We start from the raw sequence: 56,036 nt of genomic DNA, 5'->3' as shown, positions 1-56,036 counted from the left end.
GTGACCTTCCAGACCCTGCCGCCGATCGTTCCGGCGGCCCTGGGCGACGCGGCGGGCTGCCTGGGCGCAGGCCTCCTGGCCTGGGATCTCCTCGACACCACCGACCGCAAGGAGGAAACCCCCTGATGGCAATCCCCCCAGGCGCGCGGGGCACTGTGGAAGGCGCGGCCTCCGCCGCGCGGCCGCGAGAAGCCACGGCGAACCAGGACTCCGCACGGACCGGCACCCCCCTGGTGCTCTCCGGCGCGACGGTCGTCCTGCCCACCGGGACCGTCGAGGGCGGCCGGGTGGCCGTGGACGGCACCCGCATCACCGCCGAGGCCTCACCCGGCGCCCGGGTCGTCGACGTACGGGGCCACTGGCTGGTGCCCGGCTTCGTAGACCTCCACAACCACGGCGGCGGCGGGGCGTCCTTCACCTCGGGAACGGCCGAGGAGATCCTCGCCGGCGTCCGCACCCACCGGACGCACGGCACCACCACCCTCGTCGCCTCCACCGTCACCGGCGACATGGACTTCCTGGCCCGGCGGGCCGGCCTGCTGAGCGAGCTCGCCGAGCAGGGCGACCTCGCCGGCATCCACTTCGAGGGGCCGTTCATCTCGCCCTGCCGCAAGGGCGCCCACTCCGAGGCGCTGCTGCGCGACCCGGAACCGGCGCAGGTGCGCAAGCTCCTCGACGCGGCGCGCGGGCAGGCCCGCATGGTCACCCTCGCCACCGAACTGCCCGGCGGCATCGACTCGGTGCGGCTGCTCGCGGAGCACGGGGTGATCGCGGCGGTGGGGCACACGGACGCGACGTACGAGCAGACGGTCCGGGCGATCGAGGCCGGCGCGACGGTCGCCACCCACCTGTTCAACGCCATGCCCGGCCTCGGCCACCGCGCGCCCGGTCCCGTCGCGGCGCTACTGGAGGACGAGCGGGTCACCGTCGAGCTCATCAACGACGGCGTCCACCTGCACCCGGCGGCACTGGAACTGGCGTTCCGTCACGCCGGCGCCGACCGGGTCGCCTTCATCACCGACGCGATGGACGCGGCCGGATTCGGCGACGGCCGCTACATGCTCGGCCCGCTGGAGGTCGAGGTCGCAGAGGGCGTGGCGCGGCTGGTCGAGGGCGGTTCCATCGCCGGCTCGACCCTCACCCTGGACCGCGCCTTCAAGCGGGCGGTGACGGTCGACCGGCTGCCGGTCCCGGACGTGGTGGCGGCGCTGTCCGCCAACCCGGCGAAACTGCTGGGCCGCTACGACCGCGTCGGCTCCCTGGAGCCGGGCAAGGACGCCGACCTGGTCCTGCTGGACTCCCGGTTCGACCTCAAGGGCGTGATGCGGCACGGCGAATGGGTGGTCGATCCGCAACTGGGCTGATCCGTCCGGCGCTTTCGGGACGGCGGCCGACCCCGGGACTGGGCCGGCCGCCGTCTCTTTGGCATGATCAGCCACCGGAAGCCCACCGGAAGCCCACCGGGGCGGCCCCGCAGGCGTGCCCGGCGGCATACGCGGAAGAGACTCTTCGGGGGAGGTAGCGCCACGTGATCCTGACGGTCACGCTGAACACCGCTCTCGACATCACCTACCGTGTCCGGTCCCTGCGCCCGCACGGCTCCCACCGGGTCCTGGAGGTCCTGGAACGACCGGGCGGCAAGGGCGTGAACGTGGCGCGGGTCCTGGCGGCGCTGGGACACCGGGTGACGGTCACCGGCTTCGCGGGCGGCCGCACCGGCCGCGAGGTCCGGGAGCGGCTGCGGGACGCCCCTCGGGTGGCGGACGCGCTGCTGCCGGTCGGGGGCGCGACCCGCCGCACCGTCGCCGTCGTGGACCAGCGGAGCGGCGACACCACCCAGCTCAACGAGCCCGGCCCGGTCGTCACGCCCGCCGAGTGGGCCGCCTTCCAGGAGGCGTACGAGGGGCTCCTCGCGTCCGCCGACGCGGTCGCCCTGTGCGGCAGCCTGCCGCCGGGCGTACCGGTCGGCGCGTACGCGGGTCTGGTCCGCACCGCCCGCGCGGCGGGTGTGCCGGTGCTGCTGGACACCGGCGGGGAGCCGCTGCGCCGGGCGGTGGCGGCCCGGCCCGACGTCATCAAGCCGAACGCCGAGGAACTCGCCGAGCTGACCGGTGCCCACGAGCCGGTCCGCGCCACGCAGGACGCCCGCCGCCGCGGCGCCCGCGCGGTGGTCGCCTCGCTGGGCCCCGAGGGGCTGCTCGCGGTGACCGCGGAGGGCCGCTGGCGGGCCGTACCGCCGGCCCGGCTGTCCGGCAACCCGACCGGCGCCGGCGACTCGGCGGTGGCCGGTCTGCTGTCCGGACTGGTGGAGCACCTGCCCTGGCCCGACCGGCTGGCCCGGGCGGTGGCGCTGTCGGCGGCGACGGTGTCGGCGCCGGTCGCCGGCGAGTTCGACCCGTCGGCGTACGAGGAACTGCTGGCGGCGGTCGCGGTGACCGGCGAGGCCGGCGCGGCGTAGCGGCGGCGCGACGCAGGGAACCCCGGCGCGACACAGGGAGCCTGGGCGACGCGGAAGGCCTGGGCGACGCGGAAGGCCTGGGCGACGCGGGAGCGCGCGCGGCGGCGGCCGGGCCGGGCGCCCGGCCGCGCGGGCCGGTCAGTTCTTGACCTGGCCCTGCTTCAGCGAGAGCTGGTCCAGGAGCACGTTGCACTTGTCGCCGTCCTGGCAGGCCAGCGTGATCGTGTTGGTTCCCTTGGTGAGGGTGGGCCAGGCGTAGGTCTTCGTCCAGCCCTTCGCGAAGTCGCCCTTGTCGGCGCCCGCGAAATTGCTCATGTTCAGCTTGCTGCCGAACGGCTTGCCGTTGACGATCAGCGTCATCGACTGGTCCTCGCCGGCCACGCTGTAGCGGGCGAAGAGGGTGTAGACGCCGTCCTCCGGGATGTCGTCGACGGTCCAGGTGACGGAGGCGCCGGGCTTGTTCAGGCCGGTCACGTAGGCGCCGCCGGCGGACTGGGCGCCCTCGACGTCGGCGGCCGGGGTGGCGCCCCCGGCGAGCTGGAGGGTGCCGGCGTCCATCGTCGGCAGCTCCACCGCCTGCGGTGCGCTGCTGCTGGACGACGGGCTGGGCTCGCTGCTCTGCGACTGCGCGGGGGCGGTGGCGCCCGCCCCGTCGCCGCTCTTGTCGCCGCCGGGGTCGCCGTTGGCCATCGCCAGGCCGATCCCGATCACCACGGCCGCGACCACGGCGACGGCGCCGATGAGCAGGCCCTTGGTGTTGGGGCCGCGGCCGCCGCGGCCGGACCCCCCGCTGCCGCCGGCGCGCGGCGGTTGCTGCGGCGGCCCCGCGGGAGCGCCGCCGGGGAAGGTCTCGGGGGCCGCGTAGTGCGTGTTCGGCTGACCGTAGGGGCCCGGCTGCTGCTGCGGCGGGACCTGGCCGTGGGGGGCGCCGGCCCGCTGCTGGCCGGCGTACTGCCGCTCACCGACCGCGCGCACCCGGCTGACCGAGTTCGGGTAGCCGTAGCCACCGGAGGGCGGCTGGGCGCCGTTGGCCTGGCCGTCGGCGTAGAGGTAGCCGAACGGGTCGTCGTCCTCGGGGTTCCCCGGGGCGGGCGAGCCAGGGCCGTTGTTGCCGGGCGTCATCCCTTCGTACTCCTCAACAGGTGCGGGGCGGATGCGGTGCTCGTGTAGGGGTGTGGCGAACATTGAGCGTACCCGCTCTGCAAGGCCCGAACGGGTGACTCGCACCGCATCGGTGCCGGGTCAGCGCGGTGACCTGGAGATCATCCCGCACGCCGGTGCTGTTTGGGACGAGATCGTTTCTCGACGTACATCCGCTCGTCGGCTGATTTCAGCACCTCGTCCGCGGTCATCCCGCAGTGCGCCCAGCCGATGCCGAAGCTGGCGCCGACGCGGACGGCGCGGCCCTCGGCGCGGATCGGCTGGATGATCTCGTTGCGCAGCCGTACGGCCAGGTCCTGGGCGTCGGCACGGCCGAGGCCGTCGGCGAGGATGACGAATTCGTCACCGCCGAGCCGGGCCACCGTGTCGCCGTCCCGCACACCCCGGGAGAGCCGCTGGGCGACCTCGATGAGCACGGCGTCGCCGGCGTTGTGCCCGAACCGGTCGTTGATCGACTTGAAGCCGTCGAGGTCGCAGAAGAGGACCGCGAGCCCCTTGGCCCCGTCCGCGCGGTCGCCGTCCGGGGTGACGGTGTGCACATGGTGGTCGTAGGCGTCGAAGGTCTCCGCACCGGGCCGGAGGTCGAAACCGTGGCCTGCGGTGCCGTGCACGGCGGGCACCCCGGTGGCCGCGTCGTACTGCCCGTACTGCTCGTACTGCTCGTGGGAGTCGTAGGCGTCCGCGGCGGCGGGGCCGAAGGACTCGTACTCGTCCAGCGCGGCCGGCTGGGCGGAGGCCGGGCGCCGGCACAGCCGGGCGGCGAGGCGGGAGCGCAGCTCCGCGGAGTTCGGCAGGCCGGTGAGGGAGTCGTGCGAGGCACGGTGCGCGAGGTGGAGCTCGCGGCGCTTGCGCTCCTCGATGTCCTCGACGTGGGTGAGCAGGAAGCGGGGCCCGTCGGCGGTGTCGGCGACCACGCTGTTGCGCAGCGAGACCCAGACGTAGCTGCCGTCGCGGCGGCCCAGTCTGAGTTCCGCGCGGCCGCCCTCGGCGGAGGTGCGCAGCAGGGTGCCTATGTCCTCGGGGTGGACCAGGTCGGAGAAGGCGTATCGGCGCATCGCGGAGGCCGGACGGCCCAGCAGCCGGCACAGCGCGTCGTTGGTCCGCAGGATGCGCCCGTGCTGGTCGCCGCCCATCTCGGCGATGGCCATGCCGGAGGGCGCGTACTCGAAGGCCTGTCGGAAGCTCTCCTCGCTGGCCCGCAGCGCCTGCTGCTCGCGCTCCAGGCGGACCAGGGCGCGCTGCATGTTGCTGCGCAGGCGGGCGTTGCTGACGGCTATGGCGGCCTGGAACGCGTACATCTGCAGCGCCTCGCGGCCCCAGGCGCCGGGTCGGCGGCCGTTGCGCGGCCGGTCGACCGAGAGCACGCCGATCAGCTCGCCGTGCGGGCCGCCCTGGGCACCGGGCGCGTACATCGGGGCGAACAGCCGGTCGGAGGGGTGCCACTCGTCCTCGAAGCGGGGCGCGGGCCCGTCGGTGTACCACTGCGGGACGTCGTCGTCGTCCAGGACCCAGCCCTCGGTGTGCGGGATGAACACCAGGTCGCCCCAGAGCTCGCCCATGCCGAGGCGCCGGTCCCAGGCCTCGCGGGATCCGACCCGGCCGGTGATCAGTGCCTCGGCGGCCTGGTTCCCGGCGAACGCGGCGACGACGAGGTCGCCGTCGGGTCGGACGAGGTTGACGCAGGCCAGTTCGTACCCGAGAGCGGTGACGACGCCGTCCGCGACGGTCTGCAGCGTGTCGGCCAGGCTGCGGGCGGTGTTCATGTCGGCCATGCCCTGGTGCAGCTGCCGCAGGGAGGCAAGACGGACGTAGGGCTCCGACTCGGTCTCCATGCTCGCCCTCCCCCCGAGACCTCTGAGCGAATCAAGGGTGTTCCGCGGCGCCTGCCGGCATCCGCCGGCATCTGGTGGCGTCTCCCCGTCGCTTCCCGTGCGTTCCTCTCCGGCCTGGTGTCGTTGCAGCGTCTCCGCCACTGAATCACAGCGCGCTGCTCACCCGGTACACAGGGTCAACAATTAATGCCCCTTGTGACTCAAGTCACAGTAGAACGTGAACATTTGAGTGCGGTTTCTGCATTCTCCCCGTGCGTTCACCGAACGCATGCTTTGCGAGTATGCGGGATCGGCGTCGCACTCCGCCCTCCCGGGGCGGGCCCCGGGACCTAGGACCGCGATCGGACCCGGGTCCGATGCGGGGGGTGCGGAGCGCACACTAGCGTCTCGCACGTGCTGAAGACCTCCCCCGCCGAACGATGCCCCGCCCGTTCCGCCGCGACCTGCCCCTCCCCCGTCGGCGCCGCCGCTTCCGGGCATGCTGAGGGGGTGACCGACGACGAGTTCCGTGCCGCCCTGTCCCGACTCGCCGCGGGCGTGGTCCTGGTGACCGCGCAGGAGCCGCCCCTGGACCCGGACGACCCCGGGGCGCCCTCCGGCGAGGACGTCGGCATGACCGCCACCGCCTTCCTGTCCGTCTCCCTGGACCCGCCGCTGGTGATGGTCAGCCTGCGCGCGGGCGCCCGCATGGACGACCTGCTCGCCGAGCAGCCGCTGTGGGCCGTCTCGGTCCTCACCGAGAACCAGCGCCAGGTCGCGGGCCGCTTCGCGATGAAGGGCCGCATCAGCGACCGGCTGCTCTTCCGGGACCTCCCCTGCGTCCGCGGCGAGGCGACCGGCGCCCCGCTGGTCGACGACGCGCTGGCGACCCTGGAGTGCCGTACCGAGCAGCGCGTGCCGGCCGGCGACCACACGCTGGTGATCGGCCGCGTGCTGACCGCGCGGGCCCCGAGCACGGGGAGCGGACCGCTGCTGTACTTCCGCGGGCGGTACGGGCGCCTGGGCTGAGCCCGAAACGGCCTGCGGGGCGGTGCACGCCGCTATGTCCAGTTGCGGCCGGACCGGGTCCGCTTCACCTCGGACCGCTGCTTCTTCTCCCGCAGCCGCCGCTCGTTGACGCCCCGCGGGATGCGGGTGGGCCTGCGCGGTGCGGGCGGCGGGGCGGTCGCCTCGGCCAGCAGGGCGGCCAGGCGTACGGCCGCGGTCTCGCGGTTGCGCCACTGCGAGCGGTGCTCGGAGGCCCGCACCGAGACCACCCCGTCGGTCAGCCGGGGCGCCAGCCGGCGCAGGGCGCGCTGCTTCCACACCTCGGGCAGGGCCCCGGTACGGGCCAGGTCGAAGCGGAGTTCCACCTGCGAGTCGGTGGTGTTGACGTGTTGCCCGCCGGGCCCCGACGACCGCGAGAAGCGCCAGACGAGCTCGGCCTCGGGGAGCGCGACGGAGCCGCGGATGACATAGGGACCGGACATGTGCTCCATGTTCCCGCGTGCGCCCGGGCCGCGTCACCCCGATTTCCCGGACGGCCCGCCCCGCGGGAGGAGCCGGGGCCACGGTCGGCGGGGAGGGCCCCGGTCACGGCCCGCGCGGGCCCGGGAGCGAGACCCTCGGGTGCCCGGAGGTAAAAAGGGTAAAGGACTCAGGAACCGGGGGGACCCTCCGCGACGTTCCTACCGTTGACGCTAGCTTCGTCCCGGGCAACGCCCGTCCGTACGCAACAAGGGAAAGGACTCCCCATGGCTGTAAGCCTGTCCAAGGGTGGCAACGTCTCGCTCACCAAGGAGGCACCGGGGCTGACCGCCGTCACCGTGGGCCTCGGCTGGGACGTCCGCACCACCACCGGCACGGACTTCGACCTGGACGCCTCCGCGATCGCGGTGAACGCGCAGGGCAAGGTCTACTCCGAGCAGCACTTCGTCTTCTTCAACAACAAGCAGACCCCGGACAGCACGATCGTCCACACCGGGGACAACCGCACCGGTGAGGGCGAGGGCGACGACGAGGCCATCAACGTCAACCTGGCCGGCCTCCCGGCCGAGATCGAGAAGATCGTCTTCCCGGTCTCCATCTACGACGCGGAGAACCGCGGCCAGAACTTCGGCCAGGTCCGCAACGCCTACATCCGCATCGTCAACCAGGCCGGCGGCACCGAGATCGCCCGGTACGACCTCTCCGAGGACGCGGCCACCGAGACCGCCATGGTCTTCGGCGAGCTCTACCGCAACGGCGCCGAGTGGAAGTTCCGTGCGGTCGGCCAGGGTTACGCCTCCGGTCTGGTCGGCATCGCCCAGGACTTCGGCGTCAACGTCTGAGGCAGGCGCGCCCGCTGGGGCGGCGCGCGCGGTTCACCGGTGCGGGGAGGACTCGTCGAAGAGTCTCCGCAGCCATCGGACCCGCGCGGCGGCCGCCTCGGCGCCCGCCGCGCCCTGCGGCCCGGGAAACAGCCGGCCCCAGGCGCAGGCCCGCCCGACCGCGCCGAGCCGGCAGGCGAGGCCGGCCGCCCGCCGCAACTCCGCGCCGCCGAGGCCCTCGCCGGTCCACGGCTCCAGATAGGCGTCCCGCAGGCGCGGCAGCACCTCGGCGCCGAACCGCCGGGCCGCCATGCGCGAGGTCACCAGCAGGCTGGTGAACGGGTGGGCGACGGTGGCGTCCCCCCAGTCGAAGAAGGTGAACCGGCCCGGCCGCGGCACGAGGATCTGGCCCTCGTGCAGGTCCGAGTGGTCCAGGGAGTCCGGGACGCCCGTGGCGGCAAGCTCCCGGCACCAGTCGGCGAGCCGAGGCCGCAGCGCGCGGAGCTCCGCCCGCTCCTCGTCCGTCACGCCCTCCGCGCCGTCGACGAGCCGGTCGTAGAGGCCGGGCAGCGCCGCGGCCCGCGCATCGGGCACACCGAGTTCCCGGAGTCGGCGGACATGCGGCAGCAGGGCCCGCTGCATGCTCGCGTACTGACGCAGCGGCTCCTCCCAGGCGCGCGCGTCGGCGGGCCCGCCGTCCAGCACCGTGCGCCACAGCGTGCCGCCCTCCGGCAGCAGCGACCAGCCGCGCGCGGCGTCGACCGCGATCGGTCTCAGCACGTGCCGGGGCACCCAGGCGGCCAACGCCTGCCCCAGTCCCGCCTCGAAGGCGCTCGCCGGCGGGTTGGCCTTGAACCAGGCGGCACCACCGCAGCCGCCGGCCGGCGCCACGGGGATCCGCACCAGCACTGACCACGGGCGCAGCCGCACCCGCAGCGGCCCCGACACCGGCGTCCCCCGGGTGCTGAGCTGCCGCCGGGCCCAGTCCACGGCCGCCCGGCGCCAGCCCTCGTCCTCCCACGGGGTCACCGCGTCCCGGTAGCCCTCGCGATCCACGACCACCGACGCCTCATGCATCACGCCATCCCAGCATCGCGCCATCCCGTCACCGCCTCAGCCGCGCCTCCACCGGTTTTCCCCGGCCCCGCTCCAGGGCGCCCCACTCCCCGACCCGACACGTCCCACGGCCCCGGCGCGAAGCGCTCGCGCTCCGCGGAACGTTCGCGTCAGCACCGCCTGACGCCTTTGCGCTGCCCGGCGCACCGCACCGCACCGCACCGCCTTCAGGACCGCGCGGTCGAGCCACCGGACCGCCGAGACCACCGGAGCCGTCAAGGCCGTCAAGGCGTAACGTCTAGCCTCCGCCTCATGATCCTCGAACCGCTCCGCCTCACCGACGAACACGACGTCCCGTCCCCGCTCCTCACCGAACTGACCGCTCTCCACGCCGCCAACCGCGACTTCCACGCGCTGAGCGGCGACTTCCCCGACCCGGACGACATCCGGCCGGAGCAGGTGGCGGCCGCGCTCGCCGACGAACTGGCGCATCCGGGCGCGGAGGTGCTGCTGGCCCGGAGCGAGGGACGGCTGGTCGGAGTCGTGATCACCCTGGCCCGCCATCCCGACCCGGCCGATCCCGACCCGTGGATCGGACTGCTGATGGTGGACGCGGCCCGGCACGGTCAGGGGTGGGGGCGGCGGATCGCACACGATGTCGAGGAGCGGTTCCGGACCGCCGGCCGCACGGCGGTGCGCCTCGCCGTACTGGACGGCAACCCGCGGGCGTCGGCGTTCTGGGCCGCCCTCGGCTACGAGTTCCTCGCCCACCGGCGGGACCGCCGACTCGGCCGCCCCTGCACCGTGCTGCGCAAGCGGCTGCGTGTGCCGCGGCGCGCCGCGGCAGGTGGCCGTGGTCGACCCCGAGGGCGCCGTGTTCCTCCTGCGGTACGACAACGCCGAGGTCGGCGTGCACTGGGCGCTGCCCGGCGGTGGGTTGGAGGCAGGCGAGTCGCCCCGCGAGGGGGCCGGGCGGGAACTTCGCGAGGAGACCGGTTGGGCCGATCTGGAGCCGGGGCCGCTGCTGTGCACCTGGGAACACGACTTCACCCTCGGCGACGGCACTCCGGTCCAGCAGCACGAGCACGTGTACGCCACCCGCGGTCCGCGCCGGGAGCCGACCGGGTCCGGGCTCGACGCCGCGCACGCCGCCGACGGGATCCTCGGTTGGCGCTGGTGGACCCGCGGCGAGCTCGAAGCACCCGCGGAACCCGTGCGGCCGCCGGACCTGCACCGACTCCTCGCCGAGCGGCCGGAGTTCTGATGCCGGCCGCCGACGGCCGCCGGCCGGGGCACCTCCTCGGCCGCGGGGAGGAGGCCGACTGCACTCCCGGACGGCACATGTGACTGTCCCTCACATGTCCGGATAGCGAAGCCTTGGCCACGACTTCCGAAAACATTCACGTAAAACCTTGACTGCGCCCTGTCAAAAGCACGGCTCGGGATGTCACTCTCTCCTGGCTCGCCGCACCCCTCTGCCCCACCTGAGCCTCACCCACGAGGCCAGCGACAAAGGAGACCGAGTGAGACTGCAGTCCCGTGCCACCCGCACTCCCCGCACCACCGCCCTGCGCACCGCCGCCCTGATCGGCTCGGCGGCCATGGTGGCCCTCGCGATCCAGAACGGCCCCGCCAGCGCGGCTCCCGCTCAGGCGGGTGGCGCCCTGAACCTCCCCATGTCCGCCTCCGCCCGCGCCGCCGCCTTCCAGTCCGCCGAGCACGCCGCCGGCGCCACCGCCCGCGAACTCGGCCTCGGCGCGCAGGAGAAGCTCGTCGTCCGGGACGTCATGGAGGACGCGGACGGCACCGTGCACACCCGCTACGAGCGCACCTACGCCGGCCTCCCCGTACTCGGCGGCGACCTGGTCACCCACGTGTCCCGGTCCGGTGCCCTGAAGGGCGTCACCAAGGCGACCCGGGCGCGCATATCCGTGGCGTCCACCCACGCGGCCGTCCCGGCGGCCACCGCGAAGGCCCACGCCCTCCAGGCCGCGGACTCCGTGAAGTCGGCCACGGCCAGCTCCCGCAAGGTGATCTGGGCCGCCGGCGCCAAGCCGGTCCTCGCCTACGAGTCGGTCGTCAAGGGCGTCCAGGCCGACGGCACGCCGAGTGAACTGCACGTCGTCACCGACGCCAACACCGGCAAGCAGATCTACTCGTACCAGGCCATCGACACCGGCACGGGCACCAGCGAGTACAGCGGCACCGTGACGGTGGGCAGCACTCCCTCCGCCTCCGGCGGGTACGACCTCGTCGACGGCGGGCGCGGCGGCCACGCCACCTACGACCTGAACGGCGGCACCTCCGGCACCGGGGCCCTGTTCCACGACGCCGACGACAAGTGGGGCGACGGCACGACCGGCAACCGGCAGACCGCCGCCGTCGACGCCGCCTACGGCGCGGCCGTCACCTGGGACTTCTACAAGAGCGCGTTCAACCGCAACGGCATCGCGGGCGACGGCAAGGCGGCCTACTCCCGCGTCCACTACGGCAACGCCTACGTCAACGCCTTCTGGGACGACAGCTGCTTCTGCATGACGTACGGCGACGGCCAGAACAACGCCAAGCCGCTCACCTCCCTCGACGTCGCCGGGCACGAGATGAGCCACGGTCTGACCGCCGCCACCGCGGGACTGAAGTACCGCCGGGAGTCCGGCGGTCTGAACGAGGCCACCTCCGACATCCTCGGCACCTCGGTGGAGTTCTTCGCGAACAACTCCTCCGACCCCGGTGACTACCTCATCGGCGAGAAGATCGACATCAACGGCGACGGCACGCCGCTGCGCTACATGGACAGGCCCAGCAAGGACGGCGGCTCCGCCGACTACTGGTCGCGCTCGGTCGCCCGGCTCGACGTGCACTACTCGTCCGGCGTGGCCAACCACTTCTTCTACCTGCTCAGCGAGGGCAGCGGCGCCAAGACCATCAACGGCGTCAGCTACAACTCGCCCACCTACGACGGCTCCACCGTCACCGGCATCGGCCGGGACAAGGCCGTCCAGATCTGGTACCGGGCCCTGACGACCTACTTCACCTCCTCCACCGACTACGCCGGCGCCCGCACCGGCACCCTGCAGGCGGCAGCCGACCTGTACGGCTCGGGCAGCGCGGAGTACAACGCGGTGGCCGCGGCCTGGTCGGCGGTCAACGTCAACTGAGGTCCGCCCCTGCGGACCCGGCAGCGGACGCGGGAACGCCCGGCGTCCGACCGTCGGTCGCCGCAGCCGGGTCCGCCGGGGCTGAGCCGCCCCGGCGGACCCGGGCGGCGGCGCCCGCCGGCCCGCATCCGACCGGTGGCGGCATCGGCAGCGGTGCCGCCACCGGGCGCCGGGGGTGCCGTGCCGCCCGCCTCGAAGATGCCGCGTCGGAGCATGACACCATCGCTGACGTGCTCGACATCGGCTACGCCCTCTCCCTCCGCTTCCCGGACCCGCCGCAGACGGACTACCGGCACGCGGACGTCCACGCCCTGCGCCACGACCTGTTCTGCGGTGACGTCTACCTCGCGGACACCGAGTCCGACCGGGAACTCTCCACAGCCTGGGGATGGGTGCCGGTGCTGGACTTCGCCTGGGCGCTGTGCGACATCGTCGAGCACGTGGACCGCGATCCGGCCGGCTCGCGCGCGGCCCGCCCCCAGCACGCGGAGCTGGACTTCACCGAATCCACCGACCGGCTGCTGTTCGAGCGCCGCTTCGGCTGGGTCGACATCGCCTCCGACTGGATGCCGGCCGAGGACGCCCCGCTCACCTTCCCCCACAGCCTCCTGCGCCGCGAGGCCCGGGACTTCCTGCACGACCTGATCGCCGACCTGTGCGACCTGCACGAGGACCTGGCCGAGAACCCGGCGATCTGGACCCTGCAGGCCCGCTTCCCCCGGATGCCGTGAGCCGCCTCCCACCGCAGCGGCGCCGCACGCTCAGTCCTGCACCCGGATGCCCAGCTCCGCCGCCAGCACCGGGGCCAGGTCCAGCAACTGGCCGGTACTGATCACCGCGCCGGCCAGTCGGCCCACCCCGCGGGCGATCTCCAGGGGAGCGGCCCGGCGGAGGTCCACGTCGGTCAGCTCCGCCGTGCCGAAGTCCGCGCCCTTCAGCGCGCAGTCCACGAACTCCACCCGCCGCAGGCGGGCGCCCGAGAAGTCCGGTTCGACCAGGACGCAGGACTCGAACACGACGTCGGTCAGCCTCGCCGAACGCAGGTTCAGGTAGTCGATCTTCCCCCCGGTGATCCGCACCCGCTCCAGGACCGCCCCGTGCAGCTGCACCCCACCCAGGCGCGGGTCGCGCAGCTCCACGTCGCGCAGCGTCGCCTCCGCGAGGTCGGTACCGACACCGCGCACCCCGGTGAGGACCGTGTCCAGCACGCGTGCGCGGCGCAGCCGGGTCTCGTCCAGCGCGCACTCCTCCAGCGCGCAGTCCATGAACCGGGCGCCCGCGCCGTCCTGCCCGCCCAGGTCCGCGCCCCGGAACTCCAGCCCGTCGTAGTCCCCGTCGGGCTCCAGTCCTCCGCCGTGACCGCGGAGCTCCGGCAACCGCACCTCGGGCCTCCGGGCCGCCTTCACCGACCCGGCCCCGGTCTCTCCTCGCACCATGGCCCCATGCTGCACCCCACCACTGACAAACACCTCTGAACTGCTCGAACGCCCCGCCACCCGACGCCGTGCGCGGGCCACCGGGACGGACCGGGACACGCGCGCGGGCATCTGCGGGCATCTCCGCAGCGCCCGCCGGAAAGGCAGTCCCGCCAGGCACGACAAGCCGCCGTCCCGCCCGCGCCGGCCAGTCGGCCCACCCCGTCCACTGACCCCGTTCCCCGGCCCCGTCCCCCGGCCCCGGCAACCGGCCCCGGCAACCCGGACAGCCGGGATGCGACTCATCCCGATTCATGGTCTTCTGTCCGGGTGAGTGTCCCCCGAAATGGTGACCCCGGGACGGCCGCGCACGCCGACCCCCGCCGCTGGTGGGGCCTGGTCGTGATCGCTCTCGCCCAGCTCATGGTCGTACTCGACGCGACCATCGTGAACATCGCCCTGCCGTCCGCCCAGCGCGACCTCGGCATGTCCGACGGCAACCGCCAATGGGTCATCACCGCCTACACGCTGGCCTTCGGCGGTCTGCTCCTGCTCGGCGGCCGGATCGCCGACCTGGTGGGCCGCAAACGCACCTTCGTGATCGGCCTCATCGGCTTCGCCGCCGCCTCCGCCCTCGGCGGCGCGGCGACCTCCTCGGGAATGCTGTTCGGCGCCCGGGGGCTGCAGGGTGCGTTCGCCGCCGTCCTGGCACCCTCCGCGCTGTCGCTGCTCACCACCACCTTCACCGATCCCGAGGAGCGCGGTAAGGCCTTCGGCATCTACGGCGCCCTGGCCGGCAGCGGCTCCGCCATCGGTTTCATCGTCGGCGGGCTGCTCACCGAGTACCTGAACTGGCGCTGGACCCTCTTCGTCAACGTGCCGATCGCGGTGCTCGCCGTCTTCGGCGCCTTCTCACTCCTGCACGACCGCCCGGGACACGCCGGCGTCCGTCTCGACGTCCCCGGCGCCGTACTCGGCTGCGGCGGTCTCGTCGCCATCGTCTACGGATTCAGCGAGGCGCAGCCCCGCGGCTGGACGGACCCCCTGGTGCTCGCCCTGTTCGCGGCCGGCATCGTGCTGCTCACCGCGTTCGTGTGGTGGCAGACCCGTGCCCCGGTACCGCTGCTGCCACTGCACGTGATCAAGGAACGCAACCGGGCCGGCTGCTTCCTGACCATGGCGCTGGCCATCATCGGCCTGTTCGGCCTGTTCCTGTTCATGACGTACTACCTGCAGGAGATCCTCGGCTACTCGCCCGTGAAGACCGGACTGGCGTTCCTGCCGCTCACCGTCGCCATCATCGTGGGCTCCACCCAGATCTCCGCCCGCCTCCTCCAGCGCACGGCACCGCGGGTGCTGATGGTCCCGGGCATGGTCCTGGCCGCCGGAGGCATGCTGATCCTCACCCAGATGACGGTGCACAGCTCCTACGCCACCGAGGTGCTGCCGGCCCTGCTGCTCCTGGGCCTCGGCATGGGACTGACCTTCATGCCCGTCTTCGCCACGGCGACCGCGGGCGTCGCCCCGCAGGACTCCGGTGTCACCTCCGCCACCGTCAACACCTCGCAGCAGGTCGGCGGCTCCATCGGCACGGCGCTGCTCAACACCATCGCCACCACCAGCACGACCGCCTACGTCGCCGCCCATCTGCAGAACCCCGCGGACCGCACCCGGATCGTGCGGGAGGGCACGGTGCACGGCTACACGGTCGCCATCTGGTGGGCCGCCGGCATCATGCTGCTGGCCGGCCTGGTCGCCGGTCTGATGGTCACGGCCAAGGCGCCCCGGCACGGCGCACCGACCGACACCCCGGTACCGGAACCGGTGGTCTGACGCACGGCACCGCCCGGCACCGACACCGGCCCCGACACCGGCCCCGGCCCCGGCCCCGGCCCCGGCCCCGCGCCGGGAGCGCTACCCCTGGTGGCCCTCGCCCAGCGCGGCCAGCGCCCCGTCCGTCAGCCGGTAGGCCGTCCACTCGTCCTGCGGTCGCGCGCCCAGCGCCTCGTAGAAGCCGATCGCCGGCTCGTTCCAGTCGAGCACGGACCACTCCAGGCGCTGGTAACCGCGCCGCACGCAGATCCGCGCAAGTTCCGCCAGCAGCTCCCGGCCGTGACCGGAGCCGCGGGCGGCGGGCCGGACGTACAGGTCCTCCAGGTGGATGCCGTGCACCCCGCGCCAGGTCGAGAAGGACAGGAACCACAGGGCGAAGCCGACCGTCTCGCCGGAGCCCTCGTCCTCGGCGACGTGCGCGAACACCGCGGGTTGCGCACCGAACAGGGCCTCGTGCAGCTGTCCGGGCGTCGCCCGCGCCTCCTGCGGGGCCTTCTCGTAGGCGGCGAGCTCCTGGATCAGCGCGTGCAGCGCGGGGACGTCGGCGGGGGTCGCGGTGCGAATCATGCCCGCAGGCTACGGGCTGCCACGAAGTCGGCGCCCGCCCCGGGCCCCCTCCCGACCGGGCCCGGGATGTCGGTCACCACCCCGCCCGCCCCTCCGTGGCTGAATCGGCGCATGGCAATCAACCGGGGTCTGACCGCGGCACGCGACTACGTCCGCGCCGCTCCCGGCACCTACGTGTGGTTGGGTGTCCTCTTCGTCACGACGGTCGCCCTGCACCACATGTCACCGGAGTTCGAGCGGGAGTTCCTGCGGACGCGGTCGACGAACCTGCAGGAGCTGTCGACACGCCCGGTGCGGGTGCTGTTCGCGAGCGCGATGTGGATCGACGGCGGGCACTGGGTCCCGTACGCGGTCCTCTACACGGTCTTCCACGCGCAGGCGGAACGCCGCCTGGGCACCGTGCGCTGGCTCGGGGTGTGCGCGGCGGCCCACGTGCTGGCCACCCTGATCAGCGAGGCGCTCCTGCTTCAGGCGATCCGGGACGGCCACGCACCGCACTCGGCGCTGCACACCACCGACATCGGGGTGAGCTACGCGCTGGCCGGCGTGGTCGCCGTACTCACCTACCGGATCCCGGGGCCGTGGCGGTACGGCTACCTGGCGGCCGTGCTCGCCGTGTACGGCGTCCCACTGCTGCGGGGCCCCACCTTCACGGACGTCGGCCACTTCGCGTCCGCGCTGATCGGACTGGCCTGCTACCCACTGACCCGGACTCCCGCGCATCCACCGAACCACCCGTCCACTGACGTCCGTTGAAGATCCGTTGACGGCGGCGCCGCGCCCTGCGGGACGCGACGCCACTCCAAAGAACCCCATGCAAAGAGTCTGTTGCAAGCATTCCTTTGCAACGCTATCTTTGTAGGCATGAACGAGCACGAGGAATCGCCCGTCCGCAATCTCGATGCCCGATCCCTGCGCGGGCTCGCGCACCCGCTGCGCATGCAACTGCTGGACGCCCTGCGCTTCGGAGGCCCCGCCACCGCCTCCCGACTCGCGGAAAAGCTGGGCGAGTCAAGTGGTGCGACCAGCTACCACCTGCGGCAGCTCGCCACTCACGGCTTCATCGAGGACGCCCCCGAGCGCGGCAAGGGCCGGGAGCGGTGGTGGAAGGCGGCCCACCAGGGCCTGCGCTTCGACGAGGCACTGCTCACGGACGCCAGCCCGGACGTGCGCGGGGCCGCCGACATGTACCTCCACGAGGTTGCCGCCACCCAGACCCGGGACCTGTCGACCTGGCTCGGCAACCGCCAGACATGGCCGGAGGAATGGAACCGCACCTGGGACATGAGCAGCGCGACACTGCGACTCACCCCAGAACTGACCCGGGAACTCGTCGAGAAGATGCACGCACTCGTCGACACCTACCGCGACCGGGCCGCCGACCAGGACGACGCCGACACCGCCCAGGTGCGCATCCACACGCACGCCTTCCCCCTCACCTCGGAATGAAAGGCCACAGCCCGATGCACCCCGGGAACCACCTCGCCCTGCACCATGCCCGCGCCGCCGAACTCCGCACCGAAGCCGACGCGCACCGCCTCGCCACAGCAGCCCGACGCCCCCGGGACCTCCGTGCCCGTCTCGGCTGGACCCTCGTGGAAGTCGGACTGCGACTGACCGCCGCTCCCAAGACGGCAGCCGCCGTTCCGTAGTCCCACGCTTCCGCGAAGCGGCATGCACGGTCAACGACGGCCCGGCAGGCGCGCCGGCGGAGGAGTACGGCGTGCAACCGCCAGCGCCCCCGCAATTCATGATCCCGGGGGCGCCGACACGGGCCGACGGCGGAGCCCCTGGTCGGATTCGAACCGACGACCTTCGCTTCACAACTTCGATCACCCCTCGCCCGGCGGCTCGAGGTCCGCCTCCTGCACCGAGGGCACGACTGGCTGCCGTGTGTTGTGCCGTCCGGGCCGTCGATGTCCACGCTGGGCGTCAACGGAACAGCTCTGAAACCGGGCAGACCTCCAAAGGCTCGTCCGGCCTGTCGGCCCAGCGCCACCAGACGTGCCGATCTGTACACCTCCACAGCGTCCGGCATGTCCGCCGTCCGTCGTCCTCCCGCCGAGAGAGGACGAAGCCGCCGGACCTCATGGACTGGCTGCACTCGGGGCAGGCGGGGGTGTCGGTCATTGGTAGACGGAGGCGCGGTGCTCCTTGCGGTCCCGTTTCCTCCGCCCCCTCTCAACCCATGCGTGCGGTTTTCCCGCACACGGCTCATCGGTGATCTTCTTGGCTGAGTTGCGCGGCCTTCGGGTACCGAACCGTGCCGCGCAGGCGGTACAGCCCCAGCCCGTGGAACAGTCCCCGTCCCACCGGTGAAGTTGCCCGGCTCGCACATTGCGTCCGCGCTTCTCGATCACCAGGCCCTTCAACCGACGCTCCACGTAGCGGTCCACCTGGCGATACACCCCTGGATCCTCTGCGTATGCTCGGCTTGGCGCAGGGGGGGCGAACATGTGGGACGGACCATTCTTCCGGGTGCGCCGCGAAGGCTACGAGATCTGCTTCGTGCCCGGCGCAGGTGAGGACCTGGCGAAGGTGGACGACGTCGACATGTGGGTGATCCTCGACGACGGTGATCGATGGTCCGGCACGGTGTACACCCTGGATGTGATGCGGCGGAACATGGACCGCTGGCGCGACACGGGTGAGTGCCTTGACGGCAGCTACTTCTGGGTCTGGGATGGCCTGATCGTCCGTGACCAGGGCATCCCCGCCATGGTCCGCGTCATCGACCATCTCGTGGGCACAGGCGGGTACCGAACGACGCTGCGCCACGTGGGTCCGGAAAAGGACCTGGGCTGAGAAGACCCCTGAAAACCGCCGTCGGGGCGGGTCCCGTGAGCCACAAAGCCATGCTCGTTCCTTCCTGCCCCTGGGTCTTGCCGGAGAGACCAGAGCAAGCCACGGCGGCGAGCCTTGAGGACGGCAACTGAGTTTTCAGCTTGGGAAGTTTCGGGCATTGAGGGTAGTTCGGGGAATTATCTGCACGAAGAGGTTTCACTCGTGGGGAGCGCTGTCTGTGGGCATGGCTAGGGTCTTCAAACGCGCGGCCGGCTTCCGAGGTGTCCAGCTCTGTAGAGCAGTTGCATCCCCGGCTCTGTCTGGGGGCGGTCCGGGTACGACCCGGGACCCAACCGACGGTCGGGCTTCGTCGATGGCCAAGGAGAGACCTGCCAGCGCCGGCCGCGCACCGAGCGTGGCGTCGCCGCAGGAGCAGTAGCATGCTTTCCAAGTCCATTGGGGGATCTGGTCGGTGTGCAGGGACGTTCACCTGCGCTGATTGAGGGCTCGTCACCAGCCTGGGATCGGCTCGCGGTCTCGACTGAACGCCGGTGAACCGGACTGGATGAGACACAAACTGAACCGGTCTGTCCGGCGGTCGTTGTCAGTGGCCGCAGCTAATCTCCAATCATGAGCGTGATCGGCGAGTACCTACGTGTCACGGCTGCTGAGCTTGATCGAGCAATCCAGGATCCCCACTGGGCGCTGGATTTCGTCGAAGAGGTCCGGGACACCGAGGAGGAGACGGAGTCCGCGCCAGCCGAGGCGCGGCACTTCAGTACGTACAAGACCTGGGACGTGCTCCGCTTCCTGCTGGCGCGCGCAGAGTTCCCCGTGAACGTGATCCACGGTGAGGAGCCCTTCGCCGAGCATGAGGACTGGGGCTACGGGCCTCCGAGGTACCTGCGGCCTGAGCGGGTTCGGCTCGCGGCGGAAGCTCTGCGGGCTACCGGCTATGGCCAACTCGTCAGAGGTGTGGATCCTGCCGAACTGACCAGTGCCGAGGTGTACCCCCTCGGATGGAGCGAGCCGGGCGCACTGGAGTGGGGTCGTCACTGGTACGAAGGCCTCACTCAGTTCTTGGAGGCTGCTGCCGGAGCGGACGACGCGGTGCTCGTCTGGTTGGACTGATAGGCAGACACAGCGGTAACACCTCAGCTTGGGCGGCTGCGATCATTCGGGCCCCTCATGTAGCCGACTTGGGCGGACGGTTGGTAATGGGGCTCGTCAGTGTCAGTGGCGTGCACCGTGGTCCCCGCTACTCTCCGCCCTATCTGGTGCGCTTGCGGCACAGCACCGTTGTCAGCATCTGCCCGTACCCTTCGGAGCGTTGGGTCGGTCTGCTGTTGCTGTACGGAGACAGCGCGGCCAAGGGGGGTGGCTCAGAAGAGATCCCCGAGCCACATCGGTCCGGGACTTTGTGAAGCTCCGACACCACCCCCCTCCAGAGCCCCTGGGGCGTGCACGCTCCACTCGGTCGGCCAAGCTCGCCGAGTGGCTGCCGTACTGGCTGGAGCACTTCATCAAGCCCGACCGCAAGCGGATGGCACCCGTCATCCCGCGTCTTCACCACTGGCACCGGCCGCCCGATCGACCCGCAGAACGTCAACCGGTTGTTCTTCCGCATCACCGCCGCGGCCCGCCTTCGGTGTATCCGCCTGCACGACGCCCGGCACGGCTGCGCCACGCTCCTCACCGCTGCCGGTGTCGCGCCCCGCGGCGTGATGGAGTTCCCGGGGCACAGCCGGATGAGCAATTGTCAATTCCTGTGGATCACCGTGGGGAGCCTCAAGTGGCCCGCAGCCATTGATCGAGGACTGCGAAGTCTTCGTTGGTGAGGCCGCGGGACGACGCGATGCGGTGGAGGAAGGCCGGGGTGGGGTGGCGGGTGGACACCCAGTCCCGATCGGCATCGGTGATCTCGTCGTCGACCCAGACGAACGGGCGTACGTCCGCCCATGCCGCTAGGGTTCGGGTCTTCCAGTGGAGCCCGAACCACGTGTTCTCGCGTTCCTGCGCGTCGGAGGGTTCCGGCCAGTGCACGACCGGCAGCGGCGGCAGACCGAGCAGCGGTGCGATGTCGGTGTTCGCCGCCTCCTCCCAGGTGGTGGCCCAGACCAGCTCGCACGGCAGTGCCGCGAGGCGAGGCCCGAGGTGCGGGTCGAGCCGCGTCAGGTGCGAATCTGTCGCGGTGCCTGACGGCTCGCGCTGCGGGCCGTCGCCGAACGGCAAGAGAGGCCCGTCGACGTCCAGGAACAGCAGCGGGAGTTCCTTGCGCTCACTCATGCCGCAACCTCCCGCTCACGCTCGACCAGGACGCCACGTTCGAAGCGGGCGCCGCTGCGGACGAGGGCGACGAGGTGGGGTGCGGTGATCGCGCGCCAGCGGGCCTGGGCGGACTCGGCAAGCTTGAACACCATCGCCAGGGCCGCGGCCGGGCTGCCGGCACCGCGGGTGACCTTGGTCCGCAGCTTCACCGTGCTGAAGGTCGACTCGATCGGATTCGTCGTGCGCAAATGGACCCAGTGCTCGGCCGGGAAGTCGTAGAACGCCAGGCGTTCATCGACGTCGTCGGTGATCTTCTTGACGGCCTTGGGCCACTTCGCGCCGTAGGCGCGCCCGAAGTCCTTCACCGCCTTCTCGGCGTGATCGCGGTCCTCGGCGTTGTAGATCTCCTGCAGCGCCTTCTTCGCGCCGGGCTGGGCCGATCTCGGCAGGGCATTGACCACGTTCCGGGTCTTGTGAACCCGCACCTTTGATGTCTGGCCTGCGGAAACACCTCGGCCAGGGCCCGCCACAGCCCGATGGCTCCGTCGCCGACGACGAGCTCGGGATCGCGCATGCCGCGCCGGCGGCAGTCCCGCAGGAGGTCGGCCCAGGACTCGGTCGACTCGCGCAGGCCCTCGGCGAGCGCGATCATCTCCTTACTGCCGTCGGTGCGCACGCCCATGAGGACCAGGACGCAGGAGCGGGCCTGGCCGAGGCGGACCTTGGGGTGGACGCCGTCGGCCCACACGTACCCGTAGTCGGATCCGGACAGGTCCCGGTCCTGGAAGGCGGCGTGATCGTCGCTCCACTGCTTGGTCAGCCGGGTCACCGTGGCCGGCGAGAGCCCAGCGGCCGAGCCGAGGAACTGCTCCATCGCGGGCACGAAGTCGCCGGAGGACAGCCCGTGCAGGTAGAGCAGGGGCAGGACCTCGCTGATCTTCGGGGACTTCCGGCACCAGGGGGCGAGGATCTTGGACGAGAACCGCTTGCGCTCGCCCGTCTCGCCATCGACCCGCTTGTCGTTCACCCGCGGCGCCTTCACCACAATCGGCCCGGCGGCGGTAGTCACCGTCCGCTCGCGGTGGTGGCCGTTGCGGACCACCAGACGGCGACCAGCCTCGTTCCGCTCGCCCGCCAACTCGGCTATGTACTGGTTGACTTCGGCCTCCAGGGCCGCAGCGAGCATCCGACGGGCTCCCTCACGGACGATGTCGTCCATCAGGGAGCCGCTCTGGGGGGTGCCGTCCTCGTTGACTACGCTCAGCACGGGCGTGCCTTCCCGACCCGCGCTGCAACGCGGGCCTACTCGATGACCAGAAGTCGATCACTCGGGAAGGTACGCCCTCCGCGTTCCGCGAGGCACCCCTCCCGAGCCCGATCCACAGGTCTTGAGCATTGCTCCAGCCGGATCAGCATCACGACGGACGTGTACACGCACGTGACGTCGGACACGCAGCGTGAGCCCATCAGCCACATGGACCGCCTGCCCGGGTGACGCCCCCGACCGTGGGTGACCGGCCCCGCTGGTGTCGCCCGTGGATGTCGAACGCCCCGGAACGATCACCGTCCGGGGCGTTCGTGCTGCTCAGGATGAGAGCCCCCTGTCGGATTCGAACCGACGACCTTCGCTTCACACGTTCCACCAGCAGGACGCTTCAAGTGGCTGGCTTACCCGCTGCGGGGCGACACCAGTACTCCGGAGAGTCGTGGAGGTTGCCCCTGTACGCCGACGTTGCCGTCAGGTGCTGCCGTCAACGGCGCTAGTGCTGCGTCTGGTTGAGGGCCCAACAGCTCACACTGCTAAGTGCCGCTGTGGTCTACTCAGTTGTCGTGATGAACGTAGGGCAACAGCAACTCTTCCACTTCACACATGTCCGGCACCTACCCGACATCCTGGCCAAGAAGCAACTGGTCTCGGACAGTGTCATGCAAGGCAGGGGCGGTGTGCCGGTGGAGTGTGGGGACAGGGACATCAAGGCCGAACGGCGGACGCGACGGGTTACTGTCCCGCCTTGCGGGTGCCCTGCTGACTACGTTCCGTTCTATTTTGCCCCGCGATCCCCGATGCTCTATGTGATCAGTCGAGGCGGCGTATCGACGTACCGGGAAGGGCAGCCCCCACTCGTCTATCTGGTCACGTCTGTGGACGCTGTGAGGGCGTCAGGAAGGCCCTACGTGTTCAGCGACGGCAACTGCGCCAACGAGATCACCCGTCACTTCAACGACCTGACCATGCTGCCGAGCGTCGTTGATTGGGAGATCATGGAAGCAAGGTACTGGGCGAACACGGCTGACGATGGCGACCGCATGCGACGGCGCATGGCAGAGCTGCTGGTGCATGAGCACCTTCCTGTGCCCGCTCTCCAGGAGATCGCAACTTACGATCATGACCATGCACAGGAAGTACGGCACCTGCTCAGGGAGGCAGGGACCGAGATTCCGGTCACTGTAGCGACCTCGTCAAGGAAGGACAACGATGATCACGCGTGGCACCGGCAACCTGCTTCTGGCAGATGTCGATGCCCTTGTTAACACGGTCAATACCGTGGGCGTCATGGGCAAGGGCATCGCCTTGCAGTTCAAGCGAGCTTATCCGGAGAACTTCAAGGACTACAAGGCGTCTTGCGATCGCGGCGACGTCACGGTCGGCCGAATGCATGTACATGAGGTCAAGCAGCTAGGCAGCCCAAGGTTCATCATCAACTTTCCAACGAAGCGTCACTGGCGTGCCCCATCACGAATCGAAGACATTGCGTCAGGTCTCGTGGCGCTAAGGGACGAAATCGTCGAGCGAGGAATCACATCTATTGCCGTCCCGCCACTCGGGTGCGGTAATGGTGGTCTCGCATGGCGCGATGTCGAACCAATGATCCGTCAAGCATTGGGCACCATTCCGGGAGTAGAAGTTCGAGTTTGGGAGCCATCCGGAGCCCCAAGCGCAAGCTCAATGCCGAATGCTACTGAAACACCTGAGATGACGCGAGAGCGTGCAGCCTTTCTTGCTGCGCTCGATCGATACATCCGGAGCGGAATTGCACGGGGCCTGGCATTTGAGCCACGCGTATCGCTACTAGAGGCACATAAAGTTGCATACTTCCTGCAAAAGCTACGTCTACCGCTAGGACTCCAATTTGAGAAGGGTATTTACGGACCCTACTCACAGCCTCTTGATAGAGCGGTCTCAACGATGGAAGGCCACTTCGTAACAGGGTTCGGCGACGAAACCAGCGGCGCTCAGGCGATCCTCGAACTCAACAAGGACTCCGTGGTCGAGGCCGAGGAACTGCTAAAGCAATACCCAAGCTTCGAAGAAACTGCAGCGAAGCTCCAGACACTGACGGCAGGCTTCGAGGACGCATTCGGCATGGAACTACTGAGTACCGTTCTGTTTGCCGCCGAGGAACTCGTGACGCCCCCACCCACCCCCGAATCCGTTACAGCCTGCATCAGGGGTTGGAACCATCGCAAGCAACGCCTCTTTACCGAGGAGCACGTTCGGACGGCATGGCAGCACCTTGCTGAAGTGGGACTCCTTTAGCCTGGATCGCAGCGGTCTCGCACGTACGACGGCGTGCATCACGCTGCCGTCAGAAGGCGCCTTAAAGGACGTGTCCCGTTGCTCTCTGAAAGAGTGCCCCTGACCTTCGGTGCGGAAGGTCCACGACACGCACGAGCGTAAAGCCTGCATTCTTGTAGAAGCGGTGCAATCCCTGATTGTCCTTCCAAGCATCCAACCGCAACCATTGCTTTCCCTGTGTCGCTGCTCGCTCCGATGCCCAGTCAAGCAACGTGCCGCCAACACCAGCGCCGGCAAACTCACGCTTCACTGCCATGCGGTGCACATAGAGAGCCGCTTCGGGCTCGTCGTCCGGCGTCCAGAATTCAGGGTCGGCGAGTCGTCAAGCTGGATGGTTGCGATTGGCTCGTTGTCCTCGAAGGCTCCGCAGGTCAGACGCGGTTGCAAGGGCTCAACCGGCGCTGTCGACGCAACCGGCAGCACCAACTACCTCAATTCGGGCGGGCCGGTGACGCCACGCAACGGCGCACCGGCCCTCATCCACGGTCTTGGAGGACCCTTTCGTGGACTGGAAGCAAGCATGGTCGACCACGCGTGCGGACACGACCGCAGCGCCGTCGGCGAACGCCGGGTGCTCGCCCTGATCGCCGACCACACCGCCCACCCGGCGCCGCTAGGGGAACTGCCGTCAGGTTCTGCCGTCAACGCCCCCGTGATCAGCGATCACGGGGGCGTTCTGCCTGGTCACAGGCGGAGCCCCCTGTCGGATTCGAACCGACGACCTTCGCTTTACAAGAGCGGCGCTCTGACCAGCTGAGCTAAGGAGGCCTGCGCGCGGCCGGCGGCCGCGTGCCCGTGCAGTGTACCCAGGCACCCGGAGAGGCCCGTCGAGAGTTTCCGCGAAGTTCACAGGGGTCCCCCTACTGACAGACCAGGTGAACGCCAGGTACCGTCCTGATTCGGTCCACCTGTGTGGACCGAGTCACCACCTTCCTACAACGGATCGTCCGGCACGTTCCTGCCGGTAGAAGGGGGCCCATACACCATGGCCACTGTCACGTTCGACAAGGCGACCCGGGTCTACCCGGGCTCCGAGAAGCCCGCTGTCGATGCACTCGACATCGACATCGAGGACGGCGAGTTCCTCGTCCTGGTCGGCCCGTCCGGGTGTGGAAAGTCCACCTCGCTCCGCATGCTCGCGGGGCTCGAGGACGTGAACGCCGGAGCGATCCGCATCGGCGAGCGCGACGTCACGCACCTGCCGCCGAAGGACCGGGACATCGCCATGGTGTTCCAGAACTACGCGCTGTACCCGCACATGTCGGTCGCCGACAACATGGGCTTCGCCCTCAAGATCGCCGGCGTGCCGAAGGCGGAGATCCGCAAGAAGGTCGAGGAGGCCGCGAAGATCCTCGACCTGACCGAGTACCTGGACCGCAAGCCGAAGGCCCTCTCGGGCGGTCAGCGCCAGCGTGTCGCCATGGGCCGCGCGATCGTGCGCGAGCCGCAGGTGTTCCTCATGGACGAGCCGCTGTCCAACCTGGACGCCAAGCTGCGTGTCTCCACCCGTACGCAGATCGCGAGCCTCCAGCGTCGGCTCGGCATCACCACCGTGTACGTCACCCACGACCAGGTCGAGGCGCTCACCATGGGTGACCGGGTGGCGGTGCTCAAGGACGGTCTGCTCCAGCAGGTCGACTCCCCGCGCAACATGTACGACAAGCCCGCGAACCTGTTCGTGGCCGGCTTCATCGGCTCCCCGGCGATGAACCTCGTCGAGGTACCGGTCACCGACGGCGGAGTGATGTTCGGCAACAGCGTCGTGCCGGTCGACCGCGAGGCGCTGTCCACCACCGCCGACCAGACGGTCACCGTGGGTGTCCGCCCCGAGCACTTCGACGTGGCCGGCGCCGACTCCGAGAAGGGCGTCGCGGTCACCGTCAACGTCGTGGAGGAGCTGGGCTCCGACGCGTTCGTCTACGGCACCGCCGAGGTCGCCGGCACCACCAAGGAGCTGGTCGTCCGCGTGGGTGGCCGCGAGGCTCCGGCGAAGGGCAGCCGGCTGCACGTCGTGCCGCGGCCCGGCGAGTCCCACGTGTTCTCGACGTCCACGGGCGCGCGCCTGTCCGACTGACGCCCCCGGTTCCGGGCAGAGGGCTCCGCAGCGTGCTGCGGGGCCCTTTCCCGTATCTCCCGTCCCGCCTCTCCCGTCCCGTGCCTCCTGCCTCGCACCTCCTGTCCCACACCTCCTGCGTGCGGCCTGCCGTCGGGTCCTTCCGCCCGGCTCTTCCCGGGCGGCTCTTCCCGGGCGGCTCGCCTCCCGGCCCCTTCCGCTCGAACGCGCGCCCCGCGCCCCCCACCGGCTCCGCGGCCTGCCGCGGAGCCCCGGGGCGGCTTCGCGCCGCGTGCGCACCCCCGACCGGCTCCGCCGCGTGCCGCCGCAAGCGGCCTGCTTCGCCGTGCGCCGGGGGCGCCGTCCACCGGGGGCGGCCGTCCGGGTGGGGGCCGCCGTCGGGATGAGGGCCGCCGTCGGGATGGGGGCCCCGTCGGGATGGGGCCGTCGGGACGGCGAGGGGACGCAGTTGCCGGATACCCCGGCATTCCGGACCGTTTCGAGCGGCGTGCGTCAACCCGTTACCCCGAAGAAGGCACTCTCTCATCCCCCGAACCGGTGACTAAATGTCGCCAAATCATCACCCCGCGCTACCCTCACTCGCGTGAAGCACTCCACCACCCAACAGACGCGACGCGGTCACCGGGGCCCCGCCCGCCGGATCGGCCGCTCCCTCGCCCTCGTCCTGCCCGTCGTCCTGGTGCTCTCCGGGACCCTCGCGGTCACCCGGGTCAACTGGTCGGGTAACCCCTCGGACTCGGTGCTCACCGCCTCCGACGTGTCCTCCGCGGCCGGCTCCGCCCACGCACCCTCCCGCAGCCCGCAGGAGGTGCTGCGCGACCAACTGCTGACCGAACTGCAGCAGAAGGACCCCGGCGTGGCCCTCACCCACCTCCAGCAGGCGATGAACGAGCGCCCGTCGCTGGCCCGGCACTGCACCTCCATCGCCCGCGCCCTGGGCCGCGCCGCGGTCCGGGTGTACGGCCCGACGCGCGCCCAGTCCTTCGCGCGTCCCGTCTGCGACACCTCGTTCGCCTCGGGCGTGCTGGCAGCGCACAGTTGACCGCCGCGCACAACTGACCGCCGCGCCCCGCGGCCGCCCGCCCGGTGCGGCGGGCCCGCGGGGCGGCCCGCGGTGCGTCACGGCTCGCCGGGCGGCACACCGCGACCGGGGCGGCCGTAACTCGCCTGCTGCGCCGGGTTCGGCGCCGCGTACAGTGCGGGCATGACCGATCCGCATGCCGTGTCCCGCCCCACGCAAGCCGTCATCCTGGCCGGCGGCCAGGGCTCCCGGTTGCGCCCGTACACCGACGACCGGCCGAAGCCGATGGTCGAGATCCCCGGCACCGGGACGCCGATCATCGGCCATCAGCTCGTCTGGCTGGCCGAAGAGGGCGTCACGGACGTGGTGGTGTCCTGCGGTCATCTCGCGGACGTCCTGCAGTCGTGGCTGAAGTCCGCCCGGCTGCCCGTCGACGTGCGCACGGTCGTGGAGACCGAACCGCTGGGCCGCGGCGGCGGCCTGAAGTACGCGGCCGCGCATCTGCCCCACCCGGACCGGCCCTGGTACGCCACCAACGGCGACATCTGGACGCGTTTCTCCCTGCGCGACATGGCCGACTTCCACATCGAGCGGGACGCCACGGCGACGCTCGCGCTGGCCCGGCCCCGCCTTCCCTGGGGTGCCGTGCAGACCGACGGGTTCGGTCACATCACCGACTTCATCGAGGCCCCGCCGTCCACCTTCGAGATCAACGCGGGCGTCTACGTCTTCTCCCCGGCGTTCGCGGAGCTGCTGCCCGAGCGCGGCGACCACGAGCGGACCACGTTTCCGCAGCTTGCCCGGAAGCGCCGGCTGGCCGGATTCCCGATCCCGCAGGGCGCCTACTGGCGTGCGATCGACACGGCGAAGGACCTGACGGAGGCGGCGAAGGAACTGGCGGCGCCGACCCGCTGACCGCTGCCGGTACACACATCCCCGCCCCGGCCCTCCCCCACCCCCGTACCGACTACCCGCACCGATCGCCCGTACCGCTCCCCCGTACCGGCCCTCCGTCCCGAACCTCCGGGGAGTGCCGCCGGTACGGCTGAGGGGCCCGCACGTCGTCCGTGCGGGCCCCTCAGCCGTTCGCCGGCCGCCGGGTCGGCCTTTGTCGTCGCTGTCAGCCGGTGGGCTTCCCGAGCAGCCCGCCCACCGGCTGGGTTACCCCAACAGGCCGCCCACAAGGCCGGTCTCCGAGGAGGAGCCGCCGTCGTCGGGGCCGCCGCCGGGACCGCTGGTGGCGCCGCCGCTCGCGGTGCCGCCGGAGGTCGGTCCGGCGCTGGTGCTGGGCGCCTGGTCGGCCGGGGAGGACTGTCGGGTGGGTGCCTGGCCGGTGCTGCCCCGGGTGCGGCTGGGCGCACCGCCGGTCGTGGTGCCGGGGCCGCGGGTCGCGCCGGCGGTGGTGGTGTCCGCGCTCGGCGACTTCGAGGTGGTGCTCTCGGTCGGGGAGGCGGCCGCCGACGGGGCCTTGCTGCGGCCGGTCGTGGTGCCGGGGTCCTGCGGGAGCGGGGAGCCGGGCAGTTCGTTGCGCGGGGGCTCGCCGGGCCTCGGGACGACGACGCGGTCGGCATCGCGGACGGCACCGCCGAGCAGGGCGCCGATCAGCAGGGTCACGCCGGTGACGATGGCGGTGACCAGTGCGCCGCGGCGCAGGACGTAGCGGCGCAGCTCCCAGATGTCGGCGCGGGGTCCGAGGCGCCGCCAGGCCCCGGCGGCGAGCCGGCCGTCGACGGAGTACACGGGGGCGCCGGCGATGATCAGCGGGGACCATGCGGCGAGGTAGATGATGTCGGGCGTGTCGTAGGCCGGTACGGTCTTCCAGCTCACGGTGACGATGAGCGCGGCGGAGAGCAGCGCGCCGACGACCGCGGCGACGCGCTGCCAGCAGCCGAGGACCGTCAGGACGCCGACGACCACCTGGAGGAAGGCGATGACGAGTCCGGATCCGACGGGGTGGTGCAGGGCGAACCGGTGCAGCGGCTCGGCGACTTCCCAGGGGTGCAGGGTGTTCAGCCACTTGACCATGGAGCCGCGCTTGCCGCCGTCGAAGTAGACGGGGTCGCACAGCTTGCCCATGCCGGCGTAGACGGAGATGAAGCCGAGGAAGATCCGCAGGGGGAGCAGGACGACCCCGAGGTTCATCCGGCGGCCGGGGTAGTAGGCGTGCCGGGCGGGGTCGTCGGCGAGCCGCCTGCTGCGGGACCGCCCGCCGTCCGCGCGGTCGGCGCGCTCCTCCGGGTACTCGGGGTACTCGAGGTGGTCGGGGTGGTCGGGGTCCTCGAACCCCGTTCCGGGGTGGTCCGGTTCGTCGTAGGCGCTTCCGACGGTGCGCATGTTCGGCAGCAGACGGGGGGCGGGCGCGTCGCCGGGGCCGCGCTGGGCTCCGACGACGGGTGTCTCGACGGTGGCGTCCAGCCGGGCGTGGACCGGGTCGGTTTCGTCGACGCGCGGGATGACCTGGGTGGAGCCGAGGTCCCCGGCGGGCGGTCCGGTGTGGCCGACGCTGCCGGCCCGCACGGCCTGGAGGAGGCGGTGCGCGCCCGTGTCGTCGGGCTCCGAACGGCCGCTCCACACGACGGGCCGGCGGCGGGCACCGGCGGCGGCGTCGGTACCGGCGGCGGGCATGCGGGCGGAGTCCTGGGTGGCGGCCAGGTGCCGCGCGATCCGCGGGGATGGGGCGCGCCGTGCCGACGCGCCCAACTGCACGCGGAAGCTCGCGTGGTTCACGATGACCTGCGCCGGATCGCTCGGCACCTTCACCATGCTCAACGCGGGAGCGTCGTCGAATCCCGACGAGCGGTCCCCCGTGGGTGTGCGGGGTGTTCTGGTGTCCACACTCATCTAACCGAGTGACGCGTGGTTAGGACACTGCTTTGACCCGCCGGATCTGTCCGGACCCCGTCAAACCCGGCCGCCTCGCCGGAATTACCCCGTCCGGGTGAGTGCGGGCACGTCTGTTCAGCCGCGGCGGCGTGCCGCCTCGTACAGCACGATCCCCGCCGCCACACCGGCGTTGAGGGACTCGGCGCCGCCCGGCATGGCGATCCGCACCCGGAAGTCGCAGGTCTCCCCCACCAGCCGGGACAGGCCCTTGCCCTCGCTTCCGACGACGACGGCGACCGGCCCCTGCAGGGCGTCCAGCTCACCGAGTTCGACGTCCCCGTCGGCGGCGAGTCCGACGACCACGATGCCCGCCTTCTTGTACGCCTCCAGCGCCCGGGTGAGGTTGGTGGCGCGGGCGACGGGTGTGCGTGCGGCCGTACCGGCGGAGGTCTTCCAGGCGCCGGCGGTCATGCCGGCGGCGCGCCGCTCGGGCACGACGACGCCGTGGCCGCCGAAGGCGGAGACGGAGCGGACGACGGCACCGAGGTTGCGCGGGTCGGTGACCCCGTCGAGGGCGACGATCAGCGGGTCCTCGCCGGCGTCCGCGGCGGCGGCCGCGAGGTCCTCGGGGTGGGCGTACTCGTACGGCGGGACCTGGAGGACGAGGCCCTGGTGGTTGAGGCCGTTCGTCATCCGGTCCAGCTCGGGCCGCGGGGCCTCCAGCAGGTTGACGCTGCCCCGCTCGGCGACGAGCTGGAGCGCCTCGCGGACCCGCTCGTCGTTGTCGATGAACTGCTGGACGTAGAGCGTGGTGGCGGGCACGCCCTCGCGCAGCGCCTCGACGACCGGGTTGCGTCCGACGACGAGTTCGTTGGCGGTGCGGCCGCCGCGCCGCTGCTGCTGCGTGCGTCCCTGCGTGCGGCGGGCCTTGGCAGCGGCGGCGCGCTGCTTGGCGTGCCCCTTGCGCATCTCGGCGGGGGGTGTCGGTCCCCTGCCTTCCAGGCCCCGGCGCCGCTTGCCGCCGCTGCCGACCTGCGCGCCCTTCTTGCCGGACATGCGGCGGTTGTTCGCGGCCATGAGCTACCCGTCTGTCGTGTGGTTCTTCGTACGTACGTCTGTGAAGTGTGCCGCCCGGAGGCCCGGACGGCACAATCGATCTTCGTCGGGCGGCGGCTCAGCGGGCGCCGAGGCTCCACCGGGGGCCCTGCGGGCCGTCCTCGATGACCAGTCCGGACCGGGTCAGCCGGTCGCGGATGGCGTCCGCGGTGGCCCAGTCCTTGCGGGCGCGCGCGGACTCGCGCTGCTCCAGCACCAGCCCGACCAGGTTGTCGACGACACCGTGCAGTTCGTCGCCCCGGTCGTCGGCGCCGGCCCAGCGCTCGTCGAGCGGGTCGAGACCGAGGACGCCGAGCATGGCCCGCAGTTCGGCGAGCCGGGCCACCGCGCCCTCCTTGTCGTCGGCCGCGAGCGCGCTGTTGCCCTGCCGGACCGTGGTGTGCACGATCGCGAGCGCCTGGGGCACGCCGAGGTCGTCGTCCATCGCCTCGGCGAAGGCGGACGGCACGTCGGCGGCCGGCTCGACGGTCTTCCCGGCGAGCTCGGTGACGCGCTGGACGAAGCCCTCGATCCGGGCGAAGGCGGCCTCCGCCTCGCGCAGCGACTCCTCGCTGTACTCGATGGTGGAGCGGTAGTGCGGGGTGCCGAGGTAGTAGCGGAGCACGAGGGGGCGCCACCGCTTGACCATCTCGGAGACGAGCACCGAGTTGCCGAGCGACTTGGACATCTTCTCGCCGCTCATGGTGACCCAGGCGTTGTGCACCCAGTACCGGGCGAACGTGTCGCCGAAGCCCTCGGCCTGGGCGATCTCGTTCTCGTGGTGCGGGAAGATCAGGTCGATGCCGCCGCCGTGGATGTCGAAGGCGGAGCCCAGGTACTTGTGGGCCATCGCCGAGCACTCCAGGTGCCAGCCCGGCCGGCCGCGCCCCCACGGCGTCTCCCAGCTGGGCTCGCCCGGCTTGGCCGCCTTCCACATGGCGAAGTCGCGCGGGTCCCGCTTGCCGGTCTCGCCCTCCTCCGAGGGCTGGAGCAGGTTCTCCAGCTCCTGGTTGGACAGCGACAGGTAGCCGGGCAGGGAGCGGACGTCGAAGTAGACGTTGCCGTCGGAGGCGTAGGCGTGCCCGCGCTCGATGAGCGTGCGCATCATCTCGACCATCTCCGGCACGTGGCCGGTGGCCCGCGGCTCGTAGGTCGGCGGCAGGCAGCCCAGCGCGGTGTACGCGTCGTCGAACGCCCGCTCGTTCTCGTAGCCGATCGCCCACCAGGGGCGGTTCTGCTCCGCCGCCTTCCGGATGATCTTGTCGTCGATGTCGGTGACGTTGCGGATGAACGTGACGTCGTAGCCGCGGTGGGCGAACCAGCGGCGCATGATGTCGAAGTTCAGCCCCGACCGGATGTGCCCGATGTGCGGAGCGGCCTGCACGGTGGCACCGCACAGGTAGATCGAGACGCAGCCCGGCGCGAGCGGGGTGAAGTCACGGATCTGCCGGGCGCTGGTGTCGTACAGGCGAATAGTCACGCCTCCAGGGTAGTGGGCGCAGGGGGGTGCATCCGACGATCGGGCGAAGTCCGCCCGGCCGGTGCACCCCCGGCGTGCGCCCGGTTCAGCCGGTCCGCGCCGACCGCGTCACCCGGTCCCGGGGCCACGGCTGTCACCCGGTCCCGGCCACGGCTGTCACCCGGTCCCGGCCGCCGCCGTCGCCCTGTTCCGACCACGGCTGCCGTCCGGCCCGGGCCACGACCGCCACGCGGCCCGACGGCCTGCGCCCGGCCGGACCGGACGACCGTCGCCCGCCGGACCGGATGACCGTCGCCCGCCGGTTCATCGCCCGCCGGTCCGGGCGGCCATCGCCCGCCGGTCCGTGCCGTCCGTGTCAGCCGGTCCGTGTCAGCCGGTCCGGGCCACCAGCGCCGTCGCGATCGCCATCAGTCCCTCGCCGCGCCCGGGGAAGCCCAGTCCGTCGGTGGTGGCGCCGGACACGGACACCGGTGCGCCGGCCGCCGCGGAGAGGACCCGCTGCGCCTCCTCCCGGCGCCTGCCGATCTTCGGGCGGGGGCCGACGACCTGGACGGCGATGTTGCCGACGGTGAATCCGGCCGCGCGGACGATACGGGCCGCCTCGGTCAGCAGCGTGACCCCGGAGGCGCCGGACCACTCGGGCCGGCCGGTGCCGAAGTGCTGCCCCAGGTCGCCGAGCCCGGCCGCGGAGAACAGCGCGTTGCAGGCGGCGTGGGCGATGACGTCGGCGTCGGAGTGCCCGGCGAGGCCGGGCCCCTCTCCCTCCCACCGCAGTCCGCCGCACCACAGTTCGCGGCCGTCCTCGAAGGCGTGGACGTCGGTGCCGATGCCCACCTGCGGCAGCACCGGCGCGGTCGGCGGCAGCGGGTGGCCGGGTGTCTCAGAAGCCATCGTTGAGCCTCCTGCGGGCCAGGACCGCCTCCGCCAGCACCAGGTCCAGCGGCCGGGTGACCTTGAACGCCTCCTCGTGGCCGGGCACTACCACCACCGGCAGCCCGAGCCGCTCGACCATGCTCGCGTCGTCGGTGACCTCGCCGGTCACGGTCTCGTGCGCCCGGACCAGGGTCGCCCGGTCGAAGCCCTGCGGGGTCTGGACGGCGCGCAGCCGTGCCCGGTCGGGCGTGGCGACGACCGGTTCGGGTTCGCCCGGGACCGGGGCCGGCTCGACCTCCTTGACGGTGTCGGCGAGCGGCACGGCCGGGACCACGGCCACCGCTCCGTCCCGCACGGCGTCGATGACCGCGTCGACGGTGTCGACCGGCACCAAGGGCCGGGCGGCGTCGTGGACGAGGACGACGGTGTGGTCCGGCGGCACCGCCTCCAGCCCGCGCCGGACGGACTCCTGCCGGGACTCGCCACCGGGCACGACGGCGAAGTCGGTCCGTTCGGGCAGCGCGTGGGCGTCCAGCAGCGACTTGACCTCTGCGGTGCCGTCCGGCGGGGCGACCACTACGACGAGGGAGACGCCGCGGGAGGCGGCCATGGCGTGCACCGCGTGGATGAGCATCGGGGTGCCGCTCAGCGCACGGAGCGCCTTGGGAGCGCCCGGACCGAGCCGCACGCCCCGGCCGGCGGCCGGGATCACGACGGCCGTGCGGGCCTGCGGGCGGGTCTCTGCGGTGGGAGGACGCGAAACGTCAGACATCGGTTCCTGTCAGGTTTGTGTGCTCGGCCTACTTGGGTATGGCCACACCGTGCCGGGCGCGACGGCCCTTGACCGGCCCCTTCCGTGACATCGGTCGAGCAGGCTGCCCGGAGCCCGGCACTCGGTAGCGGGGACCCCTTCCCCGTTGTACGGCGTCCTTGCGCGGTCGGCCGGGCTGCTGCGCGGCGGATCCGGCAGGACGTCGTCGAGCGTCGAGCACGATGGTGCGGGGGCGGTGCGGAAATGCGAACATGCCGCAGCGCCCGGCGACAGTATTTCGTCATCGGGCACCACGGCATGTCGCTGAGTGCTGATCCGAGGCGGACGGATCGCGTCAGGAGGCGAGTACCTCGTCGAGCAGCGCCTCGGCCTTGTCCTCGTTGGTGTTCTCCGCGAGGGCGAGTTCGCTCACCAGGATCTGGCGCGCCTTGGCCAGCATCCGCTTCTCACCGGCGGAGAGTCCGCGCTCCCGCTCCCGGCGCCACAGGTCGCGCACGACTTCCGCGACCTTGATGACGTCACCGGAGGCGAGCTTCTCCAGATTTGCCTTGTAGCGACGGGACCAGTTCGTGGGCTCCTCGGCGTACGGCGCGCGCAGCACCTCGAAGACCCGGTCCAGCCCGTCCTGACCGACCACATCACGCACGCCGACGAACTCCGCATTGTCCGCTGGCACACGCACCGTCAGGTCACCTTGGGCGACCTTCAGCACCAAGTAGGTCTTGTCCACGCCTTTGATCTGGCGAGTTTCGATAGCCTCGATCAGCGCGGCCCCGTGATGGGGATAGACCACGGTGTCGCCAACCTTGAACGTCATGTGACAGGTACCCCTTCCGTGGCTATCCAGGGTAACACGGATACAGCGTCTTCTGAATGGCGTTTTCGCAGGTCAGGGCATATCTCGGGGCTTGACAACAGCGACCGGGACGTGCTGCGCGGGCCGACCGGAGGCAGGTATTCGCAGGTGGGAGCCACTCCGCACGCGAAGCGAAACACGGGTGTCACGACCGCCGGGGACCTCCTCCGAGCAACCGAACATCCCCAAATGTCCGGTTCCATACGTGCGACTTACGCTACTCCGTTCGGTCGGACCTCAGCCGATCCGAGCCGAATCCGGAATTGATCACACCGCCGTCGGAAGCCCTTGAAGATCAATTCACCGGAGAGCGTGCATTCCTTCACGGAAATGCCGCGCCCCGATCGCCCGCGGGCACCGAAACGCATCTGAATGGCAGACGAGTGCGGTGTCAAAGTGATCCGAGAGCCCCCTGCGGCAAGGCCGGCGGCGCGGAGAGGCGATCAGCGGCGCGCGGGACCGGCACACCCGTTCGAACGAGGGTCCGGTGGGCGCCTGCGGACGGACCCCCGTGCGCCGCCGCGTACGGGGGTCCGGCGCTCCCGCGCCGAAGGCCCGGTACGCCCGTACAGACGGAAGCCGACCGCTCGGGGAGGGTCGGGTGCCGTGGCGGCGGAGCGGCTCGGTAATCTGAAGCCGCTGACAGACCCTCGGGGCGGCCTTACGAGACGCCGCTCTGTCCCTGCGTTCAAGGAGTTGCCGCCGCCGTGAGCAGCAGCCTTCGACGCGGCGCTCTCGCCGCCGCCGCCATCGCGTTCTCGATCGCCTCGCTCGCCGCCTGCGGCTCGGGCAACGACTCGCAGATCCTGCAGGTCAAGCCGGACAATGCGGCCACGGCCGTTGGCAACATCAAGATCCAGAACGCCGTCGTCATCACCCAGCCGAATCCCGACGCCACGGGACCCGCGGTGGTGTCGGCCACCGTCTTCAACAACGGCAGCCACCCGCAGACGCTGAAGTCGATCACCGTGGGTGCCTCCGGCACCGCGGCCGAGCTGCACCCCGCCGGCGGTGGCGGCACGCTCACCGTCCCGGCCGGCGGCTGGGTCGTCATCGGCGGCGAGGGCAACGCCTCGGCCAGCCTGCCCAGCGGCAACGAGGCCCTCCAGGGTGGCAACGTCCAGAAGGTGACCTTCACCTTCAGCAAGACGGGCCCGGTCTCCCTGGGCGCCTACGTGGTGCCGGCCGAGCACTACTTCGCGAAGTGGGGACCGAGCGACGTCCCGGCCGGGCCGGAGGCCACCGAGAGCGCTCCGGCCTCCCCCGCGGAGTCCGCGTCGCCCGCGGAGTCCGCGTCGCCCGACGCATCCCCGTCCGCTACCCCGGACGGGTCCGCCTCCGGCGCACCGAGCGGCGAGCCGTCCACGACCGCCTCGGCCTCGGCAGGCCAGTGACCTCCGTCCCTCGAGGGCGGACCGCACCGCGGGCATGACGTACACGGCGTGAAGACGTACACGGCGTGAAAGGGCGGGCCCCGAGGGGCCCGCCCTTCACCGCGTCGCCGGACGGACCGTCCGGCACCGCAGCACGGACCGTCCGCACCGCCGAGCGTCCCGTCCGCACCACCGGGCGGGCCCGCTCGCCGGCGTCACCGGCCTACGGCTCGAACTTGTACCCCAGCCCGCGCACCGTGACCAGGTAGCGCGGAGCTCCCGGGTCGGGCTCGATCTTGGCGCGCAGACGCTTGACGTGTACGTCCAGGGTCTTGGTGTCGCCGACGTAGTCGGCGCCCCAGACGCGGTCGATGAGCTGCATCCGGGTGAGGACTCGCCCGGCGTTGCGCAGCAGCATCTCCAGGAGGTCGAACTCCTTGAGCGGCAGGTCGACCTTGGAGCCGCCGACGGTGACCACGTGCCGGTCGACGTCCATGCGGACCGGGCCGGCCTCCAGCGCGGCGGGGGCGACCTCCTCGGGCTCGCCGCGGCGGCGCAGCACGGCGCGGATCCGGGCGACCAGCTCGCGCGAGGAGAAGGGCTTGGTGACGTAGTCGTCGGCCCCTATCTCCAGGCCGACGACCTTGTCGATCTCGCTGTCCTTGGCGGTCACCATGATGACGGGGACGTTGGAGCGGCCGCGCAGCTGGCGGCACACCTCCGTGCCGGGCAGCCCCGGCAGCATCAGGTCGAGGAGCACGAGGTCGGCGCCGTTGCGCTCGAACTCGTCGAGTCCGTCGGGGCCGGTGGCCGCGACTGCGACCTCGAAGCCCTCCTTGCGGAGCATGTACGACAGGGCGTCGGAGAAGGACTCCTCGTCCTCGACGACGAGCACACGGGTCACGGAAGGACCTCCGGGGCGGAAAGCGTTTCGTACGCGGTTGAGGTGGGATCGGGTGATGTGGGGGGAACGGCCCGGCCGGCTGCCCCGTCGTGCTCGCCCTCGCGGTCGAGGGCGCCGGGGCCGGGGTCCGGGTGCTGCTGGGCGCGGTCCCGTGCCGCACCCGCCTCCGGCAGCCGCAGAGTGAAGGTGGAGCCCTGTCCCTCGGCGCTCCACACCGTGACCTCCCCGCCGTGCGAGGCGACCACGTGCTTGACGATGGCCAGCCCCAGGCCGGTGCCGCCGGTGGCACGGGAGCGAGCCGGGTCGACCCGGTAGAAGCGCTCGAAGATGCGCTCCTTGTCCTTGTCGGAGATGCCGATGCCCTGGTCGGTCACGGCGATCTCGATCATGTCCCCGCCGGGCGCGGTCAGCCGGCGGGCGGCGATACCGACGCGGGTGCGGGCCGGGGAGTAGTTGACGGCGTTCTCGACGAGGTTGCCGAGGGCGGCGGCGAGCTGGCCCCGGTTTCCCCTGATCTGCAGGTCCGGGGCGCCCCCGGAGGCCATCTGGATCTGCTTGGTGGAGGCCTGGTGGCGGCACCGGTCGATCGCCTCGGCGACGAGTTCGTCGACCCCGACCGGCTCGGCGTCCTCCAGCGGGTCGTCGTTCTGCACCCGGGAGAGGTCGATGAGCTCCTGGACCAGGTTCGTCAGCCGGGTCGCCTCGACCTGCATGCGGCCGGCGAAGCGCTGCACCGCCTCCGGGTCGTCGGCGGCGTCCATCACGGCCTCCGACAGCAGGGACAGCGCGCCGACCGGTGTCTTCAGCTCGTGGCTGACGTTGGCGACGAAGTCGCGGCGGACCGCCTCGATGCGGCGGGCCTCGGTGAGGTCCTCGACCAGCAGGAGGACGAGTCGCGAACCGAGGGGTGCGACGCGCGCGGACACCGCCAGCGGCTCGCCCCGCCCGGTCCCCCGCCTCGGCAGGTCCAGCTCGACCTGCCGTATCTCGCCGTCGCGCCTCGAGTCCCGGGCCATCTGGAGCATGGGGTCGACGGCGAGTCTGCCGCCGCGGACCAGACCGAGGGCGTACGCTGCCGAGCTGGCCTTGACCACGGCGTCGCTCTCGTCGAGGACGACGGCCGAGGACCGCAGCACGGACAGGACGGTGTCCACACCGGGCGGGAGCACCGGATCGGTGTGCAGGGAGCTTCGCGTCGGGCGCTTCAGTTCCCGCTCGCTCCAGCGGAACGCCAGCATGGCGATCACGCCGGTGAGAACACCGGCGATCGCTGCCGCTGCGGCGACCGCCGCGTTCAGGTCCATGCGTCCAGGTTAGGCATGGCGTCGCCGGTGTCCCCAGCCATCCGTGTGCGACCTCGAACACTCGTCGCCCAGAGTTCACCCGGGCGCCGGTGGTGGTTCATTTGTGGTGACGGTAACGGACGCGTGCGCACCGGAACGTGGGAGCGTGGGGTGATGGCCCCGGCAGCACGGCCGGACGACGGCCCCCGTGAGCCCTGAGGCAGACGTAGGAGAGGGACCCCTGATGCGGGACGCGTACCACGAGGAACTTGATTCGATCGGCGACGGTCTGGTGGAGATGGCCCGGCTGGTCGGCTCGGCCATCGGGCGCGCCACGACCGCGATCCTCGACGCCGACCTGAAGCTGGCCGAGAGCGTGATCGAGGCCGACCAGAAGGTCGACGAGCTCCACCACGACATGGAGGCGCGGGCGATAGCACTGCTGGCCCGGCAGCAGCCGGTGGCGACGGACCTGCGGATCGTGGTGACGTCGCTGCGCATGTCGGCCGACCTGGAGCGCTCCGGCGACCTTGCGCAGCACGTGGCGAAGCTCGCCCGGCTGCGGTTCCCGGAGCGTGCGGTCCCGCACGACCTGCACGCCACCATCCTGGAGATGGGCCAGCTGGCGCAGCGGCTGATGGCGAAGACGGCCGAGGTCATCATCACCAAGGACGTCGATCTCGCCCTCCAGCTCGAGCAGGACGACGACGAGATGGACCTGCTGCACCGCACCCTGTTCCAGCACCTGCTGGACGACCGCTGGCAGCACGGCATCGAGACCGCCGTCGACGTGACCCTTCTCGGCCGCTACTACGAGCGGTACGCCGACCACGCGGTCGCGGTCGCCAAGCGGGTGGTGTTCCTGGTGACCGGCGAGCACGCGGACGAGCTCCAGTCGGACGTCCAGCCCGAGATCAAGCCCATCCAGGGGGCGGACGGGGCCTGAACGGGCCTGCGAAACGGGCCCGGGGGCGCGGACGAACAACAGTGCGCCGGTGTGCGCCGTTGATGCGCCCGGCGGCAAGGGCATGCAATGGGCACAGGCACCACCTTCGAGGAGGGACCATGGCCGATTCCCCCGGCAGCGCCGGTACGACACCGGACCCCACGCAGGAACAGCCGACCGAGCAGCCCGCCGAGATCAGGAGCCTCACCGTCATCGGCGCGTGCGGCTGCGGCTCGGGATGCGGGTGCGGATGCCAGTCGGGCGGTCCGTGCCAGTGCGGCTGACGGCAGCCCCGCACGGCTGACGCCGCACCCGGCACGGCACGGCCGACGTCAACCGATCAGGCGGCCGAGGCCCCGGTACGCCGAACCGCTGCGGCCGGCACCGGTGCGTCCGCACGGCGCGGCAAGGTCTGCGACGGCACAGGGCTCCGGCGGATGAGGCCGGAGCCCCGTTCCGGCATGCGCTTCTGACGGAGGCCCGCAGCGGGCGGCTCAGCCGCTCCGCCGCTGCGGCACCCCCCGTCGCGTCCCGTCCCGGGCGTCCGCGACGGTGCCGTCCTGCTCACCGCACATGCTCGTCCGGCGCGCACCAGCCAAGACGGCTCGTCACACCGTGCCGCCGAAGAAGACCTGCACCTCCCTGATGAGCCCGTCCCGGACAGTGATCGCCTCCGTGTTGCGGTACCTGTCACCCGTCGCGAGCTCGTACTCGTAGAGGACGAGGACCAGTTCTTCGTCCGCGGGGACGACATGCAGCAGGTGCTGCTCCTTCAGCCGGTCAGCGGTCGGGAAGCACCGCTCGAAGAACGCGGCCTTGCCGAGGTGGTCGTCCTGCGGACTGGTGAACGAGAAGTCATCGGCGTAGAGAGCGAGGGCCGCCTCGCGGTCCTGTGACCTGTAGTGCCGAAACGCTGCTTCGACGACGGCTCTGGGACTGTTGACCATGCGGGCTCCTCAGCCGGACGGCACGTCCTTTCCACCACTGTACAAACACGTTCCACACGTCGTGCGAGGCCGCTGCCGAGACTGTCAGCGACTTATTCGCAGGCCACCCCGTCGCCGTCGCGGTCGAGATGCGGCGCGTAGCCGGGCTCCCACCAGTGGAGGGGCGCGGCGCCGGCGGCTCGTACTTCGTCGCAGTTCTCGTAGGAGGGCGAGGGTCCGCTCGGACGTGGCTGCGGGCCCGTCACCTCGCGTACGTCCGCCGCGACGATCGTGCCTCCGTGAACGGTGTAGGTGCCTTCGAAGAGCCGCAGCGAGCCGTCGGTCTGCGTGGCCTCCAACCCGATCGTGACGGTGTCGCCGGCCGTACCGAAGATGTGGACCGTGTCGTGGGCCGTGGTGGCGAACCCGGCGGCGAAGGCCTGGTAGGACCCCGAGAGGTTCCTGCCCCCGAGTTCCCAGGCCCGTCGGTAGTCCCGTGCGTTGATGGCGGCAAAGTAGTCGCGAACGACGGACGACTCGTCCGCGACCGCCGATGGCGCCGTCGGCCGGGAGGACCCGGGCGCCGGCGCCCGGGGCGACGTCGGCGACGCCGACGACGGCGGCTCTGGTGCCGCGGTCGTGGATCCGGTGACCGTCCTGGTCACCGTGGTCGGGGACCGCACGGGCGTGGAGTCGGTACTGCCACAGCCACTTATGCCGATCACGACGGCCAGCAGCAGCGGCGCCGCCCCCGCATGAACGAGGCGGATCACGGGCACCACCTCACGTCACGAGACTTCTCCCTCCAGACTGCGCCGCCGGCGGTCGGATCGCGAGGCGAAGCCGAACGGTCGCGCCCGGCCATGAGCATCCGAGCTCGGCTGCAGAGACGGAAGATGCCCAACTGAACTGCGGCGGAGCGGTGCCGCGTGCCGGCTGACGGGGCGACGGGGGCTGCCCGCGACGCGCTTCACGATGGCGCCCCGCTGAGTGGTGTACGGGTCCACGCACCCCGGGCGGGTCCCGGTCCGCCTCGTCTGCATCGCAGTGTCGTCACAACGCCCATGCGGCATGCGGTCGAGGTTTCCCTGGATGCGGGGACCGCTGACAGCAGGTCAGTTGAACGGACTGACCGGAGCGCCAGCGGCGGCGCAGGACCGGCTGCACAATCCCCGCGAATGCCTACCGGGGAGGCTGTCGGGCCCGCGGCGCCCAGGACAGGGCCTGCCGCCGGGCCGCGCAGTCGAGGGGTGGGGGCGACGGCGGATGCGTCGCGAGAGGACTCGGGCGCTCCGATCCGACGCCGAGGCCGGGGCTGTACGCGCTCGGAGAGGGCCCCGACCGTTGACCTGCTTCTTCGTGCCCCGGGTCTTGCCGGGGATCTTGGTGACCTGGATTTCCGCTGGTCCGAGCAGTGTTCCCGCTTCCTGAGCGATTGTCATCGGTCGTCACTGGCCGCTGGCGAGCAGCCTCGGACGGCCCGGAGACGGCCCAGACCACGGGGCCGCCCGGCGACTGATCTTGCGGCTCCCTCCTCGGACTGTTCTCGATGGGCGATCCGCCGGAAACGGGCTTACGGTCGAACGTGGGGCCGCCCTGCAAGGGAGCCCACTCGCGTCGACCCCCGTGGATCCCCCCTCACGACACCAACAGGAGACGACTGCCATGGCCACAGCATCTGAAACCCCTGTACTGGACACCATCGCCGCGATGACGGTCGACTCGGTTGAGCGGTGCGGGCTGGCTCCGGACATGCTCCTGCTCACCCGCATCGCGGCCCTCGCGGCTTCGGACGCCCCGCCGATCTCGTACATTGCCCACATCGACCCCGCCGTCCAGGCCGGCCTGACCGCCGAGCAGGTGCAGAATGTCCTTGTCGCCATCGCTCCTGTCGTGGGTACAGCCCGCGTCATGACGGCAGCCGGCAACATCGCCAAGGCCTTCGGCATCACGATCGCAGTCGCCGACGCCGAGACCCAGGGCCGCGCATAGAGATCTCGCCCGAAGTCTGCAGCTGACGGCCGTGCCCACCATCGACGCCTGGGCGCGGCCGACGGCTGAGTAGTACCGGCAAAAGCGTGTACCGCCGCCCGGATGGACCAGCCCCATGATGGCGCCGAACTCCCGTCGCCGCCGCCGGTCGCATGGCTCCCAGGACCGTCCGGGCCACTGGCCCAGAACCGTGTCACGGCAGAACCTGCGCCCCCTCAGGAGTTCGGTCCGAGCCTGTGCCGGCCCCGATCGTCGGCTGGCGCCGCGGCCGGACAAAGGCGCTGGTGTGGGCCAGCACCGCTGGATCCGTCTGAACATTTCACCGGCGAAGTTCGCTGAAACGGCAAGCGAACAGAGTTCCCCGGGCAACGCTCACAAAACGGCCCCAGTGCGGCCTCAAGCCCCCTACTCGCGACGAAATCGCAGGTAAGGGGCTTGATGAGCACCGCTTACTTCTTCTTGCCCTGACTCTTGTCGGGGATCTTGGTGAGCTGGGTCTTTGCTGGTCAGGGGCGGTGGGTTCCTGCCCCTGGTGGTCGTCGTGGGTCGTCAATGGCCACTGTCGAGCGGCCTCGGACGGCCCAGGGACGGCCCAGCTCCTCGGTCTGTGTGGGCGGTCCGCCGGCCTCAGCGCGAGGGGCGCCTCTTCGGCGGGACCGGGCCCGGGATCACATCCTTGCCAAGGTGTTCCTTGATCAGATACTTGAGTTCCGGCCCTTCCATGAGCTGGAGTCGGCCATGTTGGCGGGCAAAGTCGTGGCTGGCCCTGCCGAACCACGACGTGGTGATCAGAACCCCCTTGGCAGCACGCTTGTGCTCGACCACTCCGGCGAGCGCCTGGACGGACTCCACGCCCACGAGCTTGCTGTAGCGCTTCGCCTGAATAATGCATTCACCGTTGAAGACGGGGTCCTTGCTGACGGCCACCGCGTCGACGCCCTCGTCTTTGGACGCCTGGGTGTTCCAGGCTTCCATGCCAATCGCCTCGAAAAGTTGGCGAATCAGGTGCTCGAATTCGGTGGGTGTCAGCTTCACCAGTACGGGCCTGCTGTCCAGGCCGGCGACAACATCCATGCTGTCCATGAGCCGGTACTTCGACAGGTCGAACTCGACAATGGGGCGGATCGGTTCGAGATCGTAGGGGTTGGGAGACACCAGAGCGTTGAGTCCCCTGAGGCACTGCGCAGGATCAACCTGACTGAGACGGAGCTTCCCGAACTGCTCCCTGCTGGCGCTGAGCGTCACCAGACACGGTGAGACCTCCCGACCGGTGGCCCGGTCGATGGTTCTCACATGGCCGTTCAGGATCACGCCATTGACGACCCGGTCCGGATCGCTCGTCAGGACCTCGTGCACCGTCCTCAGAGCGACTTGAGCCAGGACGGAGGCGTAGATCTCCTTGCGCTCCTTGTCCGGACGAGGCAGCACGGTCGTCTCGTCTCGGTTCTTCACGTACCGGTAGCCCCGCGCGGTTGGAACGATCACCTCAGGCGGCAGGTGGATCTCAACAAGTACGTCACCGGTGGCAGGTCGAAAGGCGATCCTATGCTCGTGAGGGAAGCCCAATGGATACTCCGACGCATCCAGAACAGCCCCTAGATGAGCCTCGACCGCCGCGGGCTCCCCGGCTCTGTACGCCTCGCGCTGCTCGTCCAGCTTCTCGTTGAAAGCCGCCACCTCATCAAGGGCCTGCGCTTCGGCCTGGCGGTGCTCGGCACGCTTCCGCTCCAGCGTTACCAGCCGCTTCTCCTCGGCTCGCCTGTGGCGCTCTTGCGCCTCGCCGAACCGCACGCGCGCCTCGGCAACCTCAGCTTCATAGCGCTTCCTGCCAAGGCCCAAGACAGCAGCCAGACCGCCGGGCTCCGGTGGTGCGAACTCCTCCCAGCGCGGTGAAGGCTCCGGACGAGACCAAGGACGCTCGTCTAACTTTGTTGGCGTGTGAGTCCTCCGCCGGCGCTCGAAGGTCGTCGGCGGATCGCCCACCAACGCGTCACGGAGCAACTGCCCGAGCTGCTCGACCTCGTGCTCGACCCCGATCGTGCGCACCTGCGCCTGCTCGGCCTGCTGCTCCTGATACGCGGCCTTCCGCTCACGTTCCTGCCGTTTCGTGGCCGTCTCAGCGGCCTTGCGTTCCCGCTCCGCTTGTCGTGCCCGTTGCTCCTGGGCACGTCGTAGAGCTTGCTGCTGCCGCTGATAGTCGTTGCCTCGGCCGCTGCCCCGTTGCGCCACCTGTTTGCCCCTCCCCTAGCCTTACTCCGCCACAGGGCTGCATTCCCCTTCCACCTCTCAGAATCACGCAGGGCAGGGACGTCTCCTCAGCCCGACCGCACGGTGGATCGTGGACTCAAGTCGTCTGTGCCTCAACCGACGACAGTCAGCCACGATGGCGGGTTTGCCGACCGACTAGGCGCGCGTGTGCCTCGCCGCATTCCCACTGGCCTCAGCCACGCTGTCGAGGTGTCGTCGACCAGAGGAAGCGAAGACGGCCGACCGTGAGCACTCTGCCTGAGCCATCAGCTTGGGAAGCTGCGAGCACGTGCAGCCGACTGCGGTGCTGACCTGGGCGGACGGCTGGGCTGCGGCCTCGTCGGCGCCAACTGCTTTCACCGTGATTCCCCACTGTTCCCTGGTGGATCTGGTGCGGTTGTGGTGCGGTCCGCGTCATCGCACTTACTTCATCAGGAGCCCCTCTACGCCTCGCGTGAGGTCGTGCTCAAGGCGCTCGCCACAGTTGCCTTGCCGGCTCGGCATCGGGCCGTCGGTAAGGTCGGCGGGTGATCAACATTCAGGTACGCGGAGACTCGGGAAAGCCCGTAGCGCGCGCCCAGGCCGGACTGTCGTGGACGGACCTCATTCCCGCGCTGGACCCGATGAGCTTCCCGATGCTGTGGGCCTTGAGCCCCTACGGGGATGCCATATTCAACGAGCGGCAGGTGCCGTTGCTGCTCGCGGAGCTTGATCACCTTCCCGAAGCCTACGGTGGCCCCTGGGTGATCCAGACTCGAGAGCTGTGCAATGTCGTTCAGAACGGAACACACCTATACCTCTGGTTCGTCGGCGACTGAGCGATCTTGAAAACCGACGTGGCAGCGATGTCACCGTGGGTTCAAATCCCACCGCCTCCGCAAGTGAAGGGTTCCTGACCAGGTCAAACAGTCAGGGGTCGTCGTCATGTGCACTGCCCGTCAACCACCGTGGTTCCCCGCCAGTTCCCGGCTGATCGGGCATGGGAGGGGCACGGGCCCTCCGCCCCCTGCCGTTTCCACTCATCGGTCTCGGCGGCGCATGGCTGGGCGTCCGGGCCGGCACTGACGTAGCCGTCGTAGCCCTGGCGACGCTCCTCATCTCGGTTCGCATGAGAATCAGCCGCATCTAACCGCCACGGCCCAGGGACGGCCCCGGCGCAACAACAAGCCCCCTGCCAACGGAGAACCCGCAGGCAGGGGGCTTGATCGTTACTGCTTACTTCTTCTTGCCCTGGTTCTTGACGGCCTCGATCGCGGCTGCGGCGGCCTCCGGGTCGAGGTACTTGCCGCCCGGTGTGACCGGCTTGAAGTCGGCGTCGAGCTCGTAGAACAGGGGGATGCCGGTCGGGATGTTCAGGCCCGCGATGTCGGCGTCGGAGATGCCGTCGAGGTGCTTGACCAGGGCGCGCAGGCTGTTGCCGTGGGCGGCGACGAGGACCGTGCGGCCGGTCAGCAGGTCGGGGACGATGCCGTCGTACCAGTAGGGGAGCATGCGGAACACGACGTCCTTGAGGCACTCCGTGCGGGGGCGCAGCTCCGGCGGGATCGTCGCGTAGCGCGCGTCGTCGGCCTGGGAGTACTCGGCGTCGTCGGCGAGGGCCGGCGGCGGGGTGTCGTAGGAGCGGCGCCAGAGCATGAACTGCTCCTCGCCGAACTCGGCGAGGGTCTGGGCCTTGTCCTTGCCCTGGAGGGCGCCGTAGTGGCGCTCGTTCAGGCGCCAGCTGCGGTGGACCGGGATCCAGTGGCGGTCGGCGGCTTCCAGGGCGAGCTGGGCGGTGCGGATCGCGCGCTTCTGGAGCGACGTGTGCACGACGTCGGGGAGCAGGCCGGCGTCCTTGAGCAGCTCGCCGCCGCGCGTCGCCTCCTTCTCGCCCTTCGCGTTCAGGTTGACGTCCACCCAGCCGGTGAACAGGTTCTTCTCGTTCCACTCGCTCTCGCCGTGGCGGAGCAGGATCAGCTTGTACGGTGCGTCGGCCATGCGTATGAGCGTAATCCAAGCCTTCGATCGCCCGCGCGGCCGCTCGTACAGCGGACAGCGACGGACGGACTGCAGGTGGCGGGGGGTGTCGGCGGGCGGCGATCGGCTGCCGACCGACGGTGGTGGGTTGACGGAATCTGTTAATCGAGTGGCTTCCCGCACGTCCGCTTTCGTAAGTTGTGATCACCGCTAGGGCCACTTACATGGAAGGGGCAGGCGGCACCAGGCGGCCCGCACCGGGCCGCACGGACACACCTCGGGGGTCCTCCTATGTCGCCTGCCTCACTCAGGCGTGCCGTACGCACGTCGGTCTCGGGACTCCCCCGCACCTTCTGGTGGCTGTGGACCAGCACCCTGGTCAACCGGCTGGGCGGTTTCGTCGCGACCTTCATGGCGCTGTACCTGACCCTGGACCGCGGCTACTCCGCCTCCTACGCCGGTCTCGTCGCCTCCCTGCACGGGCTGGGCGCCGTGGTCTCCGCGCTGGGGGCCGGGGTGATGGCGGACCGGCTGGGGCGGCGGCCCACGCTGCTGGTCGCCCAGGTCTCCACCGCCTGCGCGGTGGCGCTGCTCGGGTTCGTGCGCGACCCGGCGGCCATCGCGGGCGTCGCCTTCCTCGTCGGCGCCGCCTCGAACGCCTCCCGGCCGGCCGTGCAGGCCATGATGGCCGACATCGTCCGGCCGGAGGACCGGGTGCGGGCCTTCTCGCTCAACTACTGGGCGATCAACCTCGGGTTCGCCGTCTCGTCGATGGCCGCCGGTTTCATCGCCGAGTTCAGCTATCTGGCCGGCTTCCTCATCGAGGCGGGCATGACGCTGGCCTGCGCCGTGGTGGTGTACCTCAGGCTTCCGGAGTCGCGCCCCGGGAGCAGCGCGGCGGCCGGGGAGGCGGAGCCGGACGTCGGGCTCGGGACCGTACTGCGCGACGGACGGTTCATGGGGGTCGTGGGGCTGTGCTTCCTGGTGGCGCTGATCTTCCAGCAGGGTTCGGTCGGCCTGCCGGTCGCGATGGGGAACGCGGGTTTCTCACCGGCCGACTACGGTCTCGCGATCGCCGTGAACGGCGCCCTCGTCGTGGTGCTGCAGATCCCGGTCACCCGGTTCATCGAGCACCGCGATCCGCGCCGGCTGCTCGTCGTCTCCTCGGTGCTGGCCGGCTACGGCTTCGGACTCACCGCGTTCGCCGGGTCGGTCGGCGTGTTCGCGCTCACCGTCTGCGTGTGGACGCTGGCCGAGATCGTCAACGCGCCGACGCAGACGGGGCTCGTGGTCCGGCTCTCGCCCGTCCGCGGACGCGGCCGCTACCAGGGCATGTACACGCTGTCCTGGTCGGTGGCCTCGCTGGTGGCGCCGCTGATGTCGGGTGCCGTGATCGACCGGTTCGGGGCGGAGTGGCTGTGGGGGCTGTGCGCGGTCGTCGGGACGGTGGCGGGGGCGGGCTACGCCCTGCTGATGCGGAGCCTGCCGGTCGGGGAGCCGCACCCCGCGCGGCGCCCCCGGAGACCCGAACCGGCACCCGCACCGGCAGCGGCACCGGTGCCGCTGCCGGTGCCGACACCCGAACCGGCACCCGTACCGGGAACGGGAGCGGGAACAGGAGCGGCACCCGTACGGCCACCGGCACCGGGTCCCGTCGGCCCGGATCCGGTCACGGATGCATCCGCGCTCCCTTGAGCACCTTGTCCACCGCGTTCCGCGGGCCGTGCACGGCGAGCCCCACCAGGTCCAGTTCGGCGGTGGGAACCGCCCGCACGGCCGCGCGGTTGTCCCGGTCGTTGCCCGTGGAGAACAGGTCGGAGGTGAACACCGACCTGGGCAGCGCCCGCGACAGGGCGCGGCCGTGGGCTGCCGTCAGGGTCTCCCGGGTGCCCTCGAGGACCAGTACCGGCTGGCGGAACATCGGCAGGTAGGCCACCCCGCCGGCGTCCTCGTACGGCTCCCCGATCACCTCGGGCAGGTGCGTACCGAGGCCGCTGACCAGGAAGGCGGTCACGTTCAGTCGCTGCCAGGGGGCGAGGTCCGCGCGGAGCAGGACGGCGATCTTGGTGTCGAATCGGACGGGTTCGGTGCTCATGGGACGAGACTGCCGACCGTGTCGCGGCCGGGTCTTGTACGTTCTTTGCATGGCCGACGGACAGGGCCGCGACGACCGGCAGCAGGTCACCGCGTGGCGTCCCCGGGTACCGGGGGTGACCGAGGTCTTCCACGCCCGCTTCACCGAGTACGCCTACCCGATGCACGTCCACGAGGCGTGGACGCTGCTCATCGTCGACGACGGCGCCGTCCGCTACGACCTGCACCGGCACCGGCGCGGCACCCCGCACGGCACGGTCACCCTGCTGCCGCCGCACGTCCCGCACAACGGCTCGTCCGCGACGCCGGGCGGGTTCCGCAAGCGGGTGCTGTACCTGGACGGAACGGTGCTGAGCGAGGAACTCATCCCCGCCGCCGTCGACGGGCCCGACCTGCGTGATCCGCTGCTGAGGCGGCGTGTCGCGCAGGTGCACGCCGCGCTGGCGCACCCCGGGGACGAACTGGCGGCGGAGAGCCTGCTGGCGCTCGTCGGCGAACGCCTGCGCGCGCGGCTGCGGCAGCGGGCGGCCGAGGCGGCGGGCGCCGGAGCGGGGCACCGCTCCCCCGTCCTCGCCGGGCGGCTGCGGGAACTGCTCGACGCCCGGGTGACCGACGGGATCACGCTGGCGGAGGCGTCCGCGCTGCTCCAGGCGCACCCGGCCCATCTGGTGCGGGCGTTCAGCGGCGCGTACGGCATCGCCCCGCACCGGTACCTGACGTGCCGCCGGATCGACCGGGCCCGCCGGCTGCTGCTGGAGGGGTGCTCCCCCGGCGACACCGCCGCCGCGGCGGGCTTCTACGACCAGGCCCATCTCACCCGCCATTTCAGGAAGTTGGTGGGGGTCACACCGGGCCGCTACGCCGCCGGGCGGCATGGCTGAACGTGCCGGGCCTCCGTACCCTGCGGGCATGGACTGGCATGCCTGGCACGACGCGTACGACGCTCCGGACCACGCGCTCGGCCGCCGGCTCGCCCTGGTCCGGGAGCGGATCGCGCGGGCACTCGACGACGCCCCGGCGGGCCCGCTGCGTGCCGTGAGCCTCTGCGCGGGGCAGGGCCGGGACCTGATCGGGGCGCTGCGCGGGCACCCGCGGCGCGGCGACGTACGGGCCCGCCTCGTCGAACTCGACGGGCGCAACGTGCGGGTGACCCGGCAGGCGGCCCGGGCCGCCGGGCTGACCGGGGTCGACGTGGTCGCCGGGGACGCGGCGGTGACCGACCACTACATCGGTCTGGCGCCCGCCGACCTGGTCCTGCTGTGCGGTGTGCTCGGCAACCTCACGGAGGCCGACGGCGAGCGGGTCCTGGGGTACTGCACGCGGCTGTGCCGTACGGGCGGCACGCTGGTGTGGACGCGGACCCGGCACCACGAGACGAAGGTGTGCGCCCGGCTGGAGCAGCGCGGGTTCCGCCCGGTGTGGGTGTCCGCCCGGTGTGGGTGTCGGGGCCCGAGGTTCCGGACGGGGTCGGCGCGCACCGTTTCACCGGTGGGTCCCGGCCGCTGCACCGCGGTGAGCGGATGTTCACGTTCGTCGTGGGCTACGACGTCCTGCACGGGCCGGGCTACGAGGCCCCGTAGGCGCCCGGCGAGCCCCGGTGCGAAGGGCCGGTCACTCCCCCCGGGGGCGGGTGAGGTGGGCGAACGGCTCCAGGTTGCGGGTCGACTCGCCCCGGGACACCCGCCAGGCGTACTCCTTGCGGATCGCGGAGGCGAAGCCGAGTTCGAGGAGGGTGTTGAAGCTGTCGTCGGCCGCCTGCAGGACCTGGCCGAGCAGCCGGTCGACCTCCTCGGGGGTGGCGGAGGCCAGCGGGAGGCGGGCGGTGACGTAGATGTCGCCGAGCGGGTCGACGGCGTAGCCGATCCCGTAGAGCTTCAGGTTGCGTTCCAGCAGCCAGCGGTGGACGCCCGCCTCGTTCTCCTCGGGGTGGCGGATGACGAAGGCGTTCAGCGACAGGGAGTGGCGCCCCACGCGGAGCGAGACGGTCGTGGACAGCTTGCGGGTGCCGGGGAGGCCGACCACGTAGGTGCCGGGTTCGGGGCTCTCCCACTCCAGCCCGCTGTCGGCGAGCACGTCCTCGATGACCTGCGCCGCCCCGGCGCTCGCCGGGTTGCCGTGCAGCACCTTCCCGTCCGCCGCACCGGCCGCCGCGCCACCGGCCTCCGCGGTCCGGTCCGGCTCCCCGGCCCCGTCGCCCGTCGCCGCGCCGCCCTCTGCGTCAGCCCTGTCGTCAGCCATGGGCCGAGCGTACGCGACGCCGGTGGGCGTGCACGGCGGCCGTGTAGACGTCCGCGGTGGCGGCGGCCGCGGTGTCCCAGCCGAAGGCCTTCGCGTGCCGCGCGGCGGCCGCGCCCATGCGTGGCGAGAGCTGCGGCTCGTCGGCGAAGCGGGCCAGCACGCGCGCGTAGGCGGCCGGTTCGTGCCCCCGCACCAGGAAACCGGTCTCGCCGTCCCGTACCGCCACCGGCAGGCCCCCGACGGCGGCGGCGAGCACCGGGGTGCCCGCCGCCTGCGCCTCTATGGCGACCAGGCCGAAGGACTCGCTGTAGGAGGGGACCACCAGCACGGAGGCCGCCCGGAACCAGTCGGCGAGCCGGTCCTGGCCGACGGGCGGCTGGAAGCGCACGACGTCGGCGATGCCCAGGCGGGCGGCCAGCTTCTGCAGCCCCTCCGGCTTGGCGAGGCCGCTGCCGCTGGGGCCTCCGACGACCGGCACGACGACGCGGGAGCGCAGCTCGGGGCGTTCCCGGAGCAGCACGGCGACCGCACGCAGCAGTACGTCCGGTGCCTTCAGCGGCTGGATGCGGCCGGCGAACAGCGGGATCACGGCGTCCTGCGGGAGCCCCAGGCGGCGGCGCGCGGCGGCGCGGCCGTCGGTGGGGCGGAAGCGGTCGAGGTTGACGCCGGGGTGGACCACGGCGACCTTGTCCGGTTCGGCGGCGTAGTGCCGGACGAGTTCCTCGGCCTCGTCGGCGGTGTTGGCGACCAACCGGTCGGCCGCGTCGACGATCTGGGTCTCGCCGATGACGCGGGCGGCGGGCTCCGGGGTGTCGCCGGCGGCCAGGTTGGCGTTCTTGACCTTGGCCATGGTGTGCATGGCGTGCACCAGGGGGACGCCCCAGCGCTGCGCGGCGAGCCAGCCGACGTGCCCGGAGAGCCAGTAGTGGCTGTGGACGAGGTCGTAGTACCCGGGCCGGTGGCCGGCCCAGGCCTGCATCACCCCGTGGGTGAAGGCGCACAGCTGGGCCGGGAGGTCCTCCTTGGCCAGGCCCTCGTAGGGGCCCGCGTCGATGTGGCGGACCAGGACGCCGGGCGCGAGCTGGACGGCGGGCGGCAGGGTCCCGGTGGTCGCCCGGGTGAAGATCTCGACCTCGACGTTGATCGCGGCCAGGCGCTGTGCGAGCTCCACGATGTAGACGTTCATGCCGCCGGCGTCGCCGGTCCCGGGCTGGTGGAGGGGGGAGGTGTGCACGGAGAGCATCGCCACGCGGCGCGGCCGCCGGTGCAGCCTGAGCCGTGGCGCGTTCGCCGGGGAGCGACGCCCGAGCCTGCTGACGTGATGGCTCACCTGGCGTCCTCCTTGCTGCGGGCGTCCCGACCCGGGGATGGGCTTCTCCGCCACCTGCAACGCGGGAAGGGCCGATTCCCATTCCGCGGACAGGACGCTTTGCCGAACGATTACCGAACCTCGCTCAACCGTTCGATCGCAAGGTGCGTCAGGCTCACCGCCGCCCGCTCGACGGGCGGCGGGAGCCTGGTGCCCGACGGGGCGCGAGGCGGCGGAACACGGGCGGGCGGCAAGCGGGGCGGGCGGCGGGGCACCGGGTGGGCGCCAGGGCACGGGGCGGGCAGCGGTGCACGGCCGGGCGCCAGGGCACGGGGCGGGCGGCGGTGCACGGCCGGGCGCCAGGGCACGGGGCGGGCGGCGGGCGCGCGGTGTGGGCGCGGTGCGCGACAGGGCGCGCAGGGGACGGGTCCGCCCACGGCGCCCGGACCGAGGGCGCCCGGACCGAGGGCGGGCGGGCCGCCGCCGGCACCTACCCTCGTACCCATGCCGTCCCGCCGCACCGCCGCCCGCCCCGTGGGCACCGTCACCCGCGGGACGACCAACCCGAACCGGCTGCGCCGCATGGACCGCTGGATCGCCGCCGTGCACGGCGGCGAGCTGCGCCGGGCCGCCGACCCGGTGGCCGTCGACCTCGGCTACGGCGCCGCCCCCTGGACCGCGGTCGAACTGCTCGGCCGGCTGCGCACGGCCGCACCCCGCACCCGCGTGGTGGGCGTCGAGATCGAGCCGGCCCGGGTGGCGGCCGCCCGGCCCTACGAGCGCGAGGGCCTGGTGTTCCGGCACGGCGGCTTCGAGATCCCGGTGCCGGGGAGGCCGCTGCTGGTCCGTGCCGCCAACGTGCTGCGGCAGTACGAGGAGGGCGAGGTCGCCGCCGTCTGGCAGCGGCTCTGCGCGCGGCTCGCGCCGGCGTCGGACGGCACGCGCGGCGGGCTGCTCGTGGAGGGCACCTGCGACGAGATCGGGCGCCGGCACGTATGGGTGGCGCTCGGCCCCGAAGGACCCCGCACGGTCACCTTCGCGACCCGTCTGGGCTCGCTGGACCGGCCCTCGGACCTCGCGGAACGGCTCCCGAAGGCGCTCATCCACCGCAACGTCCCCGGTGAGGCGGTGCACGCCTTCCTCGGCGACTTCGACCGCGCCTGGGCGGCGGCCGCCCCCTACGCCTCGTACGGCGCCCGGCAGCGCTGGATCCGGGCCGTGCGCGACCTGAGCGCCGACTGGCCGGTGACGGACGGACCGCAGCGGTGGCGACAAGGCGAAGTGACACTGGCCTGGGAGGCGTTGGCGCCCCGCCGCTGAACACCGGCCGCCCCGGACCCGGCACCGTCCCTCGCCCCCGGCCCGCAACCGGCCGGGAACCGCACCCGCGACTCGTACGTCCCACCCGCGGGTCGCCAACCCGGCGGCCGACGGGTCGGCCGGATGAACGGGTGAGCTATGAGCGGGTGGCTGGAGGGAACTGCCTCTGTCGCTCGGCACGCGGACGTGGCACGATCCCTCAGACGTCCGCACGTTACCGGCGGTTAACAAGTTGGGGGAGAGGTATGGGCAGGGGCAGACGCGGCCTGGTCGCGGTGGCCGTGACAGTGGTCTGCGCGGTCACCGTGCTGGGCGCACCCGGCACGGCCTTCGCACACGCCGGCAACACCTCGGGCCCCGACCCATCCCCCTCGACCCCCGCCTCGGCGTCACCGACTCCCCCGCCCGACAAGGAACTCGAAGCGGTACGCGCGAGACTCGACGCGCTCTACCACCAGGCCGCCCTGGCCACCGACGCGTACAACGCCGCCGAGGAGAAGGCGCAGCGCCAGTCCGCCGAACTGGTCGAACTCGCCGGAAAGATCGTCGAGACCCGGCAGCGGCTGGACGCGCTGAAGGACCGCGCCGGCGCCGCCGCCCGCCAGCAGTACCGCACCGGCGGGCTGCCGCCCGCCGCCCGGCTGGTACTCAGCGACGACCCGCGCCAGTTCCTCGACGGTGCCAGCCTGATAGCGCAGGGCGAGCGGGCCGCCGGCGGCCTGATCGAGGAAACGGTCCGCGCCCAGCAGGACTTGAAGCAGTACTCCGCCGACGCCTCCGCCCACTGGCGTGAGCTGGAGGCGAACCGCAAGGCCAAGGCGGCCGCGAAGCAGAAGGTCGAGAAACAGGTAGCCGAGGCCGAACAGCTCGAGTCCAGGCTGGAGAAGGAGCAGCGGGAGCGCCTCGCCGAGCTGGAGCGGCAGGCCGCAGCCGAGGCGCAGACCGCCTGGCTGGACTCCGGAGCCCTGGACGAGGTCAAGGGCAAGGCGTCCACCGAGGGGGAGCAGGCCGTGCGGTACGCCACCGGGCAGCTGGGCAAACCGTACGAGTGGGGCGCCGAGGGCCCGAGGACGTACGACTGCTCCGGTCTGACCTTCCAGGCCTGGGCGCACGCCGGGCACCCCATTCCGCGCACCTCGCAGGAGCAGTGGAAGCAGCTCCACCACGTCGACGTCGCGGACATGCGTCCCGGCGACCTCGTCATCTACTTCGCCGACGCGAGCCATGTCGGCATGTACATCGGCGACGGCAAGGTCGTGCACGCCCCCCGTCCCGGACGGACGGTGACGGTCACGGGGGCGGGGTCGATGCCCATCCTCGGGGTCGTCCGGCCCGACGCGTGACCCGCGGCACACCACCGGGGCCGGCCGAACCCGCGGCACACCACCGGGGCCGGCCGAACCCGCTGCGCCCCGGCGCAGTCCCGCGCCTCGCCCCCGCCGAACGCGCGGGCCGGAGCGGGCGGCGGCACCGGCCCGCGCCCTCCGGGCGGCGGCTTCCGTGAGCCGCGCCACGTGACCCATCGCACGCCGGTCCTCCACCGGACCCCCACCTCGCGTGACGTTCGTCATCCCCCCGCAGGATCCGACCTGTCCAACTCCACCACGGAATGCGGCATATGACAGGGGCGTGCGATCGTGCGGCGTGCCCCGCACCATTCCGCTGCGGTGCCACCACCCGCTATGGTCCCCGTCGGTGGATCGAGACCCCTCGACTCCGCCATGCCCTCGGGGGGAGGGAAGGAACCCACGACGATGCCCGTACCCATACCGCGGCCGAGAGCGATACCGGCCGTGGAGAGTGGTCAGGCGCAGGCCGCCCGCCAGGACGGCCCTTCCAGGAAAGAGACCCCGCGCACGGAAGCCACGGTCGACCACAGCGCCGCCGCCACCCAGCTGACCCTGCTGCTGATCGAGGACGATCCCGGCGGCTCGCCGATCGTGCCCGAACTGCTCGACTCCAGCGGGAAGCCGATCCGGGTGCGCACCGCACGCAACCTCACCGAGGCCGAGCGGCTGCTGACCGACGACGTGCACTGCATCCTGCTCGACCTGGCG

52 protein-coding genes, 1 tRNA gene and 4 pseudogenes (2 of these 57 cut by a window edge) are annotated in these 56,036 nt (G+C 71.5%); 32 read left to right on the top strand and 25 right to left on the bottom strand.

The features are described 5' to 3' along the window. The 3 genes from ACL02U_RS09425 to ACL02U_RS09415 all read left to right on the top strand — a co-directional run. On the top strand, positions 1-126 hold the final stretch of the coding sequence (locus ACL02U_RS09425; RefSeq protein ID WP_412790223.1) for an ROK family protein. 819 nt of this gene lie to the left of the window's left edge; 126 of the gene's 945 nt are visible here — the last part of the coding sequence; its start codon lies off the left edge, out of view; its stop codon occupies positions 124-126. Continuing rightward, positions 126-1,364 carry an N-acetylglucosamine-6-phosphate deacetylase gene (nagA, locus tag ACL02U_RS09420; RefSeq protein ID WP_412790222.1) on the top strand — a complete coding sequence of 413 codons (1,239 nt, stop codon included), beginning with the start codon at positions 126-128 and terminating at the stop codon, positions 1,362-1,364. The genes ACL02U_RS09425 and nagA overlap by 1 nt, the downstream gene beginning before the upstream one ends. Positions 1,365-1,528: 164 nt before the next feature. Continuing rightward, on the top strand, positions 1,529-2,458 hold the full coding sequence (locus ACL02U_RS09415) for a 1-phosphofructokinase family hexose kinase (RefSeq protein WP_412790221.1): 930 nt from the start codon (positions 1,529-1,531) through the stop codon (positions 2,456-2,458). A 138-nt stretch (positions 2,459-2,596) separates the two neighbouring features. On the opposite strand, the gene ACL02U_RS09410 is transcribed toward ACL02U_RS09415, so the two are convergent. Together ACL02U_RS09410 and cdgB are read right to left on the bottom strand one after the other, a co-directional pair. Further along, positions 2,597-3,580: a carbohydrate-binding protein gene (locus tag ACL02U_RS09410; protein ID WP_412790220.1), complete on the bottom strand. Its 984-nt coding sequence runs from the start codon at positions 3,578-3,580 to the stop codon at positions 2,597-2,599. Between the two features lie 140 nt (positions 3,581-3,720). Beyond that, complete coding sequence (cdgB, locus tag ACL02U_RS09405; RefSeq protein ID WP_412790219.1) at positions 3,721-5,451, bottom strand: diguanylate cyclase CdgB; 1,731 nt, start codon at positions 5,449-5,451, stop codon at positions 3,721-3,723. Positions 5,452-5,940: 489 nt separating this feature from the next. Here cdgB and ACL02U_RS09400 point away from each other — a divergent pair, with 489 nt between their 5' ends. Next, on the top strand, positions 5,941-6,459 hold the full coding sequence (locus tag ACL02U_RS09400) for a flavin reductase family protein (protein WP_412790218.1): 519 nt from the start codon (positions 5,941-5,943) through the stop codon (positions 6,457-6,459). A gap of 32 nt (positions 6,460-6,491) precedes the next feature. On the opposite strand, the gene arfB is transcribed toward ACL02U_RS09400, so the two are convergent. Then, positions 6,492-6,929, bottom strand: a complete 438-nt coding sequence (gene arfB, locus ACL02U_RS09395) for an alternative ribosome rescue aminoacyl-tRNA hydrolase ArfB (RefSeq protein WP_412790217.1) — start codon at positions 6,927-6,929, stop codon at positions 6,492-6,494. A 255-nt stretch (positions 6,930-7,184) separates the two neighbouring features. On the opposite strand from arfB, the gene ACL02U_RS09390 reads away from it, so the two are divergent. Further along, on the top strand, positions 7,185-7,760 hold the full coding sequence (locus ACL02U_RS09390) for a TerD family protein (protein WP_412790216.1): 576 nt from the start codon (positions 7,185-7,187) through the stop codon (positions 7,758-7,760). 33 nt (positions 7,761-7,793) lie between these two features. Here the strand turns inward: ACL02U_RS09390 and ACL02U_RS09385 are convergent, their stop codons facing one another. Then, positions 7,794-8,816 (bottom strand): aminoglycoside phosphotransferase family protein, encoded by a 1,023-nt coding sequence (locus ACL02U_RS09385; RefSeq protein WP_412790215.1) that lies wholly within the window; start codon positions 8,814-8,816, stop codon positions 7,794-7,796. Positions 8,817-9,107: 291 nt separating this feature from the next. Here ACL02U_RS09385 and ACL02U_RS09380 point away from each other — a divergent pair. From ACL02U_RS09380 to ACL02U_RS09370, 3 genes and pseudogenes are all read left to right on the top strand, one after another. Further along, positions 9,108-10,059: pseudogene (locus ACL02U_RS09380) on the top strand (GNAT family N-acetyltransferase). Between the two features lie 259 nt (positions 10,060-10,318). Further along, complete coding sequence (locus tag ACL02U_RS09375) at positions 10,319-11,953, top strand: M4 family metallopeptidase (RefSeq protein WP_412790214.1); 1,635 nt, start codon at positions 10,319-10,321, stop codon at positions 11,951-11,953. 230 nt (positions 11,954-12,183) lie between these two features. Then, complete coding sequence (locus tag ACL02U_RS09370) at positions 12,184-12,684, top strand: hypothetical protein (protein WP_412790213.1); 501 nt, start codon at positions 12,184-12,186, stop codon at positions 12,682-12,684. A gap of 30 nt (positions 12,685-12,714) precedes the next feature. On the opposite strand, the gene ACL02U_RS09365 is transcribed toward ACL02U_RS09370, so the two are convergent. Then, a complete protein-coding gene (locus ACL02U_RS09365; protein WP_412790212.1) occupies positions 12,715-13,389 on the bottom strand; it encodes a pentapeptide repeat-containing protein in 675 nt (224 codons plus the stop codon). A 309-nt stretch (positions 13,390-13,698) separates the two neighbouring features. Here ACL02U_RS09365 and ACL02U_RS09360 point away from each other — a divergent pair, with 309 nt between their 5' ends. Continuing rightward, positions 13,699-15,201, top strand: a complete 1,503-nt coding sequence (locus tag ACL02U_RS09360) for an MFS transporter (protein ID WP_412790211.1) — start codon at positions 13,699-13,701, stop codon at positions 15,199-15,201. An 81-nt stretch (positions 15,202-15,282) separates the two neighbouring features. On the opposite strand, the gene ACL02U_RS09355 is transcribed toward ACL02U_RS09360, so the two are convergent. Next, the gene (locus ACL02U_RS09355; RefSeq protein ID WP_412790210.1) at positions 15,283-15,768 is read right to left on the bottom strand and encodes an N-acetyltransferase family protein; all 486 of its coding nucleotides are present in this window, start codon (positions 15,766-15,768) and stop codon (positions 15,283-15,285) included. 111 nt (positions 15,769-15,879) lie between these two features. On the opposite strand from ACL02U_RS09355, the gene ACL02U_RS09350 reads away from it, so the two are divergent. The 6 genes and pseudogenes from ACL02U_RS09350 to ACL02U_RS09325 form a co-directional block, all read left to right on the top strand. Continuing rightward, positions 15,880-16,524, top strand: a complete 645-nt coding sequence (locus tag ACL02U_RS09350; RefSeq protein ID WP_412790209.1) for a rhomboid-like protein — start codon at positions 15,880-15,882, stop codon at positions 16,522-16,524. A 108-nt stretch (positions 16,525-16,632) separates the two neighbouring features. After that, entirely contained in the window at positions 16,633-17,217 is a 585-nt protein-coding gene (locus ACL02U_RS09345; protein ID WP_412790208.1) for an ArsR/SmtB family transcription factor, read from the top strand. A 14-nt stretch (positions 17,218-17,231) separates the two neighbouring features. Further along, positions 17,232-17,420, top strand: coding sequence for a hypothetical protein (locus ACL02U_RS09340; RefSeq protein WP_412790254.1), 189 nt, complete (start codon positions 17,232-17,234; stop codon positions 17,418-17,420). An 802-nt stretch (positions 17,421-18,222) separates the two neighbouring features. Next, positions 18,223-18,573 (top strand): hypothetical protein, encoded by a 351-nt coding sequence (locus tag ACL02U_RS09335; protein ID WP_412790207.1) that lies wholly within the window; start codon positions 18,223-18,225, stop codon positions 18,571-18,573. Between the two features lie 609 nt (positions 18,574-19,182). Next, positions 19,183-19,683 (top strand): YfbM family protein, encoded by a 501-nt coding sequence (locus ACL02U_RS09330; RefSeq protein WP_412790206.1) that lies wholly within the window; start codon positions 19,183-19,185, stop codon positions 19,681-19,683. Positions 19,684-20,096: 413 nt separating this feature from the next. Then, positions 20,097-20,306 (top strand): annotated as a pseudogene (locus tag ACL02U_RS09325) (tyrosine-type recombinase/integrase); the annotation flags it as partial. A 34-nt stretch (positions 20,307-20,340) separates the two neighbouring features. Here the strand turns inward: ACL02U_RS09325 and ACL02U_RS09320 are convergent. Continuing rightward, on the bottom strand, positions 20,341-20,838 hold the full coding sequence (locus ACL02U_RS09320) for an HAD domain-containing protein (protein ID WP_412790205.1): 498 nt from the start codon (positions 20,836-20,838) through the stop codon (positions 20,341-20,343). Further along, positions 20,835-22,087, bottom strand: a pseudogene (locus tag ACL02U_RS09315) (IS256 family transposase). The gene ACL02U_RS09320 and the pseudogene ACL02U_RS09315 overlap by 4 nt, the downstream one beginning before the upstream one ends. Before the next feature lie 135 nt (positions 22,088-22,222). On the opposite strand from ACL02U_RS09315, the pseudogene ACL02U_RS09310 reads away from it, so the two are divergent. From ACL02U_RS09310 to ACL02U_RS09300, 3 genes and pseudogenes are all read left to right on the top strand, one after another. Further along, positions 22,223-22,315, top strand: a pseudogene (locus ACL02U_RS09310) (oxidoreductase); the annotation flags it as partial. Positions 22,316-22,653: 338 nt separating this feature from the next. Beyond that, positions 22,654-23,352, top strand: a complete 699-nt coding sequence (locus tag ACL02U_RS09305; RefSeq protein WP_412790253.1) for a DUF4433 domain-containing protein — start codon at positions 22,654-22,656, stop codon at positions 23,350-23,352. Continuing rightward, on the top strand, positions 23,297-24,358 hold the full coding sequence (locus ACL02U_RS09300; RefSeq protein ID WP_412790204.1) for a macro domain-containing protein: 1,062 nt from the start codon (positions 23,297-23,299) through the stop codon (positions 24,356-24,358). The genes ACL02U_RS09305 and ACL02U_RS09300 overlap by 56 nt, the downstream gene beginning before the upstream one ends. Before the next feature lie 61 nt (positions 24,359-24,419). Here the strand turns inward: ACL02U_RS09300 and ACL02U_RS09295 are convergent, their stop codons facing one another. Both ACL02U_RS09295 and ACL02U_RS09290 read right to left on the bottom strand, forming a co-directional pair. Then, on the bottom strand, positions 24,420-24,653 hold the full coding sequence (locus tag ACL02U_RS09295; RefSeq protein ID WP_412790203.1) for a GNAT family N-acetyltransferase: 234 nt from the start codon (positions 24,651-24,653) through the stop codon (positions 24,420-24,422). A 438-nt stretch (positions 24,654-25,091) separates the two neighbouring features. Next, positions 25,092-25,165: transfer RNA gene (locus ACL02U_RS09290), tRNA-Thr, on the bottom strand. A 217-nt stretch (positions 25,166-25,382) separates the two neighbouring features. Between ACL02U_RS09290 and ACL02U_RS09285 the strand changes: the two genes are divergently transcribed. From ACL02U_RS09285 to ACL02U_RS09275, 3 genes are all read left to right on the top strand, one after another. Then, positions 25,383-26,471, top strand: a complete 1,089-nt coding sequence (locus ACL02U_RS09285; protein WP_412790202.1) for an ABC transporter ATP-binding protein — start codon at positions 25,383-25,385, stop codon at positions 26,469-26,471. A gap of 583 nt (positions 26,472-27,054) precedes the next feature. Then, positions 27,055-27,513: a hypothetical protein gene (locus ACL02U_RS09280; protein ID WP_412790201.1), complete on the top strand. Its 459-nt coding sequence runs from the start codon at positions 27,055-27,057 to the stop codon at positions 27,511-27,513. A 162-nt stretch (positions 27,514-27,675) separates the two neighbouring features. Continuing rightward, positions 27,676-28,407: a nucleotidyltransferase family protein gene (locus ACL02U_RS09275; protein WP_412790200.1), complete on the top strand. Its 732-nt coding sequence runs from the start codon at positions 27,676-27,678 to the stop codon at positions 28,405-28,407. Between the two features lie 246 nt (positions 28,408-28,653). Here ACL02U_RS09275 and ACL02U_RS09270 read toward each other — a convergent pair whose 3' ends face one another. The 6 genes from ACL02U_RS09270 to ACL02U_RS09245 form a co-directional block, all read right to left on the bottom strand. Next, positions 28,654-30,333: a DoxX family membrane protein gene (locus ACL02U_RS09270; protein ID WP_412790199.1), complete on the bottom strand. Its 1,680-nt coding sequence runs from the start codon at positions 30,331-30,333 to the stop codon at positions 28,654-28,656. 117 nt (positions 30,334-30,450) lie between these two features. After that, positions 30,451-31,392, bottom strand: a complete 942-nt coding sequence (gene rlmB, locus ACL02U_RS09265) for a 23S rRNA (guanosine(2251)-2'-O)-methyltransferase RlmB (protein ID WP_412790198.1) — start codon at positions 31,390-31,392, stop codon at positions 30,451-30,453. Between the two features lie 97 nt (positions 31,393-31,489). Next, the gene (gene cysS / locus ACL02U_RS09260) at positions 31,490-32,890 is read right to left on the bottom strand and encodes a cysteine--tRNA ligase (protein WP_412790197.1); all 1,401 of its coding nucleotides are present in this window, start codon (positions 32,888-32,890) and stop codon (positions 31,490-31,492) included. Between the two features lie 369 nt (positions 32,891-33,259). After that, positions 33,260-33,781, bottom strand: a complete 522-nt coding sequence (gene ispF, locus ACL02U_RS09255) for a 2-C-methyl-D-erythritol 2,4-cyclodiphosphate synthase (protein WP_412790196.1) — start codon at positions 33,779-33,781, stop codon at positions 33,260-33,262. Beyond that, positions 33,771-34,535, bottom strand: coding sequence for a 2-C-methyl-D-erythritol 4-phosphate cytidylyltransferase (gene ispD, locus ACL02U_RS09250; RefSeq protein WP_412790195.1), 765 nt, complete (start codon positions 34,533-34,535; stop codon positions 33,771-33,773). Before ispD ends, ispF begins: the two co-directional genes overlap by 11 nt. Before the next feature lie 334 nt (positions 34,536-34,869). Beyond that, positions 34,870-35,352, bottom strand: a complete 483-nt coding sequence (locus ACL02U_RS09245) for a CarD family transcriptional regulator (protein ID WP_003953493.1) — start codon at positions 35,350-35,352, stop codon at positions 34,870-34,872. Positions 35,353-36,098: 746 nt separating this feature from the next. On the opposite strand from ACL02U_RS09245, the gene ACL02U_RS09240 reads away from it, so the two are divergent. Beyond that, positions 36,099-36,785, top strand: coding sequence for a DUF461 domain-containing protein (locus ACL02U_RS09240; RefSeq protein WP_412790194.1), 687 nt, complete (start codon positions 36,099-36,101; stop codon positions 36,783-36,785). Positions 36,786-36,987: 202 nt separating this feature from the next. On the opposite strand, the gene ACL02U_RS09235 is transcribed toward ACL02U_RS09240, so the two are convergent. Both ACL02U_RS09235 and ACL02U_RS09230 read right to left on the bottom strand, forming a co-directional pair. Continuing rightward, a complete protein-coding gene (locus tag ACL02U_RS09235) occupies positions 36,988-37,668 on the bottom strand; it encodes a response regulator transcription factor (protein ID WP_030734890.1) in 681 nt (226 codons plus the stop codon). Beyond that, positions 37,665-38,972, bottom strand: a complete 1,308-nt coding sequence (locus ACL02U_RS09230; protein WP_412790193.1) for a sensor histidine kinase — start codon at positions 38,970-38,972, stop codon at positions 37,665-37,667. The genes ACL02U_RS09235 and ACL02U_RS09230 overlap by 4 nt, the downstream gene beginning before the upstream one ends. A 223-nt stretch (positions 38,973-39,195) precedes the next feature. Here ACL02U_RS09230 and phoU point away from each other — a divergent pair, with 223 nt between their 5' ends. Both phoU and ACL02U_RS09220 read left to right on the top strand, forming a co-directional pair. Further along, positions 39,196-39,897, top strand: coding sequence for a phosphate signaling complex protein PhoU (phoU, locus tag ACL02U_RS09225; protein ID WP_412790192.1), 702 nt, complete (start codon positions 39,196-39,198; stop codon positions 39,895-39,897). A 119-nt stretch (positions 39,898-40,016) separates the two neighbouring features. After that, the gene (locus ACL02U_RS09220) at positions 40,017-40,181 is read left to right on the top strand and encodes a hypothetical protein (protein WP_412790191.1); all 165 of its coding nucleotides are present in this window, start codon (positions 40,017-40,019) and stop codon (positions 40,179-40,181) included. 324 nt (positions 40,182-40,505) lie between these two features. Here ACL02U_RS09220 and ACL02U_RS09215 read toward each other — a convergent pair whose 3' ends face one another. Both ACL02U_RS09215 and ACL02U_RS09210 read right to left on the bottom strand, forming a co-directional pair. After that, on the bottom strand, positions 40,506-40,844 hold the full coding sequence (locus ACL02U_RS09215; RefSeq protein WP_412790190.1) for a nuclear transport factor 2 family protein: 339 nt from the start codon (positions 40,842-40,844) through the stop codon (positions 40,506-40,508). Between the two features lie 92 nt (positions 40,845-40,936). Continuing rightward, positions 40,937-41,596 (bottom strand): excalibur calcium-binding domain-containing protein, encoded by a 660-nt coding sequence (locus ACL02U_RS09210; RefSeq protein WP_412790189.1) that lies wholly within the window; start codon positions 41,594-41,596, stop codon positions 40,937-40,939. Between the two features lie 892 nt (positions 41,597-42,488). On the opposite strand from ACL02U_RS09210, the gene ACL02U_RS09205 reads away from it, so the two are divergent. Beyond that, positions 42,489-42,815, top strand: a complete 327-nt coding sequence (locus ACL02U_RS09205) for a carboxymuconolactone decarboxylase family protein (RefSeq protein WP_412790188.1) — start codon at positions 42,489-42,491, stop codon at positions 42,813-42,815. 627 nt (positions 42,816-43,442) lie between these two features. Here the strand turns inward: ACL02U_RS09205 and ACL02U_RS09200 are convergent. After that, positions 43,443-45,044: a restriction endonuclease gene (locus ACL02U_RS09200; RefSeq protein ID WP_412790187.1), complete on the bottom strand. Its 1,602-nt coding sequence runs from the start codon at positions 45,042-45,044 to the stop codon at positions 43,443-43,445. Positions 45,045-45,589: 545 nt separating this feature from the next. On the opposite strand from ACL02U_RS09200, the gene ACL02U_RS09195 reads away from it, so the two are divergent. Continuing rightward, positions 45,590-45,880 (top strand): hypothetical protein, encoded by a 291-nt coding sequence (locus ACL02U_RS09195; protein WP_412790186.1) that lies wholly within the window; start codon positions 45,590-45,592, stop codon positions 45,878-45,880. A 397-nt stretch (positions 45,881-46,277) separates the two neighbouring features. Here the strand turns inward: ACL02U_RS09195 and ACL02U_RS09190 are convergent, their stop codons facing one another. Next, entirely contained in the window at positions 46,278-47,039 is a 762-nt protein-coding gene (locus ACL02U_RS09190) for a phosphoglyceromutase (RefSeq protein ID WP_412790185.1), read from the bottom strand. A gap of 270 nt (positions 47,040-47,309) precedes the next feature. Here ACL02U_RS09190 and ACL02U_RS09185 point away from each other — a divergent pair, with 270 nt between their 5' ends. Next, positions 47,310-48,713, top strand: a complete 1,404-nt coding sequence (locus tag ACL02U_RS09185) for an MDR family MFS transporter (RefSeq protein ID WP_412790184.1) — start codon at positions 47,310-47,312, stop codon at positions 48,711-48,713. Here the strand turns inward: ACL02U_RS09185 and ACL02U_RS09180 are convergent. After that, positions 48,688-49,164: a DUF2000 family protein gene (locus ACL02U_RS09180; protein ID WP_412790183.1), complete on the bottom strand. Its 477-nt coding sequence runs from the start codon at positions 49,162-49,164 to the stop codon at positions 48,688-48,690. The genes ACL02U_RS09185 and ACL02U_RS09180 overlap by 26 nt on opposite strands. Between ACL02U_RS09180 and ACL02U_RS09175 the strand changes: the two genes are divergently transcribed. Continuing rightward, on the top strand, positions 49,163-49,993 hold the full coding sequence (locus ACL02U_RS09175) for a helix-turn-helix domain-containing protein (RefSeq protein ID WP_412790182.1): 831 nt from the start codon (positions 49,163-49,165) through the stop codon (positions 49,991-49,993). The two genes, ACL02U_RS09180 and ACL02U_RS09175, sit on opposite strands and share 2 nt — an antisense overlap. Positions 49,994-50,530: 537 nt before the next feature. Then, positions 50,531-50,692, top strand: coding sequence for a hypothetical protein (locus ACL02U_RS09170; protein WP_412790181.1), 162 nt, complete (start codon positions 50,531-50,533; stop codon positions 50,690-50,692). Positions 50,693-50,723: 31 nt separating this feature from the next. Here the strand turns inward: ACL02U_RS09170 and ACL02U_RS09165 are convergent, their stop codons facing one another. Both ACL02U_RS09165 and mshA read right to left on the bottom strand, forming a co-directional pair. After that, entirely contained in the window at positions 50,724-51,350 is a 627-nt protein-coding gene (locus ACL02U_RS09165) for a YbjN domain-containing protein (RefSeq protein ID WP_412790180.1), read from the bottom strand. Continuing rightward, complete coding sequence (gene mshA, locus ACL02U_RS09160) at positions 51,343-52,680, bottom strand: D-inositol-3-phosphate glycosyltransferase (RefSeq protein ID WP_412790179.1); 1,338 nt, start codon at positions 52,678-52,680, stop codon at positions 51,343-51,345. Before mshA ends, ACL02U_RS09165 begins: the two co-directional genes overlap by 8 nt. Positions 52,681-53,163: 483 nt before the next feature. Here mshA and ACL02U_RS09155 point away from each other — a divergent pair, with 483 nt between their 5' ends. From ACL02U_RS09155 to ACL02U_RS09145, 3 genes are all read left to right on the top strand, one after another. After that, positions 53,164-53,979: a class I SAM-dependent methyltransferase gene (locus ACL02U_RS09155; protein WP_412790178.1), complete on the top strand. Its 816-nt coding sequence runs from the start codon at positions 53,164-53,166 to the stop codon at positions 53,977-53,979. Positions 53,980-54,224: 245 nt separating this feature from the next. Continuing rightward, complete coding sequence (locus ACL02U_RS09150) at positions 54,225-55,322, top strand: NlpC/P60 family protein (RefSeq protein WP_412790177.1); 1,098 nt, start codon at positions 54,225-54,227, stop codon at positions 55,320-55,322. Between the two features lie 411 nt (positions 55,323-55,733). Continuing rightward, a protein-coding gene (locus ACL02U_RS09145) for a PP2C family protein-serine/threonine phosphatase (protein ID WP_412790176.1) crosses the window boundary here: on the top strand, positions 55,734-56,036 show its beginning. It continues 1,014 nt past the right edge of the window; 303 of the gene's 1,317 nt are visible here — the first part of the coding sequence; the start codon lies at positions 55,734-55,736; the stop codon falls past the right edge of the window.

Origin of the sequence: Streptomyces sp. MS06, assembly GCF_047200655.1 — a bacterium.
Taxonomy (GTDB): domain Bacteria; phylum Actinomycetota; class Actinomycetes; order Streptomycetales; family Streptomycetaceae; genus Streptomyces.
Note: the sequence above shows the minus strand (reverse complement) of the source record. Positions and strands in the feature narration are given on the sequence as shown.

Coding starts and splice junctions, on each gene's coding strand:
- ACL02U_RS09150 (WP_412790177.1), top strand. CDS start 54,225: ATGGGCAGGGGCAGACGCGGCCTGGTCGCGGTGGCCGTGACAGTGGTC.
- ACL02U_RS09390 (WP_412790216.1), top strand. CDS start 7,185: ATGGCTGTAAGCCTGTCCAAGGGTGGCAACGTCTCGCTCACCAAGGAG.
- ACL02U_RS09205 (WP_412790188.1), top strand. CDS start 42,489: ATGGCCACAGCATCTGAAACCCCTGTACTGGACACCATCGCCGCGATG.
- ACL02U_RS09355 (WP_412790210.1), bottom strand. CDS start 15,768: ATGATTCGCACCGCGACCCCCGCCGACGTCCCCGCGCTGCACGCGCTG.
- ACL02U_RS09220 (WP_412790191.1), top strand. CDS start 40,017: ATGGCCGATTCCCCCGGCAGCGCCGGTACGACACCGGACCCCACGCAG.
- ACL02U_RS09345 (WP_412790208.1), top strand. CDS start 16,633: ATGAACGAGCACGAGGAATCGCCCGTCCGCAATCTCGATGCCCGATCC.
- ACL02U_RS09335 (WP_412790207.1), top strand. CDS start 18,223: ATGTGGGACGGACCATTCTTCCGGGTGCGCCGCGAAGGCTACGAGATC.
- ACL02U_RS09190 (WP_412790185.1), bottom strand. CDS start 47,039: ATGGCCGACGCACCGTACAAGCTGATCCTGCTCCGCCACGGCGAGAGC.
- ispD (WP_412790195.1), bottom strand. CDS start 34,535: ATGTCTGACGTTTCGCGTCCTCCCACCGCAGAGACCCGCCCGCAGGCC.
- ACL02U_RS09185 (WP_412790184.1), top strand. CDS start 47,310: ATGTCGCCTGCCTCACTCAGGCGTGCCGTACGCACGTCGGTCTCGGGA.
- cdgB (WP_412790219.1), bottom strand. CDS start 5,451: ATGGAGACCGAGTCGGAGCCCTACGTCCGTCTTGCCTCCCTGCGGCAG.
- ACL02U_RS09275 (WP_412790200.1), top strand. CDS start 27,676: ATGACCGATCCGCATGCCGTGTCCCGCCCCACGCAAGCCGTCATCCTG.
- ACL02U_RS09385 (WP_412790215.1), bottom strand. CDS start 8,816: ATGCATGAGGCGTCGGTGGTCGTGGATCGCGAGGGCTACCGGGACGCG.
- ACL02U_RS09175 (WP_412790182.1), top strand. CDS start 49,163: ATGGCCGACGGACAGGGCCGCGACGACCGGCAGCAGGTCACCGCGTGG.
- ACL02U_RS09365 (WP_412790212.1), bottom strand. CDS start 13,389: ATGGTGCGAGGAGAGACCGGGGCCGGGTCGGTGAAGGCGGCCCGGAGG.
- ACL02U_RS09295 (WP_412790203.1), bottom strand. CDS start 24,653: ATGGCAGTGAAGCGTGAGTTTGCCGGCGCTGGTGTTGGCGGCACGTTG.
- ACL02U_RS09320 (WP_412790205.1), bottom strand. CDS start 20,838: ATGAGTGAGCGCAAGGAACTCCCGCTGCTGTTCCTGGACGTCGACGGG.
- arfB (WP_412790217.1), bottom strand. CDS start 6,929: ATGGAGCACATGTCCGGTCCCTATGTCATCCGCGGCTCCGTCGCGCTC.
- ACL02U_RS09155 (WP_412790178.1), top strand. CDS start 53,164: ATGCCGTCCCGCCGCACCGCCGCCCGCCCCGTGGGCACCGTCACCCGC.
- ACL02U_RS09340 (WP_412790254.1), top strand. CDS start 17,232: ATGCACCCCGGGAACCACCTCGCCCTGCACCATGCCCGCGCCGCCGAA.
- ispF (WP_412790196.1), bottom strand. CDS start 33,781: ATGGCTTCTGAGACACCCGGCCACCCGCTGCCGCCGACCGCGCCGGTG.
- ACL02U_RS09270 (WP_412790199.1), bottom strand. CDS start 30,333: ATGAGTGTGGACACCAGAACACCCCGCACACCCACGGGGGACCGCTCG.
- ACL02U_RS09245 (WP_003953493.1), bottom strand. CDS start 35,352: ATGACGTTCAAGGTTGGCGACACCGTGGTCTATCCCCATCACGGGGCC.
- phoU (WP_412790192.1), top strand. CDS start 39,196: ATGCGGGACGCGTACCACGAGGAACTTGATTCGATCGGCGACGGTCTG.
- ACL02U_RS09330 (WP_412790206.1), top strand. CDS start 19,183: ATGAGCGTGATCGGCGAGTACCTACGTGTCACGGCTGCTGAGCTTGAT.
- ACL02U_RS09165 (WP_412790180.1), bottom strand. CDS start 51,350: ATGGCTGACGACAGGGCTGACGCAGAGGGCGGCGCGGCGACGGGCGAC.
- ACL02U_RS09410 (WP_412790220.1), bottom strand. CDS start 3,580: ATGACGCCCGGCAACAACGGCCCTGGCTCGCCCGCCCCGGGGAACCCC.
- ACL02U_RS09305 (WP_412790253.1), top strand. CDS start 22,654: ATGAACGTAGGGCAACAGCAACTCTTCCACTTCACACATGTCCGGCAC.
- ACL02U_RS09230 (WP_412790193.1), bottom strand. CDS start 38,972: ATGGACCTGAACGCGGCGGTCGCCGCAGCGGCAGCGATCGCCGGTGTT.
- ACL02U_RS09300 (WP_412790204.1), top strand. CDS start 23,297: ATGATCACGCGTGGCACCGGCAACCTGCTTCTGGCAGATGTCGATGCC.
- ACL02U_RS09350 (WP_412790209.1), top strand. CDS start 15,880: ATGGCAATCAACCGGGGTCTGACCGCGGCACGCGACTACGTCCGCGCC.
- rlmB (WP_412790198.1), bottom strand. CDS start 31,392: ATGGCCGCGAACAACCGCCGCATGTCCGGCAAGAAGGGCGCGCAGGTC.
- ACL02U_RS09180 (WP_412790183.1), bottom strand. CDS start 49,164: ATGCAAAGAACGTACAAGACCCGGCCGCGACACGGTCGGCAGTCTCGT.
- ACL02U_RS09285 (WP_412790202.1), top strand. CDS start 25,383: ATGGCCACTGTCACGTTCGACAAGGCGACCCGGGTCTACCCGGGCTCC.
- ACL02U_RS09215 (WP_412790190.1), bottom strand. CDS start 40,844: ATGGTCAACAGTCCCAGAGCCGTCGTCGAAGCAGCGTTTCGGCACTAC.
- nagA (WP_412790222.1), top strand. CDS start 126: ATGGCAATCCCCCCAGGCGCGCGGGGCACTGTGGAAGGCGCGGCCTCC.